The sequence below is a fragment of the Sorangium sp. So ce281 genome, from assembly GCF_051527395.1.
Taxonomy (GTDB): domain Bacteria; phylum Myxococcota_A; class Polyangia; order Polyangiales; family Polyangiaceae; genus Sorangium; species Sorangium cellulosum_B.
This window is the reverse complement of the sequence record NZ_CP150322.1, coordinates 12,028,275-12,085,945: the sequence shown is the minus strand read 5'-3', so window position 1 is coordinate 12,085,945 and position 57,671 is coordinate 12,028,275. Positions and strand designations below refer to the sequence as shown.

The window sequence follows — 57,671 nt, the reverse complement described above, 5'->3', positions numbered from 1 at the left end:
CCGAGCTCCACCGGCGCCGAGGACAGCTTCTACCAGACGGTCGGCCTCCCGTATCAGCGCAAGAACGCCCCGTTCGACTCGGTCGACGAGCTGCGGCTGGTCCGGGGCATGAACGACGACTTCTGGGCGACGTTCGTCGACCCGGATCCGAGCAACCCGGACAAGCGGGTCCTGACCGTCTGGGGCAACCGGAGGCAGAGGGTGAACGTCTCGTCGGCGAACGCGCTGACGCTGCTCAGGCTGACGTGCACCGCCGATTTCGTGGATATCGCGACGACGACGCTCTGCACCGACGTGAACCAGCAGACGGCGTTCCTCACCGTGGCGTCGCTCGTGCAGAGCATGACCGGGGGGCTGCTCTTCCCCACCCCGAGAGATTATGTCGATGCGATGACCCAGAGGGCGGGCAGCTCGCTCGGGGGGATGCTCGGGCAGCAGTTCAGGGCGATGGGGGTCGAACCGGTGCGGTTCAGGCCGAACGTCACGAGGTCCCTCGGCAACAGGACCAACTTCCTGAGCATCTACGCCGATGGCGTCGTCCCGGGGAACAAGCGGGAGACGCGCGTGCGCGTCCATGCCGTGGTCGATCTCACGGGGGCGACGCCGCTCGGCCAGGGCGGCAGCGGCGGAAGTGGCGGCAGCGGCGGAAGTGGCGGCAGCGGTGGCCAGGGCGGCAATGGCGGCGGCAGCGGTGGCGTCCCTCCGACGCCGGAAACGTACGAAACACAGGTACGATCGAACCCTGCCGGGACGATCATCTACTATCGCATCGAATAGAACACCCCTCCGGGAAGAAGCGCGCAAATGCACAGGCTGCTCGGGATAGATGCTGGAAAATCCGTGGTGCGGGCGGCGCTCATCCGCACCACGTACAGGAGGGTCTTCGTCGAGGCCCTCGGCGAGGCGGCCGTCACGGACGCCGTCTCCGAGGCCGAGGCCATCCGCGCCGCCGTGGGGCTCCACCGCCCCGACGCCGCGGCGATCGCGCTCTCCGGGGAGAAATCGTTCTACCGCCGCCTCGACCTGCCGGCGGCCGCGCAGAAGGAGGTCGAGAACATCCTCGGCTTCGAGCTCGAGGCCACGGTGCCGTTCGAGATGGAAGACGCGGTCTTCGACCACCGCCTGCTGAAGCGGCCGCCCGGCGTGGAGACGCTGCCGGTCTTCGCCGCCGTCGCGCGCGCGGACGACGTGCGCGAGCGCATCGCCGTCGTGAAGGAGGCGCTCGGCTTCGAGCCGGAGCGGGTCGCGCTGGGCGCGGTGGCGCTCGCCAACCTCGAGGCGGTGATGCCGGAGCTCGCCGCGCCGTCGCCCGCCAGCGCGCCGATCGCCCTGCTCGACCTCGACTACCTCACGTCCGAGATCGTGATCGTCTCCGGCGGCGAGCCGGTCTTCGCCCGGACGCTGTCGCGCGGGACGGCCGGCCTCCCCGGCACCGCGCCGGCGCTCGCGCGCGAGCTCCGCCAGACGCTCGCGGCGTGGCGCAACCTCGGCGGCGAGCCGCTCGCGGGGCTCTACCTGGTCGGCGGCGGCGCCGCCGCGCAGGGCGCGGAGATGTTCCTGTCGACGCAGCTCGGCCTCACGATCCTGCCGCTGCCGCCCCCTCGCATCGAGGGGCTCACGCCCGAGCAGGCCGCGGCGCTGCCCCGCTTCGCCAAGGCGCTCGGGCTCGCGCTCGGGCTGACGCCGAAGACCAAGGGGTTCAACCTCCGGAAGGGCGCGCTCGAGGCCGAGCGCAGCTACCCGTTCCTGCGCGAGAAGATCCCGATCCTCGCCGGACTCGGCACCGTCATCGCGCTGAGCTTCGGGTTCTCCATCGTCGCGGAGCTGCGCACCCTCGACGCGGAGCGGGAGCTGCTCGCCGCCTCGCTCGCGACCGCCTCCCACGACGTGCTCGGCGAGGAGACGAGCGACCCGCAGAAGGCCCGGGAGCTGCTCGAGCAGGGCCCCGGCGCGGCCGACGAGGACCCGATGCCCCGCGTCGACGCCTTCGACGTCATGGTGCAGCTCTCGAAGGCCGTGCCGAAGGAGATCACGCACGACGTGCTCGAGCTCGACGTGAACCGCGGCCACGTGACCCTCCAGGGCGTCGTCCCGTCGGTGTCGGACGCGCAGATCATCGCCGATCACATGAAGGAGCACCGCTGCTTCCGCGACGTGAAGGTCGGCCGGACGAGCCAGTTCACGGAGGGCAGGCACAAGTACGTCCTCGAGCTGGATCTCAAGTGCGAGGACAAGACGAAGAAGAAGAAGACCGGCGCCGCCGACGCGGCGGAGAGCGCCTCGGCCGGCGCGCCGGAGAAGCCGGAGGGATCGCGATGACGCTCCGCGAGCGACTCGACAAGCTGGAGCCGCGCGAGCGCCGGCTCCTCACCATCCTCCTCGGCTTCCTCGCGGCGATCGTCCTCTTGCTCGTGCCGATCGGGCTCGCGAGCGTCGCGTCCAGCAAGCGCGCCGAGAACCAGGAGATCCGCGACCTGCTCCAGTCGATCTACGAGGCCTCGGGGAAGGTCAGCGAGCGCAAGGCGCTGAAGGACGCGCTGCTCGCGCGCTACGCGCGGCCGGCGCCCGCGCTCGCCGGCTTCATCGAGGACGCGGCGAAGCAGCAGCAGCTCACCGCCGCCGAGTCCCAGGATCGCCCCGACGTCCCGCACGGCAAGAAGTACACCGAGCGGATCACGGTGGTGAAGATGCACAGGATCGGGATGCTCGGGCTCGCCAAGATGCTCGAGCACATCGAGAGCTCGGGCCACCCGGTCGCGGTGACGAAGCTGAACCTCAAGCCGCGCGCCGGGGAGCCGGACTCCTACGAGGTCGAGCTCGGCGTCTCCGCGTTCGACCGGAAGGGCGAGCCCCAGCCGGCGACCCCCGCGCCGTCTGCGCCCGCGGCCGAGGAAGAGGAGCAGGAGCCATGAAGGCGCGGCTCATCAAGATCGCGAGATGGGCGGTATACCCGCTCTTTTACCTCTTCTGCCTGGGGCTCTTCGGCTACCTCACGTTCCCCTACGACCGGCTCAAGGACCGGCTGATCGCCGAGTTCGACCGCACGCAGCAGAAGCGGGGCCCGAGCCAGGCGCAGCGCCTCGAGATCGACGAGCTCGACTCGTACTGGTTCACGGGGGTCGAGATGAAGGGCGTGCGGCTCATCCTGCCGCCGGGCGAGCTCGGCACGAGCAGCAGGCCGAGCGGCGCCGCGGCCTTCGCGTCGGGCGACGCCGCCAAGGACAGCGCGCCGAAGCCGAGCGTCATCGAGATCGACGAGGCGCACGCGCGGATGAAGATCCTGCCCCTCCTGGTCGGGCGGATGCGGATCTCGTTCTGGGCCAGCGTGTTCGGCGGCGAGATCGAGGGCGTGGTCCCGTGGGGCCGATCGAGCGGCGACGTCCACGTCGAGGTCTCGGACGTGGAGCTCGCCAAGGTGGGCCCGCTCGGGGACATCCTTGGCCTGCCGATCGCCGGCACGCTGAGCGCGAACCTCGATCTCAGCGCGCCCGAGGGCAAGTTCAACAAGGCGAACGGCGCGCTCGAGGTCTCGGCCAAGGAGGTCTCGGTCGGCGACGGCAAGACGAAGATCCAGGGGCTCATCGCGCTCCCGGAGGCCAAGCTGGGGGAGCTGCTCCTGTCGGCGGAGGCGAAGGACGGCGTCCTCAAGGTCACGAAGATGAGCGCGAACGGCCAGGATCTCGAGCTCGACGGCGACGGCAAGGTCACCATGCGCGAGCCGTGGAACAACTCGACGGCGGATCTCTACGTGCGCTTCAAGTTCACCGACGCGTACCGCTCGAAGAGCGATCTCACGAAATCGCTGCTCGGCGCGCCGGGGTCGAGCGTGCCCGGGCTGATCGAGATGCAGCAGCCCAAGATGAAGCGGTCGAAGCGAGCGGACGGCTTCTACGGCTGGCACGTCCACGGCCCGCTGAAGAGGCCCCGGTTCGACCCGCACGCGGCCGAGTCGCCCGCCGCGCGGGGCCGCGGCACGCCGGGCGCGAGCCCGGCCACGACCACGAGGAAGCCCGGCGGCGTGAACATGCCCCTCGGCGCCTCCGAGGCCGCCCCGAGGGACGGCGAGGAGCACGAGCCCCCTGCGATGCCCCCGCCTCCGCCCCCGCCCTCCACCGAGGACGAGTCCCCCACACGGCCGCCGTCGCCTCCGCCCGTAGACGGCGAGGGCAAGCCTCCCGTTGAATAGAGCGGGGCGCAGCTTCGTGTGACGAAGACGCGCCACGATCCAGGCCCCGGACTCACGCTCCAAGGACTCGGTGATGGGGGATCCCAGCTGGCAGCAGAACCGGCGCATTTTACTGATCGACGACGACGAGGCCATCCACGAGGATTTCCGCAGGATCCTCCGATCCGAGGCGGGGGGCTCGACCTCCGCGGGCCCCCAGCCGACGCTGTTCCGCGAGCCGTCCGCCCGGCGGCCGGCGAGGTTCGAGCTCACGTCGGCGACCCGCGGGGAGGAGGGGCTGGCGAAGGTCCGCGAGGCGCTGCAGAGCGGCGCGCCGTACGCGCTCGTGTTCGTGGACGCGCGCATGCCGGGGTGGGACGGCGTCGAGACGCTCTCGCGCGTCTGGAAGGAGGACGGCGCCATCCAGGCGGTCCTCTGCGCGGCGGACTCGGAGGACTCGTGGGAGGAGATCGCCGCCCGGTTCGGGCAGACCGACAACCTCCTCATCCTCGCCAAGCCGTTCGACCCGAGCGAGGTCCGCCAGATGGCCTTCGCGCTCACCGAGAAGTGGAACCAGCGCCGCGCCCTCGCCGAGGCCAATTACAAGGTGTCGGCGCAGTACACCGTGACCAGGATCATGGTCGAGTCGACGACGCTCTCCGAGGGCGTCCCGGCGCTGCTCGGCGCGCTCGGGGAGATGCTCGGCTTCCGGTTCGCCGCCCTGTGGCTCGGCGACGACGAGAGCGACAGGCTGCGCTGCGAGCACACCTGGAGCGCCGCGCCCGACGACTCGAAGGCGCTCGAGGCGGCGACCCGGGGCGCGCGGTTCGCCCGCGACGCCGGGCTGCCCGGCCGCGCGCTCGCCCAGGGGGAGCCCACCTGGTTCAGCGACCTCGACGCCGAGGCGGACGACCCGCGCGCGCAGGCGGCGCGCGGCGCCGGCCTCCGCTTCGCGGTCGAGCTCCCCATCGCGGTCCGCGCCGACGCGCAGGTCGCGGCCGTGCTCGAGCTCATGGACGCCGAGCCGCGCGCGCCCGATCCGGGGCTGCTCGACGTCCTGCTCGCCGTCGCCGCCAAGGCCGGCCACTTCATCGGCAGCAAGCGCGTGGAGGCGGCCCTGCGCCGGAGCGAGGCGAACAACCGCGCGCTGCTCTACGCCATCCCCGACACGATCCTCCGGCTCAGCAGCGACGGCATCTGCCTGGACGTCAAGGCCTCCCGGGATCCGAGGCCGCCGCTCCGCGCCGAGGATCTCCTGCACAGGCACGTCACCAGCGTGTTCCCCGCCCACGTGGCCGAGCAGATCACCGGCCTCGTGGCGCGAGCGCTCGCCGACGAGGCGACGCACGTCTTCGAGTACCAGGAGCCGCTGGCGGGCGGCGCGCGCGACTACGAGGTCCGGATCGCCGGCAGCGATCGGGCCGAGGCGGTGGTCATCGTGCGGGACATCACGGAGCGAAAGCGCGCCGACGCGGAGACCGAGGCGCGGCGCGCCCGGGAAGAGGCCCTCCGAGCGCAGAACGAGATCCTCGCGGCGCTGTCGACCCCGCTCATCCCGATCAGCGACGACATCGTCGTGATGCCGCTCGTCGGCGCCCTCGACAGCCAGCGGACGCGCCGCGTGCAGGAGACGCTGGTCCGCGGCGTCGCCTCCCGCCGCGCGCGCGTCGCGATCCTCGACATCACCGGCGTGCCGCGGATCGACGGCCCGTGCGCCGACGAGCTCTTGCGCGCCGCGGCGGCGGTGCGCCTGCTCGGCTCGGAGGTGATCATCACGGGCCTGCGCCCCGACGTGGCCAGGACGCTCGTCGAGATCGGCGTCGACATGAGCGGCATCGTCACGCACAACACCCTGCAGAACGGCATCGCCTCCGCGATGACCTCCGCGAACGCGCGCGGACGGCGCCGGCGGCGCCGCGCGAGAGCGCGCGGGTAGCGGCCGGCGACGCGATCTCGTCGGCGTGTCAGCGCTTGCCGGTCTGCGCGGCGTGCCTGTCGAGGGCGGCGAGGACGCGGTCGTAGTCGGGCGGCAGCTCGACCGGCGGGTTGGCGAGCCGGCTCGTCACGTCCGCGAGCGCGCGCTCGTGGTATTTCACCTTGAACTCCGTGAACTTGAGGCCGTTCGCGGTCGAGACCACGACGACCCGCTGGCGCTTGCCCACGTGGCCCTTCTTCACGAGCTTCTCCAGCGCGGCGAGGGCGACCGCCGTGTGCGGGCAGGTGTACATCCCGGTGCGATCGGCGCGGGCCGCCGCGTCGCAGAGCTCGTCCTCGGTCACCTCCTCCGCGACGCCGTCCATCGCCTTGAGGGCCAGCATCGCCCTCGGCGCGCTCACCGGGTTGCCGATCTGGATCGCGCTCGCCAGGGTCTCCCCCGCCTTCATCGGCACGACCTCGCTCTTCCCTTCGGACCACGCCTTGAAGAGCGGGTTGGCCCGCGCCGCCTGCGCCACGCAGAGGCGCGGGAACCGCGTCGTCAGGCCGAGGTCCTTCAGCATCTTGAAGCCCGCGTAGAGGGCGTAGGCGTTGCCGAGGTTGCCGCTCGGGAGGATGACCCAGTCGGGCAGCGTCCAGTCGAACTGCTGCACGATCTCGATGGCCACGGTCTTCTGGCCCTCGAGCCGCAGGGCGTTCATCGAGTTCGCCAGGTAGACGATGCCGTCGGCCGAGAGGCGCTGCACGATGGCCATGCAGCCGTCGAAGTCGGTGTCCAGCGAGAGGACCAGCGCCCCCGACGCGATCGGCTGGACGAGCTGCGCCGTCGACACCTTGCCCCGCGGCAGCAGCACGACCACGGGCAAACCGGCCGCCGCCCCGTACGCCGCGAGCGACGCCGAGGTGTCCCCCGTCGACGCGCACGCGATCGCGCGCACCTCGAGGCCCTCGCGGATCGCCTTGTTCACCACCGAGACGAGCACCGTCATGCCGAGGTCCTTGAACGACCCCGTGTGGCTGTTGCCGCAGAGCTTCACCCAGACGTCATCGAGCCCGAGCGTGCGGCCGTAGCGGTCTGCCCAGAACAGGTTCGAGCCCCCCTCGTCCATCGACACGATGGCCTCGTCCGGGACCTCGGGCGCGACCCACTCCCGCTTGCCCCAGACCCCGGAGCCGTAGGGCCACACCGTGCGCTTGTAGCGCTCGTCGAAGAGCTTCATCCACGTCGCGGGGCTCCGATCGCGGAGCGCGTCGATGTTGTGGGCGACGTCGAGCAGGCCGCCGCAGGTGGGGCAGCGGTAGAGGGGCTGCGTCAGCGGGTAGCTGCCGGGGCAACCGGTCAGGCATCGGAATGCAGCAGAGTAGGCCATGGCAATCGGATCTCCTGGGTGGCGGGAAGCGCCCGCGGGAGGTGGTGTCGGTTCAGTCGAAGCGTGGGGCTTCCATGCCGAGCCGCCTATAGAAGTAGATCGCCGCGTTCCTGGCAAACGATCCCTGCGGGAGATAGACGTCGCCGGGCTCCCGCAGCGGCTCGTCGGCCGAGAGCGGCCCGTCCCGGTCGCCGGCCAGCCGCTCGAGATCCTCGAGGAACGCTTCCATCGAGGGATAGCGGTTGTTCGGGCTCTTCCGGAGCGCCTTCAGGATCACGGACTCGAGCAGCGGATCGAGGCTCCGTCGCTTCTCCGAGGGGCGGGGCGGCGGGATCACGAGCTGCCGGGCGAGGAGCTCCGACTGCTCCGAGCGCGGGAACGGGAGCTCCCCGGTGAAGGCCCGGAACATGACGACGCCGAGCCCGTAGACGTCGGTGCGGGCGTCGGGCAGGTCGCTCACGACCTGCTCGGGCGCCATGTACTCGAGGGTGCCCACGGCGGTGCCGGTCGCCGTGATGAGGTCGGCGGCCTGGATCTTCGCCAGGCCGAAATCGAGCACCTTGACCGCGTACGGATCGCCCTGCGGGCCCACGAGGTAGATGTTGTCCGGCTTCACGTCGCGGTGGATGATCCCGGCCCGGTGCGCGGCGGCGAGCCCGGACGCGGCCTGGGAGAGCACCGGGATGGCGAGGTCCGCGTCCATGCGGCGCTCGCGCCGGAGCCAGTCGCCGAGCGACTCGCCGAAGAGGTACTCCATCACGAGGTAGGGCGCGCCGTCTTCCGAGCGCGTGCCGGCGTCGAGCACCCGGACGATGTTCGGGTGCCCGATCGTCGCGGCGCTCTGCGCCTCGCGCACGAACCGCTCGCGCGTCCGCTCCGCCCGCGCGGCGAACTCCTCGAGGACCTTGATCGCGACCGGCTGGCCCGTCTCGATCTCGACCGCGAGGTAGACGCGCGCCATCGCCCCTTTGCCGAGGTAGCCGCGCACCTCGTAGCGCTCGCCGAGGAGGGTCCCGCGCAGCCGGGTCGGCTTGTACCGGAACAGGTCGACGCGCCGGCCCTCGGTGAGCTCCGCGCCGTCGTAGGGGCAGAACCGATGGCCCGCGTCGTACTCCCGGTGGCAGCGCGCGCAGAACATGGCCCCGCATCGAATAGCGCCCCGCGCTCCGGCCACGCAAGCCCGCTCGGCTGGCCCCCTGCGCTACACCGCCTGGCGCGGCGAGCGCCCCGTCAGCTTGGTGTACGCGTGATAGCCGAGCCAGCGGAGCGGCTCGGGCGGGACGCCCCGGAGGGGGGCCATGTAGAACGGCAGATCCCGCCACCGCGCGCCGTCGCCCGCATAGATGTCGCAGAGCACGCGGCCCGCGAGGTTGGCGAGCGTCACGCCGTGGCCGCTGTAACCGAGGGCGTAGTACACGTTCCGGTGCTCGCCGCGCACCCCCATGCTGCAGACCCGGCTCATCGTGATGCCGAGGGTGCCCGTCCAGCGGTGCGCGAGCCGCAGCCGCTCGGCCGCAGGGAAGTAGCCGGTGAGCCGGCGCCGGATGGCCTCGAACGACGGCCCGGCCGACCCGGGTGTGCCCGGGTAGGAGGTCTTGTTCCCATAGAGGTAGGCATACGCCGCGTTGCTGCCCCCGCCGAACACGAGCTCACCGGCCGGCGTCATGCTGGCGTACGCGATCCGGTCGCGGTCGTCGCTGAAGCCGGCGACCTGCCCCCAGCCGAGCGCGGCGCGCGCCGCGGCGTCGAGCGGCTCGGTCGCGATCACGTGCGAGTGCAGCGGGAAGATGCCGGTCTTGAAGTAGCCGAGGCGCGGCGTGTAGCCGTTGGTGGCGAGCACGATGGCCGCGGCCCGGACGACGCCGCCCGGCGTGGTCAGCTCGATCGTGCGCCCCTCCCGGATCCCGAGCACCGGCGTGTCCTCGTGGAGGGCGACCCCCCACGCGAGCAGCAGCGGGCGCAGGCCGCGCAGCAGGTCGATCCCGTTGAGCTGCCCCTCGGTCGCGTCCAGCACGGCCCCGGCCGCGCCCTGGACCGCGAGCCGCTTCGAGAGCGCCGCGCTGTCCAGGTACTGTAGCGAAATGCCCCAGCTGGCCAGCTGCTCCACCCGCGCGTGCGCCGCCTCGGCCCGGCGCGCGTCGGTGAGCACTTCCATGCATCCGTCGCGGCGGTGGCGCACAGGGAGGTCGTGCTCCCGGATCATCCCGACGATGCCGTCGATCCCCGCGCGCGTCGTCTCGTACACGCGGCGCGTGAGCTCCGGATCACGAGAGCCAACCCCGTTGATCCAGTTCAGCATCATCCCCCCGTTGCGCCCGCTCGCGCCGTTCGCGAGGTGGCGCGCCTCGAGGATCATGACGCGGAGGCTCGGAAATCGTCGGATTAGATGGTATGCGGTGGAGATCCCGGTGAAACCTCCTCCGATGATGGCCACGTCGACCGTCGCGTCCGCGCTCAGCGGAGGGACGGGCTCATAGGCCGGGCCCGCCTCGCTCCACACGGAGCGCGCGGAATCGATGTGTGTGTGCGTCTGCGTGTACGTGTCAACGAGCGCCGCGCGAGCCACGATGATCACCTATCAGAGGGATGCGCCTCTGGCACCATGAACCCCGGGAGCCCTGCTTGAAGCGACGTGTCCGGCTCTGCATGAAGGATCTCTTCCACCAGGACGTGGTGGAGATGATCGAGCGCGAAACCCGCAAATACCAGATCTGGTCCGTCGAGGATCCTTCCGACCCGGACTTCGACGCGGGGTATCAGATCCTCTGGGACTGCTTCGGTCCTCATGGAGAGATGGAGCGCAGGGAGGCGATCGAGGCGTTCCTCCGCGACGACCCGTTCACGCCCGAGCCGTCGGGCACGTACATGCGCTACTTCCTGCTCGTGGCGCGAGACGCGGACGGAAAGGTGCGCGGCGTCCGCGACGGCACCGTGCTCATCAATCCGGCGTACGCTCCGGACCTCTGCGTCATCTACCTCGCTCATATCTTCATGATCCCCGAGGCGCGCGGGACGGTGCTGTCGTACTGGCTGCGCATCTCGCCGGTCGAGCTCGCCATGCAGTACCTCACCGACCTCCACGCGATGGGGAAGATCACGCTCCCCGCGCCCTCGGCCCCGGGCAAGTACTTCGGGATGAACGTCGATCTCACGGCCGAGGTCGAGTACTTCACGCCGGAAGAGCGCCTGTCGTGGCAGCGCATCCTGTTCTACGGCCGCGGCGGGTTCGACGCGATCAACCCGCGCCACTTCCCCTACCGCCAGCCCGACTTCCGCGATCCCGAGGTGATCCGCGCGACCGGCAACCAGCCGTCTCCCTTCATGGTCCTCGTGCGGCGCATGGGCCGCGAGCGGCAGGCGCAGCTGCCGATCGACGAGGCGAGGGCGCTCATGCGGCTCCTGTACGACGACTTCGCGGATCACTGCGCGCCGCACCTGCTCGAGAACAGCCTCCAGCTCGTCCTCGACCGGCTGGAGGAGCGGGCGAAGCGGAAGAGCTTCGTCGAGCTCCTGCCGCTCCCGACCGGGCCCAGGGATCTGCACCGGCTGAAGCCGCTCTTCCGGTACAACGTGTTCACGAAGTACTATCCGGACAGCCCCGACATCCGCGGTTACCTGAAGAACAGCGGCATCCGCGAGAAGCTGCTCGCGAACCCGCGCCACCTCGACGAGGAGCTCGCCCGCATCGCCCGGGAGCTGGAGACCCGTCCGCCGTTCGTCTACGGGAGCCGGGACAAGGCCGCGACCTGGGAGGGCACGCCGCTCGCTCCGGGCTCGGAGCCGCTCGCTGACGGGCCCGACGCGGGCGAGGTCACCCGCGAGGTGCCGGCGCCGCCGTCGACCCTGCCGCCGCGGTGATCCCCCGCGGCGCCGCGCCGATCACGCCGCCCCGGGCGGAGCGGCGCCGTCGCGCCCGGGGCCGGCCGTCGCGGCCCGCGCGCGCAGGGCGCCCGCGCGGATGTGGCGCACCGCGGCGGAGGCGGCCTCGTGGGCGTCGAGCGCGCCGCGCAGCACGAGCGCCCGCCCCCTGGCCGCGGCGGCCTCTCCCAGCGTCCCGTCGAGCACGCCCTCGGCGAGCCGGACGAGCGGGCCGATCTCGGCCAGGTTCCGCGCGAGCGCCCGGGCCTCCGCCGCGAGCCCGGACGCCGCCCCGCAGGGCGAGGCGCTCGCGATGGCCGCGGCCTCCGCGCAGAGCTCCTCCGCGACGGGGCCCATGTCGCGCCAGCACGACACGGCCGCGCGCAGGCTGGCCGGCGTGACGTGCGTCGCGCGCGACGCGTGCGACGCGTCGATCCCGCGCGCCGCGTCGACCCGCGGCCCCGCCGTCGCCGCCTGCGCCGCGGCGATGACGGGCGAGAGGGCGAGGAGCGCGCGCTCCAGGGCGCGGGTGGCCTGCTCGACGCGGACGAGGCGCTCCTGCACGTCGGCGCTGGCCAGCGGGGCGTCGCTCAGCGAGAGCGCCGAGAGCCGGCCGGAGACGTCGATGGCGAGCTGCTCGAGGGCGCCGACGATGCGCTGGTCGAAGCGGCGCGGGACGACGTCGAGCACGCAGAGCGCCCCGAGCACGTGCCCGTGCGCGCGCACCGGCACGCCCGCGTACGCGCGGATGCCGTAGCTCTCGACGAGCTCCTTCGGGACGCGCTCGTCGCGCAGCGCGTCGTCGACGATGAGCGGCACCTCGTCGAGCACGACGAGCTGGCAGAAGGAGTTGCTCCTCGACGTCGCGCAGCTCACGGCGAGCTCGAGGGGGAGCCCGTGCTGCGCGCGCAGGAGCTGGACATGGCGCACGAGCAGGCTGACCACGGCGATGGGCGACCGGGCCAGCTTGGCGGCCCGCACCACGCAGGCGTCGAGGATGGCGTCCGCGTCGGCGCGCAGCAGGGCGCCGCGCAGCTCGGCCAGGCGGGCGGCGTCGTTCAGGTCGGCCATCGCGCGATGCTACCTTGCCTGGCGGGGCGCGGGTCGGCCGAGGTCACCCCGGGCGCGCCGCCGCTTCCCTCGCCCGCACCGCCGCGATGAAGGTGCGGAGGTGCACCTCGACCACCCGGCTCACGTCGGGCGTGTACCCACCCGCGAGCACCCACGCGATCGGGACGCCCCGCTCGAGCGCGGCCCGGAACACGATCTCGTCGCGCGCGCAGAGATCGTCGTGCGTCAGGTCGAGCGGCGAGTACGGGTCCTCGCGGTACGGGTCCGCGCCGGCCTGGTACAGGATCAGGTCGGGCGCGGCGCGGTCGAGCGCCGGGCCGAGGTGCCGCTCCAGGATCTCGAGGTAGGCGGCGCCACCGCTCCCGTTCGGGACCGGGACGGACCAGCAGTTCTCGGTGTCCGGGGCGCGCTCGCCCTCGACGTCCCGGTGCGCTCTGTTCTGCTTGTACCAGCTGCCGTAGATGGAGAGCTGGAACGCCCAGGGGCGCGACGCGAGCAGCGACGCGGTGCCGTTGCCGTAGTGGAGGTCCATGTCGACCACCAGGGCGCGGCGGATGCGCCCCTCAACGCGCGCGCGCTCCATCGCGACGACGAGGCCGTTGAAGGTGCAGAAGCCCTCGCCGTGGCCCTCGTGCGCGTGGTGGAAGCCGCTCGCGAGGTTGCCCGCGACGCCGTCCTCGAGCGCCGCGAAGGCCGCGGCGACGCACCCGCCGTTCGTGAAGCGCACCGCCCCGGCGAGCGCCGGCGACCACGGGAGCTTCTGCGACTCGGCCAGCGCCCGGGGCTCGCCTGTCGCGATCGCCTGGACGTACCCGGGCGCGTGGACACGCAGGAGGTCCTCGTCGCCGGCCGCCTCCGGCTCCTCGATGCGCGCGGGCAGGCCGCTCCGCTCGATCGCCTCGCGCACGAGGGCGAACTTGCGCATCGGCATCACGTGCTCGCCGATGTCCGCGAAGTAGCGCGGCGTGTGGAACACCCGGATCGGGGGCGAGCCGGCGGCGTCCGAGGTCACTTGCAGACCGACTCGAGGTGGTCGAGCGCCTCGCCGACGTGGCGCGGGGCGAAGATCAGCGCCGGCCGGAAGCGGAGCGTGCGGTCGCCCGAGCCGCCCACCTCGAGGCCGCGGTTGCGGAGCGCGGTGAGCGCCGCGTCGCGCCGGGCGGCGTGGGGGAAGTCGACAGCGGCGAAGGTGCCGCTGCCCCGGGCGCCCGAGAGCACCGCGGGGTAGCGCCGGCAGAGGTCCTCGAGGCCGGCGACCAGGCGCTCGCCGGTCGCCCGCGTGTTCTCGAGGAGCCGGTCGCGCTCGATGACCTCGAGGATCACCTCGAGCTGCGCGCCGCGGAGCGGGTCGCCGAGCCAGGTGCTGAAGACGCGCAGCGGCTCGATCGGCGCCAGCTCCTCGCGGCAATAGAAGCCGCCGAGCTGCATCTTCTTGGAGAACGTGACCATGTCCGGCGGCTCGGGCAGGTCCCACGCCTCGTGCGCCCAGAGCGCGCCCGTCCCGCCGCCGCAGGTCTGCACCTCGTCGATGATGAGCGCGACGCCGCGCTCCGCGGTGAGGCGGCGGAGCGCCTGGAAGAAGGCCGGGCTCGCGTGCCGGTCGCCGCCCTCGCCCTGGATCGGCTCGACGATGACCGCGGCGACCTCGTCCGGGTGGGCGTCGAGCACCGCCTCGACCACCTCGAGAGAGCGCGCCTCGGCGGCGCGGTTCTGCTCGGCGTGCGCGGCGAGGGGGAAATGGCTCGCGGGGAACGGCGCGACGGGCCAGTCGAACGCGGGGATGTCGAGCTTGTGGATCGGCTTGCTCCGCGTCGCGGAGAGGGCGCCCATGCTGCGGCCGTGGAAGCCGCCATCGAAGGAGAGCACCTTGAACGCGTTCACGCCGGGCTGCCGGTTGAGCATGACGGCGGCGAGGTCGCCGTCGCTCGGCTGCGCGCCGCCGCGCCGGCGCCGGGCGAGCCGGATGAACGCGGCCTTGAGCGCGTTCTCGACCGCCTCCGCGCCGGTCGTGAACGTGAAGACGCGCGTGTGCCCCTTCGGCGCGACGCGCATCAGCGTCTTCTCGACGAGGTCGACCCACTCCGGCGCGGGCGCGACGCCGAGCGCGGAGCGGTAGCCGGCGCACCAGTCGAAGCGGCCGCTGCGCCACGCGGCGAGCAGGTCCGGGTGGTTGTAGCCGATGGGCACGGCGGCGATGTGCCCGTACACGTCGAGCAGCACGTTGCCGTCCACGTCGACCATGTAGTTGCCCAGGCTCTTGCGCGCGTCCTGGTAGAAGTGGATCGGCCGCGCGTCCTGGTAGCGATGGTGGCGGGCGCGGAGCGCCTCGGACGCAGGCCCCGGGATGGCGGTGCGCATCGAGGCGCGCTCGGGCTCGCCGGGGATGGGCGGGGGGATGTGGGTCGGGGCGTTCATGGTCGGACTCCAATGCAACGGGGGCGGCGGAGCGTCACGCGGATCCGTCGGCCGCGACGGCCGCCCGGACGCGCACCACGATCGATTTCGACGCGGGCGTGTGGCTCTTCTCCGCGATGCTGCCGAGCGGCACGAGCACGTTCGCCTCGGGGAAGTAGGCCGCGACGTTGCCACGGGGGATCGTGTACAGCACGACGCGGAACGCGCGCGCGACGCGCTCCCCGTCGGAGAAGCGGCTCGTCACGTCGACGAGGTCCCCCTGGGCGAGGCCGCGCTCGCCCGCGTCCTCGGCGTTCATGAACACGACGCGGCGCCCGCCCCGGACGCCGCGGTAGCGGTCGTCGAGCCCGTAGATGGTCGTGTTGTACTGGTCGTGGCTGCGGATCGTCATCATCAGGAGCTCGCCCGGCTCGAGATCGTGCCGCGGGAGCGGGTGGATCATGAAGTTCGCCTTGCCGGTCGCCGTGCGGAACTCGCGCCGCGCCGCGGCGTTCGGCAGCGCGAAGCCGCGCGGGTCCCGGATGCGCGCGTTGAAGCCGTCGAAGCCGTCGATCGTGCGCGCGATGAGGTCGCGGATCCTGTCGTAGTCGACGGTGAGCTCCTCCCACGGCACGCGCGAGCGCGCGCCCAGCGCCGCGCGCGCGAGGCCCGCGACGATGGCCACCTCGCTCCGCAGCATGTCCGAGGCCGGCGGGAGCTTGCCGCGCGAGCTCGAGACGACGCCCATCGAGTTCTCGACAGTCACGAGCTGCGGCCCGCCCGCCTGCACGTCGCGCTCGGTGCGGCCGAGGCAAGGCAGGATGAGCGCGCGCCTTCCCGTCACGAGGTGCGCCCGGTTCAGCTTGGTCGACACGTGCGCGGTGAGGTCGCACCGGGCGAGGGCGCGGGCGGTCAGCGCCGTGTCCGGCGTGGCCGAGAGGAAGTTGCCGCCCAGCGCGAAGAAGACGCGGGCGCGCCCCTCGGCCATCGCCGCGATCGCGGCGACGGTGTCGAGCCCGTGGCGGCGCGGCGGCGAGAAGCCGAAGTTCTGCTCGATCCGATCGAGGAGCTCCGCGGGCGGGCGCTCCCAGATGCCCATCGTCCGGTCGCCCTGCACGTTGCTGTGCCCGCGCACCGGGCACGCGCCCGCGCCGGGCCGCCCGATGTTGCCGCGGAGGAGCAGGAAGCTCATCACCTGCTGCACGTTGGCCACGCCGTTCTGGTGCTGCGTGAGGCCCATGGCCCAGCAGGCGATCGTGCGCTCGGAGCGCATCGCGATCTCGGCCGCCGCCCGGATCCGGTCGCGCGGGACCCCGCTCTGCGCGACGATGTCGTCCCAGGGCGCGCCGCGCACGGCGTCGGCGAACGCCTCGAAGCCGTGGGTGTGGCCCGCGATGAACGCGCGATCGAGCACCGCGCCCGGCCTCCGCTCCTCCTCTTCGAGCATCTCCTTGATGATCCCGGTGAAGAGCGCGACGTCGCCGTTGATGCGCACCTGGAGGAAGAGCGTCGAGAGCGGCACGCCCGAGCCGACGAGATCGAGCGGGTGCTGCGGGTGCTGGAAGCGCTCGTTGCCGGCCTCGGGGAGCGGGTTCACCGTCACGATCTCGCACCCGCGGAGCCGCGCCTCGCGCAGCGCCGAGAGCATGCGCGGGTGGTTCGTCCCCGGGTTCTGCCCGACGACGAAGATCGCGTCGGCCAGCTCGAAATCGTGGAGGGATACGGTCCCTTTGCCCACGCCGATGGCCTCGCGCAGGCCGACGCCGCTCGACTCGTGGCACATGTTCGAGCAGTCGGGCAGGTTGTTCGTCCCGAGCTCGCGCACGAAGAGCTGGTAGAGGAACGCCGCCTCGTTGCTCGTGCGCCCCGACGTGTAGAAGACCGCCTCGTCCGGCGAGCCGAGCGCGCGCAGCGACGAGGCGACGACGTCGAGCGCCTCGTCCCACGACACAGGGCGGTAGTGCGACGCGCCCTCGTCGAGCAGCATCGGGTGGACGAGCCGCCCCTGCTTGCCGAGCCAGTGGTCGGACTGCCGCGAGAGCGCCTCGACGCTGTGCTCCCGGAAGAACTCCGGCGTGACGCGGCGGAGCGTCGCCTCCTCGGCGACCGCCTTGGCGCCGTTCTCGCAAAACTCCGCGACCGAGCGCTTCTCCTCGGGCTCGGGCCACGCGCAGCCGGGGCAGTCGAAGCCCTCGCCCTGGTTCACGCGGAGGAGCGTGCGCACGGCGCGCGCGACCCCCATCTCGCCGACCGCGTGCCGGAGCGTCGCGCCGACCGCCGGGAGCCCGCCGGCCGCCGCGCTGCGCTCGCCGATCCTGGGCGCCTCGGGCTCGAGCGGCGGCTCCGCCTGCACGTCGCGCCCTACGTCGCGGGCCGTCACGACGCGGCCTCCGCCGGGACCGCGACCGGGACCTCGATGCGCTCCCGGCCCGCGTACACGTTGAACCGCCCGTCGCGCGCGAAGCCGACGAGCGTCATCCCGTGCGCCGCCGCGAGCTCGGCGGCCAGGCTCGAGGGCGCGCCCACCGCAACCATCACCGGGATCGAGGCCCGGAGCGCCTTCTGCACGAGCTCGAACCCGGCGCGCCCGCTGACCATGAGCACCGCGCCCGGGTCGGGCAGCCGCCCGGCGAGCAAGGCGGCGCCGATCAGCTTGTCGACGGCGTTGTGGCGCCCGACGTCCTCGCGGAGGTCGGCGAGCGCGCCGCCCGCGTCGAAGAGGGCCGCCGCATGCAGCCCCCCGGTCCGCCCGAACACCGGCTGCGCGCCGCGGAGCCGCGCGGCGAGCCCGTGCACGACGTGCGGCGCGATCCGCGGGACGCCCCGCGCGAGCGGCGCGGGCGGCGCGCACGACGCGACGTCGATCGACGCCTTGCCGCAGACGCCGCAGCTCGCGTTCGCGACCGCGAGGGCCCGCTCGGTGCGCCCGAGATCGACGGTCACGTCGTCGCCGAGCGTGACGCGCACGAGGTCGCCCGAGGGGCCGAGGGCCTCCTCGACGGCGATCGCGTCGGCCGCGCGGGAGATGACGCCCTCGGCGAACAGGAGGCCGACCGCGAGCTCGCGGTCGTTGCCGGGCGTGCGCATCGTGATGCCGAGGCGGCGCTCGGCGCGGCGCGCGTCCCCGAGGGCGCGCGCGACGACGACGACCTCGAGCGGCTCCTCGACGGCGAGCAGATCTTCGGCGTCCGAGGCGATCTCGCCCGTGATGGTGCGTATCGAGACGTTGGCTGTGCTGGACGGCATGGCGGGCTTGTTCCGTGCTCCATCCTACCGCGCCGGCGGCGCGGCGCCCGATCGAGCAGGCCCCTGCGCAGCTGCGCTCGATCGGCGCCGGCACCTCGGGCGGCGTCCCGGTTGGAAGGCGACCGGTGGGCACTCCCTCGGATCCTGGCTGATACGTAGGTGACGCCCCGCGTGCGGACGACGGGGCTCATGGTCGACGCCCTCCTCGAGGCGAGGCAGGGGTCGGCGTCAGGACGGCGGCGATCCCTGCTTGCGAAGCTCGACGAGCATGGCGTCGAGCTGGCTGTCATTCAGTCCAGAAAGAAGCTTTTGAGCTTCCCTTCGGCGCGGGTCGGGGCTCGTCGGCTGCGGCGTTGGCCATCCTCGCCCGTTGTCACGCAGCCAGAGCGCCTTCGCGCCAGCGAGGTTGAACTTGGGCAGATAGACGAGCCGCCGCTTGGAGTACACGTCACGCGGCAGCTTGCTGGTCGTGCCGCCGACATCGAACTCTTTCGAGTTTGCGGAGAGCACCGCTGCCTCTGGTCCACGATCGAGATCGCGATCGGCCAGGATGGCGCTGATGATGTGGAGATCGACGATGTCGGTTCCCCGCATGCCCACGCTGGGGAGGAGCGCATCGAGCGCGGCTTGCTCCTCTTGCGGATGGTGGATCATGAAGGGCTTACACCTGAGGGTCAGAGCGTCCAACTCCCGCTGCGGATCGGGAAGGTGATAGGATGACTCCGCCTTCAAGACGTCTCTCGCGACCGCGAGGAGCGCAGAGTCGTTCAGGTTCCGGGCGGCGGCGGATAGACCTTCGGACACGGCTTTCACCGCCCTGGCATGGTCCTCCGTCTCCCTGTGGACCACGTGTCGCGCCTCGAGAAACGCAGCGATCGGGATGCGCAGCTGGCACTCGCCTCGGTCTGCCGCATCAAGGAGCGACCGCGCTTCGCTCCGCCACGGATGGTGCGGTAAAATGTACGAGACCAGCCAGTTTGTCTCCAGGTAGACGAAGAACGCGCTCATGACGCTTCCTCACGCTGCGTCAGGCAAGTCTTCGTACTCCTCAAGGTCGGCCTCGGAGAGCCCGATCATGGCAGGGAGCATCATCGGAAGCGCCTCTTCCGGCACAGAGCTCCACCATGAGCGCCCCACCGCCTCGAGCCATCGCCTGACCTGGACGTAGAGCCCTTCGCCATGCTCGACGTCATGGGCAATGCGACTGAACAGCTTGCCAGTCGACAGCACCTTCACATCATAGGACTCGCCGGAAAACTCGACGGATGTGAACCGATCAGAAATAAAATGAGCGGTCCTGGGCGTGACGAGCAAGCCTGCGTGAATGTGACGATCATAGAGCCGGTGTTTGAACCGCTCGATGTCTGCAGGACCTGCTCCGTCGAGCAGGTCGGGTCGCGCCTCGATCAACGCCTCGTGCTTGCCCGAGCGCGGGTCGGATGCGATGAAAGTGCGCGCCATTCCACGCAGCTAGCATGATGGCGCTGTCCCATCAAGGAGCGGGGCGGATGGGAGAGAGCGCTCGCTACAGCTGAAGCACCGTCCGCGCTAGCGCTCTCCTCCGCCGCCCCACGCCGCGCAGAGCCTCTCGAGCTCCCGCTCGGGTACGTCGAGCGGCGCCTTGCCGCGCCACGCCTGCGGGAACAGCGGCATCACCGCGCTCCGGAGCACCGGCGCGAACCCCGCGACCTCCGCCGGCCCCCGCGGGATCCGGATCAGGGGCACCTGCTCCCCCGGGAACGCCGCCAGGCGCGCGAGCGCGTTCTCGCGGATCGGCGCGAGCTCGCCCTGGCTCACCTCGCGCGCGTGGACGGCCTGGTAATGGCGCAGGAACGACTCGGCCCGGGCGCGCTGGATCTCGTCGCGATCCTCCTCGCCGACCTGGCGCACCACCGCGAGCAGCGGCAGCGGCACCGGCGTGACGCCGAGCGCCGCGGTGTCGCGAAAATCCGGCTGCGCGTAGGGGAGCACCTTCGGCGGGATGACCGCGAACCCCGCGCGGCCATAAGCGATCAGCCGCACCACCGTGTCGCGGTCGTCCGGATCGACGGCCTCCATCTCGGCGGCGAGCAGGATCTCGGCCTGCTCTGCCGCGATCCCCGCACGCTCGATCGCGCTGCGCGCGAGCGCGACGGGCGCCGCGCGCAGCAGGGCGGCGAGCCCGCTGCGGCGGAACGCCGGCAGGACGAGCGCGTGCGACAGGAGCGCCACGCAGCGCCGCGCCGCGCGGTCCAGCGTGACGTAGCAGTCGCGCACGCCGGCGAGGCGCCCGTCGTCCGCGCTGCGCGCCAGCAGCATGTGGTACGTCGCCGTGATCGGCGCCCCCGCGTCCGTGTGCGCCCCGGTGAGCCACGCCGCGAGCACCTCCCGGCGCTCGAGCTCCCCCTTCGGCCCGAAGACCGCGTCGAGCGCCCCGTAGCCCTCGTCGAACGCCGCGCCGTCCTGCGCCTCGTCCACGGAGAACTGCGCGAGCGCCCGCGCGACCTTCTCCGGCCCCTCCCCCGGGCAGACGTCGCGCGGATCGACGATCATCCGGCCATCTCGCGCAGCACCGCGTCGAAGACAGAGGTCGCCTCGTCGGCGTCCGAGATCGTCGTGATGAGGTGCGGCCGCAGCCGCACCGAGCGCGTCCCCGTGTAGCTCGCGAACACCCCGCGGCGGAGCGCGCGCGAGAGGAAGTCGTCGCGCGCCGCGGTCGTCGGCAGGTCGAACGCGAGCAGGAAGCCGCGGCCGCGCGGCTCGCTCGCGAGCGCGGGGTGGCGCTCGCAGAGCTCCTCGAGCCGCGAGAGGAAGTGGCGGCCCGTCGCGCGCACGTTGCCGAGCAGGTCCTCGGACTCGATCGCGCGGAGCGTCGCCAGCGCGATCGCGGACCGCGCGCGGTCGCCGTTGCGCGTCTGGTACATGCGCCCGAACTGCGCGACGTCGTACGCGCTCGTCGCGAAGAACCCGCCCATCTGCATCTTCTTCCCGAAGCACATGAGATCGGGCGGGCGCGGGAGCTCGAGCTGCTCGTGCGCCCACAGCGTGCCGGTGATCCCCATGCCCGTCTGCACCTCGTCCAGGATGAGCGCCGCGCCCGCCTTCCCGGCGAGCTCCTGCACGCGGCGGAAGAAGGCCGCGCTCGCGTGCCGGTCGCCCCCCTCGGACTGCACGGGCTCGACGATCACGGCGGCCACCCGGCCGTCGTGCGCGTCGAGGATCCGCTCGAGCGCGGCGAGCGCCTCCGCCTCGGCGCGGTCGTTCTCGTCGGCGAAGCGCGCCAGCGGGAAGCGGCTCGCGGGGAAGGGCGCCGTCGGCCAGGGGAACGCGGGCAGGTCGGCCTTGTGGATCACCTTCGAGTGCGTGGCGGACATCGGCCCGAGGCCCCGGCCGTGGAACGCGCCGGCGAACGACACGACCACCGCGTCGGTGCCCGCGTTGTCGAGGATGCTCTTCTGCACCTCCTCCGGCAGCTCGAGCGGGTTCCTCGGCAGCCCGGCGGCCTCCCGCCGGCGCTCGGCGTGCCGTATGAACGCCGCCTTGATCGCGGACTCGACGCCCTCGCCCCCCGCGTCCACGCAGAAGACGCGCGCCATGCCGCGCGGCGCGAACCGCTGCTCGAGCGCCTCCACGAACTCGAACCAGGCCGGCGTCGTCACGAACGGCGTCGACGTCGGGTTCGCGACGGCGCGGATGAACGCCTCGCGGTGCGCCGCCTCGACCAGCGCGGGGTGGTTGTAGCCGAGCGCCCCGAGCGCGAAGTTCGCGAACAGGTCCAGGAACACGTTGCCGTCCACGTCGACCAGCGAGCACCCGCGGCTCGCCACGTCGTCCATCACGACCGCGCGGTACCTCGACTGCATGTCGAAGCCGCCGCGCGCCATCCAGGCGCGCGCCTTCGGCCCGGGCAGCTCGGTGACGACTCTTCGCGGAGGGACGGACGGGAGCGTGGGGCGATCGGAGAAATCCATAGGCAGCGCGAGTATCCCGCACGCAGGGGCGCGTGTCATCGCCGCTTGCCGCGCCCGGGTGCGCGGGTCTACGACGAAGGCATGGGTGATACGCGCGAGACGGTGAAGAGTCTCTGGATCGACAACGCCGAGCGGGGGGCGCTCTCGGGCGAGACGTTCGAGACCGCGAACCCCGCGACGGGCGGGGCGCTCGCGCGGCTCGCCCGCGGCCGCCGCGAGGACGTGGACGCCGCCGTGACGTCCGCGCGCGCGGCGTTTCCGCGCTGGGCGGCGCTGGATCCGAACGAGCGCGCGCGCATCCTGTGGAAGGCGGGGGAGCTGATCCTCGCGCGGTGCGAGGAGCTGGCGCGGCTCGAGGCGCTCGACACGGGCAAGCCGATCACGGCCGCGCGGACGATCGACGTGCCGCGCACGGCGGACACGTTCTTCTACTTCTCCGGGTGGGCGACGAAGCTCGGCGGCGAGACGATCCCGGTCCGGGGTCCGTTCCTGAACTACACCGTGCGCGAGCCGCTCGGCGTCATCGGCGCGATCATCCCCTGGAACTTCCCGCTCCTGCTCGCGGCGCGGAAGGTGGCGCCCGCGCTCGCGGTGGGCAACGTGGTGGTCGTCAAGCCGCCGGAGGAGGCGAGCCTCACGACGCTGGAGCTGGCGCGCATCCTCGCGGAGGCGGGGGTGCCGCCGGGGGTCGTCAACGTCGTCACGGGGTACGGCGAGGAGGCGGGGGCTGCGCTCGTCGAGCACCCGGGCGTCGCGAAGATCTCGTTCACGGGCGGCACGGAGACGGGCAGGACGATCATGCGCGCGGCGGCGGGCACGCTGAAGAAGCTGTCGCTGGAGCTGGGCGGCAAGAGCCCCAACATCGTCTTCGCGGACGCGGACGTGGAGAGCGCCGCGAAGGCGGCGGTGACGGCCATCTTCTACAACCAGGGCGAGCTCTGCACGGCGGGGAGCCGGCTCCTCGTGGAGCGCTCGGTGCACGACCGCGTGCTGGAGGTGGTCACGAGCGGCGCGCGCCGGCTGGTCCCTGGCGATCCGCTCGATCCGTCGACGCAGGTGGGCCCCCTCGTCTCGGAGGCGCACTTCACGAAGGTGCTCGGCCACATCGACCGCGGCGCGGCCGAGGGGGCGCGCCGCGAGACCGGCGGGCGCCGCGAGGGCCCGGGGTTCTTCGTCGAGCCGACGGTGTTCTCGGCGGTCTCCCCGTCGATGAGCCTCGCCCGCGAGGAGATCTTCGGCCCCGTGCTGGCGGTCCTCCCCTTCGACGACGTGGAGGAGGCCGCGCGCGTCGCGAACGCGACCGAGTTCGGCCTCGCGGCGGGCATCTGGACGCGCGACGTCGGCAAGGCGCACGCGCTGGCCGCGCGCCTCTCGGCGGGCACGGTCTGGATCAACACGTACAACCGCTTCGACGCGGCGAGCCCGTACGGCGGAACCAAGCAGTCCGGCTTCGGGCGGGAGAACGGCCGCGCGGTGCTCGACGAGCTGACGCAGCTCAAATCGGTCTGGGTCTCTCTCGGCTGAGCGGGACGCATCGGCGCTGACGGCGCGCCCCGCTCTCATCTCCTTCTCGCGTCCTCGCCAGCAGCCGACTCCTTCGGCGGGAGCGCGGCCTCCTTTGTGCCGGCGCCCGGCGGATGCGGATCTGCCTCATCAGCCCGCTCGCGGTCAGGAGGATGGTTGTGGCGGACTCGACGGTTGCGCGGCGGCGCTGTCGCGCGACAGCCCCGGCAAGGCCGGGTGATGGGCTAATTTGCCCCGGAGTGATTCACATGAAGGCGGTAAGGCGGGAAGGTCATTGTTCTTTTCTTCCCGCCTTACCGCCTTCATGTTCAAATTAGGCCACCACCCAAGGCCGCGCGGCATGGCGCGATGACCTCGGCGATCACCTCGCGGCGCAGCGCCCCGAGCGCGCGCGCCGGGAGCAGACCGAGCGCCTCGTGCACGGCGGGCCCGGGCGCCGGGTCGGCGGCGTAGCGGGCGGCGGCGCGGGAGAACGCCCGCTCCGCCGCGGAGCGCGCCGGCTCGCCGAACGTCGCGAGCATCCACGAGAGCGCCTTCCAGGAGAGCGCCGCGTGCCGCTCCTCGTCGGCGGCGACGCGCGCGAGCGTGGCCGCGAGCGCCGGATCCCCCGCGCGCTGCGCGATCTCACGGCCCTCCGCCGCGCCCAGCGCCTCGCCCACGCAGCCCTCCTCGACGAGCGCCTCCACCACCTCGGCGACCCCCGCGCCGAGCGGCGCCGTGGCCGCCTCGAGCAGCGGCCCGGGGCCGATGGCCCGGCCTGCGAGGCGGGAGGCGACGCCGTAGGCGAGGCGCGCGTGCTCCACCTCGTCGAGCGCGGCGCGGTGCGCCTCGCCGACGAGGGCGGCCGGCGCCCCGAGCGCGAGGAGCTGGAGGGAGAAGCGGGCGAAGCTCGCGATGGACGCGTGCTCGAGCGCGGCGACGGCGGCGTAGTGCGCCGCGGCGAGCTCGCGCAGCTCGGGCGAGAGGGACGCGACATCGAGCTCGGCGGGAGCGCGCCAGTCGTCGCGCGCGGCGCCCTGCGCGGCGCGCGGCCGGCCGTCGACGACGAGCGGGCGGCCGATGGCGCAGGAGATCCCGGCGCACTCCCAGCGCACGCTCTCTCCCTCCGGGTCGGAGACGACGCAGGCGGCGCCGCGGTTCTCGTCAGAAGATCGGCAGTCCGCGTCGCTCTGACAGGTATCTTCCTTGGTGCGGCAGGCGAGCGTGACCTGCTCCCAGCACCCGTTGAAGTACGCCGACAGGCCGCATGTGCTTCCGGGGCAATCGGCGTCGACCGAGCAGAGGGCCTTTGCGCAGACCGAGTGCTGCTCCCGGAGGGCGCCTGTCCCCTTGCACACGCAGGCCTCGGACGGGCCGCACTCCGCGTCGCTCTCGCAGGCGTACTCGCAGCCGCAATACGCGCCTATCTGCCCGAACGAGCTCACGCACTTTCCGCGGGGTCCCTCGGTGCAATCGGCGTCCGTCTTGCACTGGAACGTTCGCTCCGTGCCGCTGCACGCGCGCTGGCTGACGGTCGCGTCGCACCGGACCCGCGTGGCGCGGTGCACGGTGCCGTCCCGCTCCGTCACCCAGCCCACGCCGCGCGGCGGCCGGGGCGCGGACTGGCCCGGCTCTTCCGGGACGCCGGCGTCGCGGGGCGTGGCCTGCGGCTCGCCGAGCGTGACGACCGCGATCTCGGGGCTCTTCGCGTTGGAGCAGCCGGCGGCGCCAGCGGCGAGGAGGAGGGTCATGCGGAGCGAGCGGTGGCGTTCCATTCGCGGAAGGGTAGCAGAGGGGCGCGCGAGGCCGGATCGATGGGCTCGGGGACGCTGCGCGCCGGCGCCGACGCAGCGCGGGCGGAGCGTGTGGAGGAAGGAGCTCGCGGTCGATCCGGGACAAGGCGGAGCGCGTGGAGCAGGAGCTCGCTGTCGATCCGGGACAGGGCGGAGCGCGGCGCTGGCGAACTCGCCGAGGTGGCGAGGCGTGAAGGGCAGATGACGACGTACCGGCGCGGCGATCGAGCGCGGAAGGAGCACATCGAGTGGGTCCGTCGATGCCGCCCAAAGAGCCAGCGGTGCCCGTGCCCTCGGTCGGGCGCGCTGGTTGGAGCCGCTGCTATCGCTCACAGCCGAGCGAGCCGACCGTCTTCGAGCAGCACCCACGGGGCCGAGGCTGAGTACGCCTCTGTCCCGGCAATGGGCAGGCTTGGCGCATCCGTCAGCTGGTCGAGCCCCTCGTCTCGGAGCCGCGTCCCACGCTCGGTGAGGCGGTAGACGCTCGAAAGCATCGGGTAGCCAGCGCCAGGCGGCTTTGGGCCAGGCCCGCGCTCCACAGCCGCACTCGAGTCGTGGTCTGCCCAGTGCTCCAGGCGGCGCGGCAGGAACAGGTCGCCCGTACAGAAGAGCAAATGCCACATGTCCACGAGCGTCTCCGACTTCTGGGCGGCCACGCCCGCCGGCGTCTGCCACTCAGGCAACAGGCGAGAAAGCGTGATCTCGTCGAAACGACTCAGGCGCAAGGCTGCTTCCGTGGTCCTTCTTGGAAAGAAGGAAGAGAGGAACGCCCACAGGGGAGCGAGCTCTGGAAAGCTGGTGTCACCAGCAGAGCAGCTCTCCACGAACGGCAAGGGGTCCTCGTCGACGTAGCTGTTCCAGAGGCGAACGGCGCGAGCATAGCGTTCAGGCGGCCAGGGGCTCGCCTTTTCGATTCGCGCGAGAAGGGCTTCGTCAGGGTGGTCGGACACCGAATGACTGCAATCAAACGGCCGCTTCGACCCCTCGTGACTTCTTGCCCTTGAACGGACGACGGGCTCAAGCTCCAAGATGAGGATATCGTCGCAGGCGAGCCCCAGGTCGCGCAACCAGCTACAGGTCCGCCAGAGGTTCACCCGCTCGTGGAGGCTCGATGATACCCACGTTACGACAGGCAACTCCCACCGGGTCTCCGACGAATAGAGGCTATCCCACACCTCGTCCGAGCTCCACCAAATCTGACGCTGCCGGACATGCTCAAGAGGACTCGGGCGGCTCGGTCCGGTAAGAAGGCGGTCGGAAGCGAGCACGACACGGGTCGCGCCGATGCGAATCAATTGCTCTGCGGTCGGCGCGTCGAAGGCAACGTGCGTCGCCGTGCGAATGTCAACGAGGGCTGTCATGCTCAGCGAAACCCACAGCTATAGCACTCTCGGTACTTGTAATCATGCTCCTGCCAGCAATTGTCCTGGCAGATCGCGCAGAGCGTGTACCCTGTGGTGACGTAGCGGTTGCATGGATAGCCCTTCGCGACGCAGGCGTCGTACATATCGGTACATTTGTTGATTGGTGAGCACCCTGCCATCAGCTCGAACGATTCGCTGCCTACGTCTTCGGCTCCGCCTTCGTCACCTGGTCCGAGATAATCTCCCGCCCCTGCGGATTCTGTCGGGTATCCAGCACCCGCGCTTCCCGGCTCCACTGTGTCGCAAGTATAGGACAAGTCGCACGCAGACGTGAGCACCATTCCAAGGACGCCGCACAGCACGAGCGCGCTCGCCTTCTTCAGGCCACCTCCCATGTTTCCTCTCTTTCCGGACACGCGCACCGTCCTCTCACCGAAAGGCGACGTCAACGGTGTTCTGCGCGCCAACACATCCGTGCGAGCCTGCCACCGGCGGACCAAGCGCGACCGGTCGCGGCGGTGGATCGGAGCGCGCGTAAACGAGCTTGGCACTGTCTCGTCCACCGGTGGCTCGCTACGTTCAAAACGGATCGCTCGACGGCTCGCCGTCCGCTATGAGCGTCGGCCTGGCCTGCCCGTCTCCGTGTGACGTCCGTGTGCCCCGACGTCAGGGCAGGGCACGGGGCTCCACGGCCGAGCGTCGGCCGGACCGTTCCCGCGCAGATGACGAAGCGAACGGCGCCCATGTCCCGGCGCTGGCGGTCGCCGAAGAGCGGACCTCCACTGAGCCGACGTGCGACCCCCGCGTGTCGGCGCGCGTCCCGGTGAACGACCTGAAGGCTCGGAGGTGTTGCTCCGGGCCTTCGCTCTTCGGGCCGCCGGCTTGGGAGATCGTCGGCGACGACGGCGGTGGACGGCCACTTCTCGGCGGTCGAAGCGCTGGCCTACGCCCCCGCGACCGGTGAGGTCCCGCCGGCTCGCGCCGCCTCGGGTCCGGGGAGCCAGGTGGGTCGGCCCGTGCAAATTCACGCGGTTTCCGAGGAGCATCGACAGGATCACGGCGACGACCGCGTGAAGGTCGCCCACGAGCTTGGGGTGCTAACGGCATCACGGCGGGGGATCATGTGCCTTGGCGTTCGTCGCGCCCGTGTTCTGCGTGTGCTCAACGCCTTCCGGCATCACGGCGGGGATCGGTGATGGCAGAGGCCAGATCGTCGCGGTCGACCAGTGCTCAACGCCTTCCGGCATCACGGCGGGGATCGGCATGCGGGAACCGGGATGCAGGCCGGAGACATCGCGTGCTCAACGCCTTCCGGCATCACGGCGGGGATCGGTGCAGGACCTTCGCGACCCGGCGGCGCGGCAGTTGTGCTCAACGCCTTCCGGCATCACGGCGGGGATCGGCCGAGGCGAAGTGGACGAGGTTGTTGAGCCCGGTCTGGTGCTCAACGCCTTCCGGCATCACGGCGGGGATCGGAGACGGCGCAGGCGCTCCGCCTCACCGGGCAGGACTGGTGCTCAACGCCTTCCGGCATCACGGCGGGGATCGGCGAGCGGTGTTCTGATCGATACGCTGCAAACCTGCTAGTGCTCAACGCCTTCCGGCATCACGGCGGGGATCGGCATGTAGGACTCGACGAGTATGCAACAGCGGTGATGTGCTCAACGCCTTCCGGCATCACGGCGGGGATCGGGCCTGGGACGCCTACGAGGCGGCGCAGGCGACGTAGTGCTCAACGCCGTCCGGCATCACGGCGGGGATCGGTGCCAGACGGCGGCGAGGAGGGGCACCGTCCAGATGTGCTCAACGCCTTCCGGCATCACGGCGGGGATCGGCGGCGTGGACGTCGCGAGGGAGGGGGACGACGAGAGGTGCTCAACGCCTTCCGGCATCACGGCGGGGATCGGCGGGCACTCCAGGCTCTTCTCGACAAGGTCGACGGTGCTCAACGCCTTCCGGCATCACGGCGGGGATCGGGCGTCGTCGCTCGGCGGCGACGGCGCGGGCTTGGTGTGCTCAACGCCTTCCGGCATCACGGCGGGGATCGGGACATTCGCCACGTTTGATCGCGACGATCCGAAGTAGTGCTCAACGCCTTCCGGCATCACGGCGGGGATCGGCGGAAGAGTCGTGAAGGTCCTAGCCGTCGACCTCTCCGTGCTCAACGCCTTCCGGCATCACGGCGGGGATCGGCGGAAGTGCGCGATCTGGGGCGAGGCGAGCCTGGAGTGCTCAACGCCTTCCGGCATCACGGCGGGGATCGGCCTGGGAGGGCTTCCTGTGGGGGCTCCTCTGCAAGTGCTCAACGCCTTCCGGCATCACGGCGGGGATCGGGCGTGTAATGGCGCTCGTCGGCCCGACGCTAAAGGAGTGCTCAACGCCTTCCGGCATCACGGCGGGGATCGGCTCTTCAGGCCGCACTGGCTACCTCATCCGCGGCGTGCTCAACGCCTTCCGGCATCACGGCGGGGATCGGCGCCCGGCTGGTCCTCAGGCCACGGGATGGTGGCGTGCTCAACGCCTTCCGGCATCACGGCGGGGATCGGTAGGGGTCCTGGCCGGCCCGGTACGACTTGCGCCAGTGCTCAACGCCTTCCGGCATCACGGCGGGGATCGGCTGGCACGGATCTGGACCACGGCCCAGCCCACCCAGTGCTCAACGCCTTCCGGCATCACGGCGGGGATCGGCCCCCGCCGGGGGCGAGAGACGTGCTCTACGTGGTCGAGTGCTCAACGCCTTCCGGCATCACGGCGGGGATCGGGCCAGCACGAGCGGCTACCCGGCTGCGGCGCGCGGTGCTCAACGCCTTCCGGCATCACGGCGGGGATCGGCCGTCGGAGCCGCGCCCGCGCTCGGGGGGTGAAGGTGCTCAACGCCTTCCGGCATCACGGCGGGGATCGGGAGGACGACGCGACGCCGCTTCTGCCCGGCGCGACGTGCTCAACGCCTTCCGGCATCACGGCGGGGATCGGAGGGACAGCGCCGAGCTCATGAGCTCGTGCGTCGTGTGCTCAACGCCTTCCGGCATCACGGCGGGGATCGGACCGCGCCGCCCGGAAGCTTCTGGCGGATCTGCTTGTGCTCAACGCCTTCCGGCATCACGGCGGGGATCGGCGAGCTGCGCTTCACGCAGGGCGGGACGGCGGTTCTGTGCTCAACGCCTTCCGGCATCACGGCGGGGATCGGGACTTCACGACGACGACCTTGATGCCGCACTGCTGTGCTCAACGCCTTCCGGCATCACGGCGGGGATCGGACCGCCATCGCAAGTAATTGATATAATTCACCAATTTCACCACTCCAGCAAGCTCCTCCCTTCCGAGTTGCCGTGCACGCCCCGCTCGCGTGCGCGCTCCTCGTCCAGCAGCGCCTTTCTGCGCGTCGGGTGCCATTCACGCACCTGCCCAGGCCTCACCACGACGTAAATTATCGTAATCACTGGGTTCGAATGTCAAGGACCGGGAGGCGCGCGCCATCGCGCGCCGATGCTTGATCCTCCGCCTCACACGATCCGGAACGGCGGTGGCTCAAGATCGAGCGGCGCCAGATCGTTGCCCTGCACGGTGACCCTCGTGGCGCAGTCCGGACAGAGCCGGATGAACATCAGCCGGCCCTCCGGGGCGATGAGCCCGGTCAGCTCGAAGCGCAGGCGCGCCAGCTCGCGCCCCGTCCCGCGTACGCGGAAGACCGAATACTGAACGGGCTTGCCCCAGGCGCTCAGCACCTTGTGCACCTTGCGCAGCGCCTTGGGCTCGGAGACGTCGTACACGACGAGATGCCAGTGACGGGGCTCGGGCATGGGGACCTCTACCGGATTCGAAAACGGGCAGACAGACCAGGCTCGCCCGACCACTCTTTCTCCAGCAGCCGCGCTTCGAGCTCCATCATCCGCGCATAGGAGAGAGAGAAGCCGAGCACGTCGTGGCGGTATTCCTCGCGCTTGCGGCGCTCGTACACCTCGATGAACGCACGTCGGCCAGCGTCCGACAGCCAGACCTGACGGCCCGTGATCACGAAGTCGCGCTCCGCGTCGAACGTCCGGCGGTTGACGGCGCCGAGGACCGCCATGTCGACGACCGGGACCCGGAACAGCTCCGTCAGATCCAGGGCCAGCGGGAACGCCGCGGAACGTGGCTGGTGCAGCACGCCGAAGCCGGGCTCCAACCCCACCCTGAGGATCGCGCTCAGCACGTCCCGGTAGAGCAACGTGTAGCCGAAGGAGAGCAGCGCGTTGAAGCGATCCTCCGGCGGCCGGCGAGAGCGACCACGCGGCCGCAGCGCGTCGCCAGCGTCCGGGTGAACGAGCGCCGCGAGCGCGCCGAAGTAGCCACGCGCGGCGTTGCCCTCCTGCCCGATCAGCGACGTGCGATCGGCGGCCTTCGCCGCGCGGCGAAGGCCGCCGCGCAGGATCTCGATCGGCTCGTCGAGGCCCGCGCGCAACGCTTCGTCCTTCCGCGACGCCCTGAGCACATGGCGCAGCTGCATCTCGATCTTCGCCATCACCAGCCGCCGGGCGAGCCCGATGGCGAAAGCGTCGTCCGTCAGCCCGCGGAACTGACGGATCCGCCGCTGCACCCCCGAGCTCCCGCCGCTGAACACGCCGACGTGCGCCCCACCAGCGCCGACGAAGTGGACGGCGATCTCCTCGGCGGCGCAGAGCCGGAGCGCCTGCGTCGTGATCTGAGCGTGACCGTGCACGACGATGTCGCTCACCTCTCGCGCCCCGATCCGCGTGCGCTCGCCTTCGCGCTCGGTCACCTCGAACGCGTCGGAGGAGCGACCGACCCTGGCGCCGTGGCTGACGACGTGCAGGGACCGCCGCTCCGTGTCCGGCGGATAGAGCCGCACCGGTGAAGGGAGCGCCTCCGCCGCCGCACGGCGAACCACGGCGGCCCCCCTCGGCGCGAGCACGCCCGGCGCTCGCCGCTCGGCCGCCGGCGACGAGTGCGCCTCCGCCTCCGCAAAGCGAGACTCCTCGGGAAGGCAGACGGGAGCCAGAGAGCAGCGCACGCACTTGCGCTCGTCCTCGGTCACCCGGGGACGGTCGGGTGAACGAGCGAGCTCCCGCGCGCGGTCGACGGCTCGCACCACAGCGGCGCGCTCCGCCTCGGCGATCGGCAGGCGCACCGTCACCCCGTCTCGGTGATATCGGATGCGCGCCTCGGCGACGGGTCTGCCAGCGTGCTCCTCCAGGAGCATCGCGTACGCCGCGGCCTGCACGGCGTCGCTCTCCCACGCCGCAGGCTCGCCGCCGGCCCCGCGTCGGGCCCGGCCGCGCTTGTGCTCCACCGGGTACAGCTCGCCGCTGCGCCGGCGGAGCGCGTCGAGGCGCCCTCGGATGCCCAGCGCGGCCGACTCGAGCGTCATCTCGACGACGTCTCCGGGCTCGTCGAGCTCGGCGTGGAGCTGCCGGCCCGCCCACACCGCCTCGTCCGCGACACGGATCGCCTCGACCTCCTCGAGGTAGAAGAGGCGCTCGCAGTAGGCGAGCGCGTGGAGCGACATGACGCGCAGGGTGGGCTCGACGGTCTCGGAGGACATCGCAGGCTCCTTCGCAGGCGCTCGCACGGGTCACCTGCCAGCGCCGCTCTCAGGCCATTCTCGATAGACGCTCCTCTACCTTCTAGTGGAAATATTGGCCCTCTATCGGCAATGCCGTGCAGAAGCGCCGGGAAGCGGGCGCCCCCCCGGCTCATCCGCGGCGGCCGGGGCGCGGATCCTCGATCGCCACGAAGTGCTCCGGCGGAGGCGAGGGCGCGCTCTCCTTCGGCTCTGCATCGAAGTGGAATCGACGCCAGCGCGTATCGAGGGAGCCCACGTGATCGACCCACGTGGGCAGCTCCACCTCCCCGGCCTCGTCCGGCACCAGCGACCGCCACCGCCCCTCGGGCCGCCGCACCAGCGTCACCGCGTCGACCGCGTCGTCGCTGAGGCCCAGGCACACGATGCCGCTCCGCGTGACGGTCTCCGGCGACAGCAGGGCGCGCGTCCACCGCGAGCAAGCCGTCAGGCCGTGGCACGCCGGGGAGCGGGTGCACCGCGAGCCACCCCGCGCCGTGCAGATCGCCGGCGATCCGGCAGATCGCGCCGAACAGGGCATAGCCGTGGTCGAGCGGGACGAGATTCGCAGCGAGGTGAAACGCGATATCGACGCGTGGCGCGATCTCCTGGGACACCGGCATCCCCTTGAAGAACAGGTGGGGTATTCATGCCACAAACGGCGGCTCAGCCTTGTCGACGAAGCAGAGCAGCCGCGCTCGCCTGCGTTCCTCTATTAACAGATAACAGATGACAGAGCGCTTGTGATCATCTCTCGATTGCTGGAAGAATCAACAGCCTGCCTGTCCGCAGCTGGAAGGCATGGTGCTCGTGAGAATCCGCGCCGTGATGCCGGAATGCGCTCCTTGTCCGAGCCGCTGCTCAGCCAACCGAGCCAGCTGCCACAGCACGACCGTCGTCTCCGCATCCTGCCCCCGCCCACGAGGCTGAACCCGGGCCACGCGCCTCCCGCATCCCGGCGCCACCTCCGGCGAAGCCCCGCGCACTTCCCTCGACGTCCTCCACCACCTCCGCCGAAGCCCCGCGCACTTCCCTCGACGTCCTCCACCACCTCCGCCGAAGCCCCGCGCACTTCCCTCGACGTCCTCCACCACCTCCGCCGAAGCCCCGCGCACTTCCCTCGACGTCCTCCACCACCTCCGCCGAAGCCCCGCGCACTTCCCTCGACGTCCTCCACCACCTCCGCCGAAGCCCCGCGCTCGCGCCTCATCGCCTTCGTCTTCTCACCCCTCCCCGCACCACTGCGCCTCTTGCGCGCAACCGCGCGACGTTGCTCCAGAATCGCGCCCATTTCGTGCTCACGCGCGACATTCCTCCCTGCGCGATTTACTCCTTGCGTTCATGCCCAAACCCAAAAACCCGAACAAATCAGGGACACCCGCCGTTGAATCCACCCAGCTCCACACCGCGGAGGCGGCCTTCCAGCGCCTGCAGCCCGACCTGGACGCCATCCCGCTCGCAGGGCTGGAGGTGCCGCGGCTCGATCTCCAGGCAGCCGCCGTGCAGGCCATCGGCGTGGCCGAGGCGCTCTCCGCGCCGCAGCTCCGCCAGCGCATCGCGGCCATCGCCGCGACGGGCGCGCTCGATGCCGCGCTGATCGGTGGGCTCGAGGGCGTCGCCTGGGCGACATGGTTCGCCCGGTACAAGGTCCTCCTGACCTCGGCTACCCACTCCGGGGCAGCGCTCCCGGCCCCCCTCGTCGAGCGGGCGTACGAGACCCGCGCGCGCATGCTGAAGACGCTCGAGTATCACCTCGACGGCGACGCGGAGGCGGTCGCGCAGCTCGCGCATCTTCGCGCGGGCAGCGGCCACCTCGACCTCGCCAACGACCTGTCCGGCGCCGCCGAGATGTACCGGAAGCACCGCGCGGCCATCCAGGACGACAAGCGGAACTTCCGCGGCGAGGACGAGCAGGAGGCCGCCGCCCTCGCGGCGCAGCTCCTCCGCCTCCTCGGCGCCACGGCGACGCCCGAGCAGACGCTCTGGAAGGGCTACCAGGCGCGCGCCGCCAAGCTGCTCTTCCGCCACTACGACGAGGCCGTCCGCGTTGGCCGCTTCCTCTTCTACTACGACGATCCCGAGGGCCGATTCCCCAACCTGTACACGGCGACGCGCTCCACACCGACGTCCCCTCGGACCGAGAAGAAGCCAGACGCCAGTCCCGTGAAGCCCGAAGCCGCCCCCGTCGATCCGCCGGTCGGCATCGCCTGATCTGATCTGGACGCTCACGCTCCCCTTCAGCGCTCCTCCGGTCGCCGCTCACCACACCTGCGCACGCCCTGCGGCCACAGCGCTGCTGCGACGCAGGGCGCCGGCACGGCGGTCACCTCCTCGCCCTGCGCCCGATCCCGCGCGCGTCGCGCCCGATCGGCTCGCCCAGATCGAACGCCGGCTCGCCGGTCCTCGCCGGCGGCGCTTGCGGCTCGCCCGCCTCGAGCGGGCCGTGCGCGTTCTCGGCGTCGGCGATGGATGGATAGCGCTCCACGTCGCCGTCGACCTTGAAGCCCCCCTCGCACGCCGGGCGCACCACGCGGCCGAGCACGATCCCCTCCTCCCAGATCCCGCCGTGCTCGACGGCGATCGCTGCACCGGTGGACACATCACCGAGCCGCGAGAGCCCGCCGTCCGGCCGCTTCGGCGTGGGCCGCCAGCGCAGGATCGTGTCCTCGTGAAGCACGACCACCGCGCGCTCGCCGGGCAGCTCCGAGATCCCGAGGGCAAAGCGCACGCGGTGCCCCGGTGCCCCAGAGCCTACGCCGCGCCCACCGCGGGCAGCGCTCTCCGCCTCGTCGATCGCGGCGAGCAGCTCCGGTTGCTGATCCTCGAGCGGAGCCATGCGCCGTGTCCTCCTCCGCGGATCTCGGACGAGGTCGCCGCGCCGTCAAGCCCGCTCCGTCGCCCGCCCCCTCGCGCGCGCCTGCTCGAATGGCGCGTGTTCTCCAGCCTCCAGCGCGCGCAGCGCTCACCCCTCGCGCAGCGCGCGACCCCCGCGGCGCACAGCGAGGAACGCACGGCGAGGATCGGGATTGCACGCCGCTCCAGGCGAGCACCGCTCCAGTCGAACGCCGCCCCGGACGGCGATGGCCAGCGCCGTGTCCGACGCTTGACGTCCGCCGGACCTCCGCCCATCCCTCGCCCGATGGTGTCGTTCGATCCGTTCCCCGTCCTGATGACGCCGCGCCTCCGCCTCCGCGCGATCGAGCCCGCCGACGCCGCGACCATCCTCCGCATCCACTCCGACCCGGAGGTGACGCGCTACTTCGGCCGCGCGCCCGACAGCTCGCTGGCCGACGCGGAGCAGCGCATCGCTACCATCCTCGCCGGGATCCGCGAGGCCACATCCATCCGCTGGGGCATCACCCTCCACGAGAGCGGAGAGCTCATCGGGACCACGGGCTTCTGGCGCTGGCACAACCCCCATCGCTGCGCGGAGATCGGCTACGAGCTGCTGCCCGCGCTCTGGAACCGGGGCATCATGACCGAGGCGCTGCGCGCCATGCTCCCCTTCGGATTCGACGTGATGGGCCTCCACCGCATCGAAGCGCACATCGATCCCGAGAACCGCGCCAGCATGCGCGTCCTGGAGCGGCTCGGCTTCGTGCGGGACGGGCTGCTCCGCGAGAACTGCTATTACAATGGGCGGTACACCGACACCGCGATCTACGGGCTCCTGCGCCGCGACGCCGACGGCGCCGCGAGGTGACCCGAGATCGCCCGAGCGGCCTGCGCGCGCTCCCCTCCCGCGCTACCTCGGCGCGGGCGCGCCCTTGCTGCTCGGCGGCGCCGCGGTCCCGGCCTCGCCCTTGCGCGCCAGGTTCAGCTGGATCCGCGCGGGGGACTCCGACGTGATCTCGACCGCCTGCGAGACGCCGTCGCTCGTTCGCACGTCCACCAGGAGCGACACCCCCGGCATCGGCCGCGCGATGACCTGGCTGCCCACGCCGAGCACCACGCCGTTCAGCCGCACCACCGCGGCGCTCGGCTCGATCTGCACCACGATCGGATCCACGAGCGACCGCTGATCCCTCGGCCGGCTCAGCGCGACGAACATGAGCGACGCCACCGCGACGCCCGTGGAGACCGAGGCCACGAGCCACGGCAGCGCCACCGGGCGCAGCGCGTCGCCGCCGGCGCGCATCAGCCCGCCGAGCCCCCGCCGCGGCTCCGATCGCACGCTCCGCCGCCCCTCGGAGGGCGGCCCCGCCGACAGCGTCGCGCCCGGCTTCGGCCGCCACCCCGCGCGCTGCTGCGGGGCGACGGCGGCGGCGATGCGCTGCCGCTCCTCCTCCATGCTCTCCCCGCAGCGCGAAAGGAGGAGCTCCGCCACGTGCGCGGGCGTCACCACGCCCGACCTGCGCATGAGGAAGTCCTCCAGCGCGCTCGCCATCTCGCCCGCCGTCTGGAAGCGCTGCCGCGGATCGCGCGCGAGCGCCTTCACGATGATCTCCTCCAGATCACGCGGGCAATGCGGCGCGATCAGCGTGGGCCGCGGCGGCTCCGGCACCCCGGTCTGCGGCAGCACGAGGTCGTGCAGCACCTGGAACGGGAGCGCGCCCGTCACCGCCTCGAAGAGCACCACGCCGAGCGAGAAGATGTCCGAGCGGCGATCGACCGGCTGGCCCTGCGCCTGCTCCGGCGACATGTACTCGCCCTTGCCCTTGATCTCGCCCGTCTGCGTCGTGTCGCCCAGGCGCTCGAACGCCTTCACGATCCCGAAATCGGCCACCTTCACCGTGCCGTCGCGATCGATGAGGATGTTCTGCGGGCAGACGTCGCGGTGCACGATGCCGAGCGGCTCCCCGCGGTCGTCGTGGAGCTCGTGCGCCGCGTGCAGCCCGTGCGCCGCGTCGGCCACGATGCGCGAGGCGATCGCCGGGGAGAGCGGCATCGGACGGAGGCCCGGACGGAGCAGCTGCTGCATCGTCTGCCCGTCGATCCACTCCATCACGAGGAAGAGCACGCCGTCCGTGTCGCCGAGGTCGAGGATCTCGACCACGTTGCGGTGGTGGATCTTCGAGGCGAGGTTCGCCTCGTCGAGGAACATGCGCTGGAACTGCGGATCGCGCGCGAGCGCCGGGATGAGCGTCTTCAGCGCGACGACCTTGTGAAAGCCGCGGGAGCCCTCCATGCGGGCGGCCCAGACCTGCGCCATCCCACCCTCGCCGATGAGGCGCAGAAGCTCATATCGCCCGAGACGCTGCCCCGGACCGGGGTCCTCGGAGATCCGCATGGCTCACCAGATGCTGGCGCTCGGGGAGCCGCGACCGCGGTCCCCAGGAGCAGCCCGGCCGCGGGTCGCGGCCCCTCTCTCCAGACGATCACCATAGCCAAGCGCGACCGCGCCGGAAAGGCTCGTGTGGCGCGCCCGCGCCCGCGACGCCTCGATCCAGGCGTCCGCAACGCCCGGATCCCCCGCGCCCGGCATCCGCGATGCGACACCCCGCGTCGTCCGCGTCGTCCGCGTCGTCCGCGTCGTCCGCGTCGCCCGCGTCGTCCGCGTCCTATTCCCCTCGCCCGCGATCCGCGTCGCTCCCCCGCCTCTCCCCTGCTATGGCCCGAGCACGATGACGAACGCGACAAGCGCTCCGCCCGCCCGCGCGGACCGGGCCCCCGCCTCCAAAGCCCTGTTCGACCGCGCCGCCGCCGTCCTGCCGGGCGGCGTGAACAGCCCCGTGCGCGCCTTCCGCGCCGTCGGCGGCGACCCCCTGTTCATCGCGCGCGCCCGGGGAGCGCGGCTGTTCGACGCCGACGGGGCCGAGTACATCGACTACGTCGGCTCCTGGGGGCCGGCCATCCTCGGCCACGCGGACCCCGCCGTCATCGAGGCCGTCCGCGAGGCAGCGCTCGGCGGCCTCTCGTTCGGCGCGCCGACCGAGCTCGAGGTCCGCTTCGCCGAGAAGATCCGCGAGCTCTACCCGAGCATCGACATGCTGCGCTGCGTCTCGAGCGGCACCGAGGCCACGATGAGCGCCATCCGCGTCGCGCGCGGCTTCACGCGCCGCGACGCCATCATCAAGTTCGAGGGCTGCTACCACGGCCACGCCGATCACCTGCTCGTCAAGGCGGGCAGCGGGCTCGCCACCTTCGGCGCCCCCGACTCCGCCGGCGTCCCCGAGAGCATCGCCCGCACCACGCTGTCCTTGCCCTACAACGACCCGGCCGCCCTCGAGGCCGCCTTCGCCGCCCGCGGCGGCGACATCGCCGCGGTCATCCTCGAGCCCGTGGTCGGCAACATGGGCTGCGTCCCGCCCGAGCCCGGGTTCCTCGCCCTCGTGATCGACCTCTGCCGCAAGCACGGCGCGCTCTCGATCTTCGACGAGGTGATGACCGGCTGCCGCCTCGCCCGCGGCGGCGCGCAGGAGCGCTTCGGCCTCCGGCCGGATCTGACGACGCTCGGCAAGATCGTCGGCGGCGGCATGCCCCTCGCGGCCTACGGCGGCCGCGCCGACGTGATGCGCGTCGTCTCGCCGCTCGGCCCCGTGTACCAGGCGGGCACGCTCAGCGGCAACCCGCTCGCGGTCACGGCGGGGCTCGCGACGCTCGATCGCCTCACGCCCGCTCTCTACGAGCGGCTCGAGAAGCTCGGCGCTTCCCTCGAGGCGGGCCTCCGGGCCGCCGCCGAGGGCGCCGGCGCGGCCGCGTGCGTCCAGCGGGTCGGCTCGATGATCACGCTGTTCTTCACGAAGGGCCCGGTCCGCTCCTGGGCCGACGCCGCCACGTCCGACACGAAGCGCTTCAGCGCCTTCCACGCGGCGATGCTCGCGCGAGGCGTCTACTGGCCTCCGTCGCAGTACGAGGCGGCGTTCCTGAGCGGCGCGCACTCGGAAGAGGACATCGAGCGGACGATCGCCGCCTGCCGCGAGGCGCTCGCGGCCTGAGGCCGCGCCGGCCTCTCCCGGGAGGACCCCCGCGACGGCGAGGCCAGGACGGCGGCGGGCCGACCGCCGCGGCGGTCGGCCCTCCCCGAGCGTGTCAGTCCGCCGCGCGGACCCAGCCGTTTCGGTAGTAGTTGCCGCGGGCGGTCGGCCAGAGCAGGCAGTTCGTCGCCGATCCCGGCACCGTGTACACGTACGTGTTCGGCTCCGGGTCCGCCCCGTCCCACCCGATCTCGCGGAGCGACACGACGATCTCGATCGTCCCGTCGCCGTTCACGTCGGCGAGCGTCGGCACCGGCATCGCGCCGAGCCGCGGCAGCGCGATCCGGTGGAGGATCGTGCCGCCGGCGTCGAGGACGAAGAGGTGGCTCCTGTCCTCCTCGGTCGAGTAGGTGTTGAACACGACCTCCGGGATGCCGTCGCCCGACAGATCCCCGACCACGACGCCGCCCGTGAGCACCTGCGTGTCGTCCGTGTAGGTGACGTCCCAGAACTCGGTCTTGTCGGCGTAGACCGCGTGGATCCGCCCGTCCAGGCCCGCGAAGATCATCTCGGGCCCGGCGTGCGTCGCGTCGAGATCGGCCACGGTCACCTGCTGCGTCATGGCCACGATGTTGCCGTCGAAATCCTCGCCGCCGGACAGGTAGTCCGGCGCGTAGAACGGGCTCTCCCACCCCTCGATGCGGCTCGCGTCGTTGCGGACCGCCCACAGGCCGACGCCCTGGGACTGGTCATTCATGGCGACGTCCTCGGCCGCCGCGAGCATGATGATCTCCGGCGTGCCGTCGCCGTCGAGGTCCGCGATCGCAGGGGCCGAGTTCTTGAAATAGGCCTGCAGGTCGCTGCTGTCGCCGAAGCCCTGCTTCGCGAGCTCGAGATCGTGCATGTACCGCACGCCCGGCGTCTTCGGGCGGCCCTCGAACATGGGATTCGCGTCGAAGGCCTCTCCCGTGCCGTGATAGAACCCGGCATAGGAGTTATCCATCGGCGAGACGATGTCCTGCGATCCATCGCCGTCGAGATCGCCGATGGCCAGGTTCTGGTCGTAGCCGCCCACGATCCAGCACTCGGCGTCGTCGCTGCGGCGCGCGTCGCAGCCGATCGTCTGGCTCTCGATCGGCGGGAAGCCGGCGACCGCCGACCCGCTCGCGTGGAAGGCCATCAGGATGTCGGAGTAGTCGGGGGACCTGTCGGTGCTCGCGGCGACGACGTCGAGCTGACCGTCGCCGTCGATGTCGCCCGCGGCGAGGGAGCGGATCTCGTCGTTCCAGGTGACGGGCCAGCCGCTCACCAGCCGGCCGCTCGCGTCGAGCATGTAGATCGTGGTGCGCGCCGCGAAGACCACCTCGAGCTGCCCGTCGCCGCGGAAGTCCGCGACGATCGGGCTCGCCCAGATGCGGCCGTTCTGGCGCGACTCGTCGTACCGCCACTTCTGCTCGCCGTCGGGGCCCCAGACGACGACGTTGCCGTTGTGCGTCACCAGGATCTCCTGCTCGCCGTCGCCGTCGAGATCGGCGACCACCGGCGACCCGAGCCACGCGCTCTCGTCGTCGTCGGACAGCTGGAGGAGGAGCTGGGGCTCCGCGACGTCGGAGGAGCCGCTCGACGCCGGAGCGCACGACGCGGCGGCCGGCAGCGGCTTGGAGCCCCCACCGACGGGGGGGCGGTAGCCACCGGAACCAGAGGAGCCACTGCCGCTGCCGCTGCCGCTGCCGGTGGTGGGAGAGGTGCCGTCGAGGTTGCCGAGCTGCCCTTCGCAGGCCGCGAGGGCGAGGATGCTGGTGAAGAGAGCGATTCTACCGGGAATTACAAAACCTCGGTTGGAGACAAGGGAGTTCATCATGCCAGGGAGCTTACCAGCGCTCCGGGCCCTACAAGGAGGTGGAAGCGGAAAATTGACGCAGTCACGCACACGCCGAACGGTACGTTACGCTCCTCCTTCTGGCGCGCAGGTGGCACACGTCATTGCAGGAGGGAGGCAAGTACACGTTCGTGACGTAGCGCGCACGCGCGCTCCACCCCCGTTCCCGTTCCCGTTCCCGTTCCCCACCTCCGCTCGCGCCCCCGCGCGACGTCGGAGACGCATGGCGGGGGTATGGGTGCGGGTAGGTGCTGTGCTAGGCTCCGCCGCCATGAACGTATCGCGACGGCTTTGGATTGCTGGCGCCGCATGTGCCCTCCTGATGGGGACGACGGCGCTTGGCTGCAGCTCGAATCCCGCGCCCAAGACGGCCAAGGTGCAAGCCGGTGACATGCCCGAAGGCGGCGACTGGACGGGGGTCTATTACAGCGAGCTCTACGGCTACCTGCACCTCGTGCAGGACAACGACGCCATCGAGGGGCGCTGGATCCGCCCCGTCAAGGATCGCTGGGGCGTGCTGCACGGGACGGTGACAGGCGACCTCATCAAGTTCACGTGGACCGAGCACACCATCGGCGCGATCGGGCAGAGCGCGACCAAGGAAGGCCGGGGGTACTTCAAGTACCAGCGGCCGGAGGGCAACAACGTCGACGACCGGCTGGCGGGCGAGATCGGCCGCAACAAGGACGAGGTCGGCGAGCCCTGGGAAGCGGTCAAGCAGCGCAACATGCTCCCGGATCTGAAGTCGATCGGCGGCTCCGGCGCCTCCGACATGGGCGGCGGCGACTGGGACAGCGCCAACCAGGAGGAAGGCGCGCCCGAGCCGCCCGCCGCTCCCTCCGACGAAGCACCTGCCGAGCCCCCCGGCCTCTGACATAACAGCCCCCGATGACCCAACCGCAGCCTCGAGGCATTCAGTTCCGCGAACCCCCCATCTTCGAGCGTGGCACGCCGGGCAGGACCGGCGCGTCGCTGCCCCCGCTCGACGTGCCCGAGGTCGAGCCCGCCGCTCACTACGGCGCGCTCGCCCGCAAGGAGCCAGCCGGCCTGCCGGAGGTGAGCGAGCCGGAGGCCTTCCGGCACTTCATCCGGCTCTCGCAGTGGAACTTCTGCATCGACGGGCAGATGTACCCGCTCGGGTCGTGCACGATGAAGTACAACCCGAAGATCAACGAGTGGGCCGCGCGCATCCCCGGGTTCGCGAAGCTGCACCCGATGACGCCCGACGAGCTCAGCCAGGGCTCGCTCGAGGTGATGTGGCGCCTGCAGGAGGCGCTCTGCGAGGTCAGCGGGATGGACGGCTGCTCGCTGCAGCCCTCCGCGGGCGCGCAGGGCGAGCTCGCCGGGCTGATGATGATGCGGGCGTTCCACGAGTCGAAGGGGCGCTCGCCGAGGAAGGTGTTCATCCCGGAGAGCGCCCACGGCACGAACCCGGCGAGCTGCGCGCTCAACGGGCTCGTGGCCGTCCGGATCGAGAAGACCGCCGACGGCATCACCCACCCCGAGCAGGTCCTCGCCGCGATCGAGCGCGAGGGGTCGGACGGCGACGTCTGCGGGCTGATGATCACGAACCCGAACACCCTCGGGGCCTACGAGACGCACCTGCCGGCGATCATCAAGCTCATCCACGACAAGGGCGGGCTCGTGTACGGCGACGGCGCGAACACGAACGCGATCATGGGGCACGCGCGCCCGGGCGACGTCGGCATGGACGTCATCCACATCAACCTGCACAAGACGTTCACGACCCCGCACGGCGGCGGCGGCCCCGGCTCCGGGCCGGTCTGCTTCAAGAAGCACCTGGAGCCGTTCCAGCCCTCGCCCGTCCTCGTGCGGCGCGGCGACGCGTTCGCGTGGGACCGCGACCGGCCCCAGAGCGTCGGGCGGCTCCGGGCCTTCACGGGCAACTTCGGGATGTTCATCCGGGCGTACACGTACATCCGCGAGATGGGCGGCGACGGGCTGACGGCGGCGAGCAGCCTCGCCGTGCTCAACGCGCGCTACCTGTGGGCCAAGCTGAAGGACCACTACCTCGCGCCGGTGCCGCAGCCGTGCATGCACGAGGTGGTGCTCTCCGACAGCCAGCTGGAGAAGGAGACCGGGGTCAAGACGCTCGACGTCGCCAAGCGGCTGCTCGACTACGGCTTCCACGCGCCCACGGTCTACTTCCCGCTGGTCGTGCCCGGCGCCCTGATGATCGAGCCGACGGAGACGGAGACCCGCGAGACCCTCGACGAGTTCGTGGCCGCGATGGTCAGCATCCTCAAGGAGGCGCAGGAGACGCCGGAGGTCGTGAAGCAAGCGCCCCACGGCACGGTGGTCGGCCGCCTCGACGAGGCCCGCGCCGCGCGCCAGCCGCGCCTGCGATGGTCGAAGGCCTGAGCTCCCGGAGGAGGCGGCCCGCGGTCGGCCTCCTCCGGCGGGCGGCGCCGGCCGGCTGCGCTCCAAATTCGCGAATCTCCGCCGGACGCGACTACAATGAGCGCCGAGGGGCCGCGGTGAGGCACCTCACGGGACGAGCGACGCGTGGCCGATACCGTTGAGAATGAAGGCGACATCGAGACGATCAGCCAGACCACCCCGGTCTCGGTCGGAGACGCCGTGCGCCTCGTGTTCCGCGCCTACGACGAGGCGACCCCGCCCTTCAACATCAAGATCCGCTCCCCCTCCGGGAAGATCATCATCGAGCGCGTGCTGCGCGATCTGCCCACCGGCAAGCCGCAGAGCGCCTCCCCCGTCGAGTTCAGCGCGTCGTCCCCCGGCGAGTACAAGATCGAGATCAAGCAGCTCTACGGCAAGGCGAAGGGCACGGCCGTCCTGCGCGTGAAGCCCTAGCGCGCCCGCCGGCCCCCCTCCCCTTCCCCCTACCGTCGCCGGAGCTCACCCGCACAGGAGACGGGTCCAGCTCGGTGTTTTCGGCGCGGAAGCGTACTCTTGTACGCTGAGCACCGAAAACGCCGAGATGGGCCCGTATCCGAAGCGGGTGAGCCCGCTAGAAGCCGGGGAGGAGCATCGCGGTCATGCGGTCCGGGCTGACGATGCCCTGCTCGTGCATCCAGCCGTTCGCCGCCTCGACGGCGGCGCGGCCCTCGTCGCCCTTCAGCAGCTCGCCGTGGCGGCGCCGCGCGGCCGCGGCGTAGAGGGCCATGCCGGCGGCCTCGAAGCCGCGCACCGCGTCGGCGAGCTGCTGGACGGCCGCCTCCCCCTCGCCGCGCGCCGCGGCGATCGCGGCGCGCACCGCGGCCGCGAGCGGGTCGGCCCAGGGCATGTGCTCCGCGTCGATCTTGCGGGCGGCGCGCGTCGCCTCCTCGTACAGCGGCTCCGCGTCGGCCGGCGTGGACGCGGCGGCGGCGGCCAGCGCGGCGCAGGCCCGGAGGTGGGTGATGATGATGCGCACGGCCTGGATGCGCAGGACGAGCGAGCTCTCGAGGCCCGCCCGCTGCTCCGCGAAGAGGCGGTACGTCGCCTCGCCCTCGCCCCGGTACAGGCCGATGTGCGCGCGGGCGACGAGATCGAAGTAGCTCTGCAGCTGGAAGCCCGCCTTCGACCAGCTCCGGATGGCGTCCTGCGCCTGGCGCAGCGCGGAGTCGGGGTCGTCGCCGACGAGCCAGTAGGCGTTGCTCTGCGAGGAGCGGAGGCTCGTGGCGAGGTAGCGGTCGCCGCGCTCGTCGGCCGCCTGCAGGTACATCGGGACCCGGCGCATGAACTCGCGCGTCTCGCCGCCGTACCAGAGCGCCCAGACCGAGAAGGTGTGCGCCCAGCTCCGCTCCCACGTGACGCCGGTGCAGCGCTCGCGAAAGATGGTGTCCGCCCGGTCGAGATCGGCCGCGCCCTGCTGCCAGCGGCCGAACAGCGTCGCGGTGACGCCGCCGACGAAGCCGACGAGGCCGAGCGCGTGAGGCCTGCCGATGCGCGCCGCGATCGCGCTCGCCGTCGAGAGCAGGTCGGCGACGCGGGACGCGGACGGGCCGCCGTCGATCGCGAGGTAGCTCGCCTCGAAGGCGAGGGCGCGCGTCACGCGGTACGGCTCGCCCGCCTTGAGCGACAGGAGGAGGTTGCGCGCCTGGAAGTCGGCGCCGCGCGTGGGGTCGACGATGGCGAGCCCCATCGCCGCCGACCAGCAGACGTCGATGCGCATGAGGTCCTCGGGCGAGACCTCGTCGGCGGGGCGCTCGACGAAGTTGAGCCCGCGCAGGCGCACCTGCGCGCGCCGCAGCATCAGCGACGCGACCGCGAGCTCCGGCGTCTTCGGCACCTGCATGCCGACCGCGCCGAGCACCGAGCGCAGGCCCGCCATCCCGGCGTCGACGTAGCCGGCGCGAAGCAGGTTCTCCGCGGCCCGGCGGCCGAGATCGATCGCCTCGGACTCCGGGGCGCCGTCGCTCGCGGCCATGTAGGCCTCCGCTGCCTTGGCGCCGCGGCCCGCGCTGCTCAGGGCGTCGCCGAGCTTGGCGAGCACGACCCGCCGCTCCGCCGCGCCAGGCAGGTGGAGGTCGATCGCCATGCGGTAGAGGCGCGCCGCGTGGTCGAACGCGAACGCGGCCTCGGCGTGCTCGCCGGCGCGCACGGCGTAGCCGGCGGCGCGCTCGGAGTCCCCGGCGGCGCGCCAGTGCTCGGCCAGCGCCTCGAGCTCCGCGCGCCCCGAGGCCTCCAGCGCCAGCGCGAGCCGGCCGTGCCAGCTGCGCGCCGCCTGCTCGTCGAGCCGGCTCGCCACCGTCTCCCGGATGCGGTTGTGGAACGGCTCGAGGAACTCGTCCTGACCCGAGCCGCCGGTCCGCACGAGGTTCGCCGCGCGCAGGGCCGAGAGCACCCGCGTGAGCTCCCCGAAATCCGCCGCCATCGCGTGCGCGGCCACCGACGTCAGCACCGGCGCGCCGGCGCACACGACGAGCTCGAGCAGCAGGCGCGCCCGCGCGTCGAGCCGGCTGATCCGCGCCCAGAGGACGTCGTCGAGGCGCACCGGGCCGCCGTCGGCGTCCGGGGACATCATCCGGTGGCGCAGGAGCGCGTCGATGAACAGCGGGTGGCCGCCGGCCTCCTGCGCGATCGCCTCGATGCTGAGCGGGCGGCCGAGCTGGGTGCCGCGGAGGAGGAGCGCGCAGAGCTCCTGCGCCTCCGCGAGCGACAGGCGGTGGAGGATGATGTGCCCGAGCGAGTCGATCGGCACCCCGAGCTGCCGCGAGACGGGCGGCGCGGTCTCCGAGGCGGTCCGCACCGTGGCCACGAGCATCATCGCGCGCGGGCGCGAGGGGTCGATCAGCGCCCCCGAGGACACGGGCCCATCGAGGCCGGCGAACGAGCCGGGCCTGTTCGCGGCGTGGAGATCGGCCTCGGTCCACGGGCGCATCACCTCCGAGAGCAGCGCGACGCTGTCGGCGTCCGCCCACTGGAGATCGTCGATCGCGAGCACGAGCGGCCGCTCGGCCGCGAGCCGGCCCAGCAGCTCCCGGAGCGCGGCGAAGACGAGGGCGCGGATCTCGGGCGGGTCGATCGCCTTGCGCCGGGCGCGCGCCTCCGTGATCGCCGGGACGGTCCGGAACACCGGGAAGACCGTGCCGAGCAGGCCCGCGTTGGGCGGCAGCAGCGCCTTGACCTGCTCGGGGGGGCGGCGCACGAGGTGCCGGCTCAGCCCGTCGATGAGCTCGTCCACCGCCTTGTAGGGGACGGCCTCGCGCTCGTAGCAGCGCCCCGCGAGGACGAGCGCCTCCTTGTCGATGCGCTCCAGGAACCGGCGCAGGAGCGCGCTCTTGCCGACGCCCGACTCGCCCTCGATGAACCGCGTGACCGCGCGCCCGAGCTTCGCCTCCGCGAACGCGCCCTCGAGCGCGGCGAGCTCGCTGCGCCGGCCGACGAAGCCGATGCGCTGCGAGAGGACGGGCGGCTCCTCGATGAGCTCCTGCACCTGCAGCCGGCGCAGCACGTCGCGCGCCGTCGGCCGGGCGGCCGGGTCGATGCGGAGCATGTCCACGCAGAGCTCGTCGATGTCGGGGGGCAGGTCCTCGACGAGCCGGCTCGGCGGCGGAGGCTCCGCTCGCCGCATCATGTCGAGCGCCGCCCTGGGCGCCGTCTGGAACGGGTAGACGCCGGTCAGCGCGAGGTAAAGCATGACCCCGACACTGTAGATGTCCGCCTCGGGCCCGGCCGCCTTGGCCTCGGCCTGCTCGGGCGCCATGTAATGGAGCGTCCCGACGACGGCCTGCTCGCGCCCTACGCCGCTCGCGTCGGCGACGAAGCCGAAGTCGAGGAGGACCACCCGCTCTTCCGCGGTGACGAGGACGTTGGAAGGCTTGATATCGCGGTGAACCTTGTAGGCCGCATGCACCGCCGCGAGCCCCTGGGCGAGCTGCGCCAGGGCCGAGCGGAGGCGGGCCTCGTGGAAGGGGCGCTTGATCCGGGGCTGTGGCTCCGAGGCAGGGCCCTGCACAGCAGACCACATGGGGCTCGACGGCAGGGTCGAGCGGCGCCCGACGCTCGTGGGCTCGCCCCTCGGCCCGGCGTCGCCCTCCTCGTGGAGCCGCACGTGGACCACGAAGTCGACGCCGCGGATGAGCTCCATCGTGAAGAAGAGCTGCCCTTCTTCCTCGTGAAGCTCGCCGAGGCTGACCAGGTTCGGGTGCTGGATGTCCTGGAGCGCGCGGAACTCGTTCTTGAACCGGAGGCGCGCGTCGGCGCTCAGATTCCGGAGGATCTTGAGCGCGACCCGCCCCTTGCGCTCGCGATCGAAGGCCTCGTAGACAACCCCCATCCCGCCGCGGCCCACGACGCGAACGACCTGGAAGCGACGCGTGCCTCCAAACTCGGGTCTCGCGTTCCTCAGGCCCATGCGTGGGACCAAGAAATCACCGGCGCCGAGCGGTGGCAAGCTGCGCGTGGGGACCGCGTGGGGACCGCGCCGGGAACGCGCGGCGAACGCGCCGCGAAGCGCGCCCGAACGCGCAGGGGAAGCGCGCTCCGAGCACACTGGGCGCGCTCCAGCGGCGCGCGAGCCCTGCGCGGCGCTGGAGCGCGCCGCGAGCAGGATCGGCAGAAAGGTGGCACGCCCAGGGGAAGGGCGGTAGCGTACGCCGCCTGCGAGCGAAAGAGCCCGGCCGGGCGCGCGCCGCTCAGCCGGTCAGCCCGGCGCGCACCCAGTTGACAACGGGAGGGCATCATGGTCTGCGTAGTACGCTCCGAGGCTTCGGAAGCGGTTCGGAAAGCGCCACGCGCAAAGGGTTTGCTGGGGTGATCCAGAGGTTGAGAGACTTCTTCTCGTCGCCGGGGCAGCGCAGCATGGCGCCCCTGACCGAGAGCGCGGCCGAGCGCAACCCGGGATGCAGCCTCGTCGTAGAGAACGTCAGCAAGAGCTTCGGTAAGACACAGATACTGAACGACGTGTCGTTCACGGCGGAGGCCGGCGAGTTCGTCACGCTGCTCGGGCCTTCCGGCTGCGGCAAGACGACGCTGCTCCGCATCATCGCGGGGCTCGATCGCGCCGATCGCGGGCAGATCCTGCTCGCGGGCAGGGCGGTTGACCACCTGCCGGCGAACCGCAGGCCGGTGAACACCGTGTTCCAGAACTATGCGCTGTTCCCGCATCTGACCGTGTTCGAGAACGTGGCCTTCGGCCTGAGGTCGCGCAGCTTCCCTGATGCCGAGGTGCGCGAGCGCGTGCGTTCGAGCCTCTCGATGCTGAAGCTCGATGAGCTCGCGGAGCGGTATCCGCACCAGATCTCGGGCGGTCAGAAGCAGCGAGTCGCGCTCGCGCGCGCGGTCGTCAACGAGCCTGAGGTGCTGCTGCTCGACGAGCCGATGTCGGCGCTCGACGCGAAGCTGCGCGCCGAGGTGCAGCTCGACCTGCGCCGGCTCCAGCGCGCGCTCGGGAAGACGTTCGTGCTCGTCACGCACGATCAGGACGAGGCGATGACCGTCTCGGACCGCATCGTGCTGATGAACAAGGGCCGCATCGAGCAGCAGGGGGCGACGGCCGCGGTGTACGAGCGGCCGCAGAGCCGCTTCGCCGCCGAGTTCTTCGGCGCGGCCAACCTCATCTCCGCGCAGCGCGTCGGCGCCACGCTCGTCTTCACGACGGTGGGCGCGCTGAGGGTGCAGACCAAGCCTCAGTGGGAGTACGGCACGCTCGCGATCCACCCCGAGTGGATCGAGCTCTGCGAGAACGAGCCGGCGGAGAACGGCGTGCGCGGCGTGGTGAAGGAGAGCTTCTACCGCGGCGATCACGTGGAGCTCATCATCGAGCCCGGGCCGCTGCGCGTGCAGCTCAGCCCCCGCTCGCGGCTCAAGCCCGGCTCCTCGGTCTGGCTCGCCCTGCCCGCCGAGCGGCTCGAGGTGCTCAGTGACTGAGCCCACGGTCTGGTATGGCCAGCTCACGACGCGGCGCAGGCTCCTCGCGCGGGGGTCCCTGTTCATCGCGGGCGGCGTCTCGTGGCTGTCCGTGTTCCTCCTCTTGCCGAGCCTGGCGCTCCTCGTCGTGTCGTTCCTCAAGCGCGACGCGGACGGCGCCCTGCTCTGGGAGCTGTCGTTCGAGTCGTTCGAGCGCATCTTCGGCTCCGCGTCCGGCGAGAACGCGCGCATCCTCATCAGGAGCATCGTCCTCGCGCTGGTCGTGACGAGCGCCTCCGTGATGCTCGCCTATCCGATGGCCTTCTTCATCGCGCGCGGCTCGCGGCGCCGGCGGTTCTTCTGGCTCGCGCTCATCATCGTCCCGCTCTGCACGAACCTCGTGGTCCGCACGTTCAGCTGGAAGCTCCTCCTGTCGGCGCAGCTCCTGCCCGCCAAGCTCGCCGCCTGGCTCGGGTGGATCGACCCGGGCCGCGACGTCTATCCCAGCTGGACGGCGGTCACGATCGGCCTCGTCGCGGCCTCCCTCCCGTTCGCGGTGGTCCCCCTCTACACGAGCATCGATCGTCTCGACTGGTCGCTCGTCGAGGCCGCGCAGGACCTCTATGCGTCGCGGCTGCGCATCTTCCTCGCGGCGATCCTGCCGCAGACCCTCCCCGGCCTCAGCGTCGCAGTCCTCCTCACGTACGTCCCGGCGATGAGCGTCTTCGTGGTGAGCGACATGCTCGGCGGCGCGAAGCACTGGCTGATAGGGAACCTCATCCAGCACCAGTTCGGCCCGGGGAGGAACATCCCTTACGGCGCGGCGCTCAGCCTGGTGCTCATCGTCCTGACGCTGGGCGGCGTGTCCCTCTACCGCCGGAATGGGCGCTCCGTGGAGCTCCTGTGAAGCTCGGCCGGGGCCTCTGGCGCGCGCTGACGACGATCGCCGCCTTCCTCGGCTTCGCGCTCCTCTACCTGCCGCTCTTCGCGGTCGCCGTCTACTCGTTCAACGCCGCGGAGCGGGGCCTGCTCTGGACCGGCTTCTCGGTTCGCTGGTACCTCGATCTCTTCGCCGATCCCGAGACCAACCGGCGCGTCCTGGAGATCCGCGAGGTCGCCGTGAACACCCTGGTGCTCGGCGGCGCCTCCACGCTCATCGCGACGGTGCTCGGTACGCTGCTCGCCCTGGGGATGCACTTTCCGTGGCCGAGCTCCGTGAGTCGCGTGCTCGAGTCGATCGTGGACATCCCGGCGGTCGCTCCCGACATCACGTTCGCGGCGGTGCTGGTCATGGCGTTCAACGTGCTCCGCCGCGTGGTGGACCAGTGGTTCGAGCCCAGCATGACGACGATGATCATCGGTCATGTGACGTTCGAGATCGCGTTCGTGACGCTCATCGTCCGCAGTCGGCTCATCGCCATCGGGCCGACGCTGAGCGAGGCCGCGATGGACCTCTATGCGTCGCCGTGGATCCACTTCCGGAGGGTCACGCTCCCCCTCCTGTGGCCGGCGATCGTGGGGGGCGCCATGCTCGCGTTCACGCTGTCGCTCAACGACTTCGTGATCAGCTTCTTCACGTCCGGCCCACGCTCGGTCACGCTCCCGCTCTACGTCTACCAATCTCAGATGCGAGGCGTGCGGACCGACCTGTTCGCGATTTCAACGCTCCTCCTGAGCGGCGTGGCGGTGTCCATCGTGATCCTGGAGCGGCTCACCCGCTGGCGGCACAATTGAGCCGCCGGCCCGGGCTCGCGGCGGAGGCGGCGGAGGCGGCGGAGCTCGGTGGAGGCGGCGCGCCGGGCGCCGGGCGGCCAAGGGGCTCGCGCGCGCCGCGCGGAGCCGGGAGGACTCCTGCGCGTCAGCGCAGCGATGCACCGCCCTTGTTCACCTTGGCGCTGGGCCTGACCAGCGCTCCACCTCGCTCTGGCTCGCGCGGCCCGGCCCCGGGGCGCCGAGCTCGAGCGCTCGCCTGACGGCGCCTCCTGCGGGGCGCCGGGCCCGGACCGCGCGCCTCGCCGGGTTCCGCTCACTCTGTGATGCGCTCCGCGCACGGCGCCTACACAGCGGCGTCCACGCCGGCGTGAGGTCCACGGCCGCCTGTGCGAACAGGTTGGATCAGCTGACGGCTTACGGTAAGCTGACCCGGCAATGCGGCTGTTTCGTCCCAAGCTCGCCGGGTCTTTGCGTGACGGCTGGACCCGGCGGACGGCGCTTTGCGCTCCACTTCGACCGTTGGGAATCGAGATCGAAAGATGAGCTTTCGTCGCTCCGCACTCCTACTCATACTCGTAGCACTCCTCACATTCTCCGGTCGGCCTGCCTGGGCGGATGATCTGGCCGATGAGGCCGATCTACACTTCAGGATCGCCACGGAGCGCTATTCGGCGCGTGACTACCGGGGCGCCCTGGAGCACTTCCTGGTGTCGAACCGGCTTGTCCCGAACCGAAACGTGATCTTCAACATCGCCCGAACTTACGAGGCTCTCCAGGAGTATCCAGACGCATTTCGCTATTACGTTCAAGCGCTCGATCTCGAGCCCAACGCCGCGCGCAGGCCGGCCATCGAGGAGGCGCTCGCGCGCATCCGGCCCAACGTCGCCGTCATCAACGTGACGACGGACCCGCCCGGAGCGACGGTGTACATCAACCGCCGCGATCTCGGCGGCCGCGGCAACACGCCCCGCCTCCTCGGCTTCCAGCCCGGCAAGCACAAGATCATCGTCGATCTCGAGGGGTACGAGCCGGCGGAGGTCGAGAACGTCGAGGCGAAGATCGGCGAGCAGACGAACGTCGCGGTCAAGCTGAAGCGCATCGTCGGGACGGTGCGCGTGGTCGGTGAGATGGCGGGCACGACGGTGCGGGTCAACGACGCGGGCGGCCCCCCGGCGTGCACCGCGCCGTGCGATCTCACGCTGCCTCCTGGCCGGCACCGCCTCTACCTTTCGCAGGAGGGGTATCAGCCGTCGGAGCAGGACGTGAACGTGGCGGCCGCGAGCACGGTGACCGCGCGTTACCGGCTCAACCCGCTCACCGGCAGCCTCGTCGTCAACGCGGATGAGCGCGACGCGCTCGTCGAGGTCGACGGGAAGCCGATGGGCTTCACGCCCGCGGTCCTCAACGTGCAGAGCGGCCAGCGCCGCGTGCGCGTCTCGCTGCGCGGCTTCCGCCCGGTCGAGCAGTCGGCCAACGTGGTGGCCGGACAGCAGACCCGGATCGACATCTCCCTCCGGCAGCTCGAGGAGGTCGAGGCCGCGTCGCGTACGGCGGAGGCCGTCGAGGACGCGCCCGGCTCGGTCACCATCATCTCGGGCCAGGAGCTCCGCGCGATGGGGTATCCGACCGTCGCCGAGGCCTTGAGGGGCATGCGCGGCGTCTACACGACGTACGACGGCTCCTACTCCTGGGTCGGCATCCGCGGGATCAGCATCCCCGGCGACTACAGCAACCGCGTGCTCGTGCTGCTTAACGGGCACTCGATCAACGACACGTGGGACGGCCTCGCCTTCGCCGATCAATCGGCGCGCACCGACCTGGAGGACGTCGAGCGGATCGAGGTCGTCCGTGGCCCGGGCTCGCTGCTCTACGGTACGGGCGCGTTCGTCGGCGTCATCAACATCGTGACCAAGGGCCGCCCGACGTCGTTCGGCGCGGGCGTCGGCGTGGGCGCGGCGCAGCACGGCTTCATCCGGGGCCGCGGCCAGGTGCAGGTGCCCTTCGGGCGCGACTCCGGCATGTGGCTGTCGGTCGCCGGCGGCCACGGTCAAGGGCGAGACTACTTCCTGCCGATCCCGGAGGGACTCGAGAACAAGTGGAAGGACAAGGATGCCAACGCCCGCGGCGCGGACCACTTCAATGTCGGGACGGTCCAGGGGCGGCTCTGGTACAAGTCCCTCTCGGCGCAGGTGTCCTACAACGACCGCAAGAAGGCGCTCCCGACCGGCGCAAACTTCACCATGGTCGGCGACGACAGGACGTTTTACCGCGACAGGCGCGGGTTCGCCGAGCTCACGTTCTCGCCGCGGTTCTCGGATAGCTTCTCGATGACGACCCGCGTGGCCGTCGACATGCAGCTCTACAATGACACGCTGTGGCTGTCCGAGGCCCAGGTGGCCGATGAGCAAACGATTTCTGACGTCGAGCAGTACCAGGACACGTGGCTGCTCGCGGACCAGCGCTTCGAAATCTCACCGTTCCGCGAGCTGAAGGTCACCGTCGGCGCCGAGGGCCAGGTACACCTGCTCGGCAGGATGCGCATCGAGGAGAAGGTTTGCGGTCTTCTTCCTCCGTGCACCGACACGCTCGTGCTGCCCGTCGGCGACCTCGACCCCAACGACGAGAATCTGTTCGACTCGCACCCTTACCAGATCCTCGCCGGCTACGGCGTTGTCGACTTCGTCCCGTCCGACCGCGTCCGCGTCTCCGCGGGTGCTCGTATCGATTACTACAACTATGGAGAGGACGGTCTCAGCTTCAACTCCGGGATCAGCCCGCGCATCGCGCTCGTCGTCAAGCCCTACGAAGGGGGCAACCTGAAGGTCACCGGCGGCCGCGCGTTCCGCGCTCCGCCCATCTACGAGCTCTTCCTGCAGGTGCCCTCGAGCAACTTTGCCCCGGGGTACGAACCGGAAAAGAACGCGTCGGTCGATCCCGAGAGCGTGCTCTCGGGAGAGGTCGAGTTCACGCACCGGCTCTCGTCCACGCTCTCGTTGCTCGGCGCGGGGTACGTGAACTACATGACCGACATGATCGCGCAGACCGGCGACTTCACGCCGGCGCTGCCGGGGAGGTACGACAACACCAAGGAGCCGATCCTCGTGCTGGGCGGGGAGGCCGAGCTGCGCCGCGAGTGGCGCCAGGGCTGGATGGCCTCTCTCTCCTACTCCTATTCACGGGCGCGGTACCTCGATAAAGGAGACGTCGACGATGAGCTCAAGAAGGTGCCCAACTCGCCGGAGCACATGGCCGCCGTCAAGGGAACCGTGCCGCTGTTCGGAAAGGCCCTGATGCTGTCGACGCGCCTCACCGTCGAGTCGTCGCGCATCGACAAGAACCTGACGGAGACCGACCCCGCGGTGATCTGGGACGTCGTCCTCTCCGGCCAGACGGACGTGGCCGGCCTCCGCTACAACATGGGCGTCTACAACGTCGCCGACTGGGAGTACGAGGCCCCCATCTCGCCCCAGTTCACGGCGACCAGGATGCCGCAGGCAGGCCGCACCTTCCTCCTCTCTGCCAACCTGAACTTCTGATCATCGCGCGGCCGTCCTGGCCGCGCGCTCTCCACCTCACGCCCATCACCCCTCGGCGCTCCGCCCCCGCGCCGCCCTGCTCGACCGCGGCGCAGGGCGGCCCGCGAGCGCGTGGCCTCGCGCCCCGCGGGCCATCGGGCGGCGTCGCCCTGGCGGCCTCATCCATTCCAGGCGTGGCGCGAGCCACACCTGCGCCACCGTTCCACGCTGGCAGGAGCTCCACCGCCGCACGCGGTTCGCGCCACGCTCGAATTCAGCGTCTCGCGTGAACTCAGCGCCTGGACCGGCCTCGCGTGTCATGCAGCGCTCTCGTGTGTTTCGTTGCACGACGCAAATCGTGCGCCGGGGCGCAAATCACGCACGATCCTCCGCATTCCACGCTCGAGGCGCGATGGTGTGGAGCGGTGCGCTCGCCTCATGACCGTCGTCGACAAAGCCGCGATCTGACGATGCGCGGCCACGTAACACGTAACCGAGACCAAGTGACCACATCATCGGACGCCCGCACCTCTCGTCGCGAGCGGCGCGGTCATGATTTTGCTTGAAAGCAAAACATCGCTTGTCCATCATGGTCACTCGTGAATATCTGCTCCTCGACCTCGGATCACGCGGCACACGGCGCGCGCGGCCCGGAGCGACGGCGGAACAACGGGCGCGCCGCTCGGCGGATCGCGCCGCGACCAGGAGCGACCAGGAGAGCGATGGGCGCCGATTTTCGCGCCGAACCCTAGGTCACGAGAGGAGCGCGCGTCGGGTATGTCGCCCGCGGCGCGCCGCCTTGAAGGCGTTTTTGCCAACCTGACCATCGTCAGCCAGCCCGAGCAAGAGGTCCATGTTGCCCGACCGCCCGATCGATGTCCCCGAGCAGTCGTTCGCTTCCGTCTACGACCGGCGTCGCCTCGCGGCCGCAGGGGAGATGTTGCCACAGATGTGGGACACTCTACCTGAGTGGCCGAGCGTCGGCGGCGGGCGCCGTGTCATCGTGCTCGGCGGCGGGATTTCAGGGCTGTGCACCGCATGGTCGCTGCGGAAGGCCGGGTTCGACCCGATCATCCTCGAGCGGAATGACCGTGTAGGCGGCCGCTTCTACACGCTCCGGAACCACTTCGGCGACCAGTACGCGGAGCTCGGCGTCACCCGGATCGCCGACACCCACGTCCTCACGCTGGCCTATGCGCGCCACTTCGGGCTGGAGATCCTCGAGTATCCGCTCGACGCGACGCAGCTGTACTACGTCATGGGCCATCGCTTCCTGAGCACCTCGCGGGGCAAAGCGCACTATCCTGCCGACTTTCCGCTCTCTCCGGAAGAGCGGGACATCGACGCGGAGTCCCTCAACCTGCAGCTCGCGGCGAAGGCGTTCTCGGTGATCGGCGACCCGCGGGACACGCAGTGGCCACCGGCCACCGTCCGCAAGGACTTCTCGGGCGAGACGTTCTTCCGCAGCCTGGATCGGACCGGGGCCTCGCACGCCGCGAGGGAGATCTGCCGCGCGTACGAGGGGACGGAGATCGAAATGTTCAGCGGCCTCGCCTGGTCGGCGAACCAGCGGCTCGACGCCAAGTGGTTCCACACCTACGCGATCGCCGGCGGGAACGACCGGCTGACCACCGCGTTCGCCGACGATCTCGGCGATCGCATCCTCAAGGGGGCCCATGTGCAGCGGGTGATCTCCCGCGAGGACGGCGTGACCGTCGAGTTCCTCAGGAACGGAGACCCCGAGACGATCGAGGGCGACTTCGTGGTGTGCGCGCTCCCCCACCGCATCCTGCTCGAGGTCGCGTTCGACCCGCCGCTCTCCGGCCCGAAGCACCGCGCCGCGTCGGAGATCCCGATGTTCACCGTCACGCGCCTCAACTTCCAGTTCTCGCACCGGTTCTGGGCGGACGAGGGCATCGTCGGGCTGCTCGCGGCCTGCACGACCACGCCCATCGAGCGTCTGTGGGACCTGACCTCGCTCCAGTCCGGCACCTCGGGCATCCTCACGGCCTACGTGCAGGACCGCAACGCCGCGGCGCTCGACGAGCTGCCCACCGCGGCCGATCGCATCGAGTTCGGGCTCAAGACGATGGAGTCGTTCTTCCCGAACGCCCGGCAGTACTTCCAGAAGGGGCTGTCGTTCTCGTGGCACCACCAGCCGTACACGCGAGGCGGCTGGCCCGCGTACCGGCCCGATCAGACCGACCTGATCGCGGATCTCCAGCGCGGCGAGGGGCGCATCGTCTTCGCGGGCGATCACACGTGTCTCTACACGGGCTGGGCGCAGGGTGCCCTCGAGTCGGCGCACTTCGCCACGGCCGAGGTGATCGCGGCGGCTCGCGGGTCGATCGAGCCGACCACCTGAGCGAGCTCGCCAGGCGCCCCCCGGCGCGACGTTCGCGACGCCCCTCGGACGCACGCCGCAGAGGGGGTGTATAACGTCGCTTGTATGGCTCGCCTCCTCCACGTCATCGGAGTCCAGTCCCGGCCCGTGCCCGGCGACCCTGCTGCGACGCTCGAGAAGCTCGAGCGCGAGGTGCAGGCGCTGGGGGCCTCGTTCCCCGAGGCGCAGCTCTACCTGTTTCCCGAGCTGTGGCTCACGGGGGATCACCCGTTCCGCCACACTTCTCCGCCGCACGAGCTCGCCCAGCCGATCCCGGGGCCGCTCACGAAGCGGCTCGGCGCGATCGCGCGCAGGGCCGGGAGGTGGCTCTGCGCCGGGTCGATCTACGAGCGCGCGGGCGACAAGCTGCACAATACCGCGCTCGTCTTCTCGCCGAGCGGCAAGCTCGTCGCGCGGTACCGCAAGCTCTATCCCTGGATGCCCTTCGAGACCTGTGCGCCGGGCGATGAGCCCGCGCCCGTGTTCGACATCCCGCGCGTCGGCCGGCTGGGGCTCATGATCTGCTACGACGGCTGGTATCCCGAGGTCGCGCGCGGCCTGGCGCTGCGCGGCGCCGAGGTGATCCTGCACCCGACGCTCACCACGACGCCGGATCGCGAGGAGGAGCTCGTGCTCGCCCGCGCCCGCGCGATCGAGAACCAGTGTTATGTGGTGAACGTGAACGCCGCGGTGGAGATCGGCGGCGGGCGCTCCATCGCGGTCGATCCCGAGGGCCGCGTCCTCTTCCAGGGCGGCTCCGGGGAGGAGTACCTCGGGGAGGTGCTCGATCTCGACCGCG

The 57,671-nt window shown here is 71.3% G+C and carries 40 protein-coding genes, 1 pseudogene and 1 CRISPR repeat array (2 of these 42 cut by a window edge); of the genes and pseudogenes, 19 read left to right on the top strand and 22 right to left on the bottom strand.

Going from position 1 to position 57,671, the window contains the following annotated elements; genetic code table 11:
- From WMF27_RS46335 to WMF27_RS46315, 5 genes are all read left to right on the top strand, one after another.
- Positions 1-777, top strand: the 3' portion of a protein-coding gene (locus WMF27_RS46335; protein ID WP_437762473.1) for a general secretion pathway protein GspK. 747 nt of this gene lie to the left of the window's left edge; only the last 777 of its 1,524 coding nucleotides appear in the window; its start codon lies beyond the left edge, outside the window; its stop codon occupies positions 775-777.
- Between the two features lie 27 nt (positions 778-804).
- A complete protein-coding gene (gene pilM / locus WMF27_RS46330) occupies positions 805-2,319 on the top strand; it encodes a type IV pilus biogenesis protein PilM (protein WP_437762474.1) in 1,515 nt (504 codons plus the stop codon).
- On the top strand, positions 2,316-2,912 hold the full coding sequence (locus WMF27_RS46325; protein WP_437762475.1) for a hypothetical protein: 597 nt from the start codon (positions 2,316-2,318) through the stop codon (positions 2,910-2,912). Before pilM ends, WMF27_RS46325 begins: the two co-directional genes overlap by 4 nt.
- Positions 2,909-4,186, top strand: coding sequence for a type II secretion system protein GspN (gene gspN, locus WMF27_RS46320; RefSeq protein ID WP_437762476.1), 1,278 nt, complete (start codon positions 2,909-2,911; stop codon positions 4,184-4,186). Before WMF27_RS46325 ends, gspN begins: the two co-directional genes overlap by 4 nt.
- Positions 4,187-4,259: 73 nt before the next feature.
- Positions 4,260-6,101, top strand: coding sequence for a GAF domain-containing protein (locus tag WMF27_RS46315; protein WP_437762477.1), 1,842 nt, complete (start codon positions 4,260-4,262; stop codon positions 6,099-6,101).
- A 28-nt stretch (positions 6,102-6,129) separates the two neighbouring features.
- On the opposite strand, the gene thrC is transcribed toward WMF27_RS46315, so the two are convergent.
- The 3 genes from thrC to WMF27_RS46300 all read right to left on the bottom strand — a co-directional run bounded on the left by thrC (position 6,130) and on the right by WMF27_RS46300 (position 10,036).
- A complete protein-coding gene (gene thrC, locus WMF27_RS46310) occupies positions 6,130-7,470 on the bottom strand; it encodes a threonine synthase (protein WP_437762478.1) in 1,341 nt (446 codons plus the stop codon).
- A 52-nt stretch (positions 7,471-7,522) separates the two neighbouring features.
- Positions 7,523-8,608, bottom strand: coding sequence for a serine/threonine-protein kinase (locus WMF27_RS46305; RefSeq protein ID WP_437762479.1), 1,086 nt, complete (start codon positions 8,606-8,608; stop codon positions 7,523-7,525).
- Between the two features lie 63 nt (positions 8,609-8,671).
- Positions 8,672-10,036, bottom strand: coding sequence for an NAD(P)/FAD-dependent oxidoreductase (locus WMF27_RS46300; RefSeq protein ID WP_437762480.1), 1,365 nt, complete (start codon positions 10,034-10,036; stop codon positions 8,672-8,674).
- Positions 10,037-10,092: 56 nt separating this feature from the next.
- On the opposite strand from WMF27_RS46300, the gene WMF27_RS46295 reads away from it, so the two are divergent.
- Positions 10,093-11,328 carry a hypothetical protein gene (locus WMF27_RS46295; RefSeq protein ID WP_437762481.1) on the top strand — a complete coding sequence of 412 codons (1,236 nt, stop codon included), beginning with the start codon at positions 10,093-10,095 and terminating at the stop codon, positions 11,326-11,328.
- Positions 11,329-11,349: 21 nt separating this feature from the next.
- Here WMF27_RS46295 and WMF27_RS46290 read toward each other — a convergent pair whose 3' ends face one another.
- The 9 genes from WMF27_RS46290 to WMF27_RS46250 form a co-directional block, all read right to left on the bottom strand.
- Positions 11,350-12,399, bottom strand: a complete 1,050-nt coding sequence (locus WMF27_RS46290; protein ID WP_437762482.1) for a GAF domain-containing protein — start codon at positions 12,397-12,399, stop codon at positions 11,350-11,352.
- A gap of 43 nt (positions 12,400-12,442) precedes the next feature.
- Positions 12,443-13,411 carry a histone deacetylase family protein gene (locus tag WMF27_RS46285; RefSeq protein WP_437762483.1) on the bottom strand — a complete coding sequence of 323 codons (969 nt, stop codon included), beginning with the start codon at positions 13,409-13,411 and terminating at the stop codon, positions 12,443-12,445.
- Entirely contained in the window at positions 13,408-14,814 is a 1,407-nt protein-coding gene (locus WMF27_RS46280) for an aminotransferase class III-fold pyridoxal phosphate-dependent enzyme (RefSeq protein ID WP_437762484.1), read from the bottom strand. Before WMF27_RS46280 ends, WMF27_RS46285 begins: the two co-directional genes overlap by 4 nt.
- Before the next feature lie 34 nt (positions 14,815-14,848).
- Positions 14,849-17,173 carry an FdhF/YdeP family oxidoreductase gene (locus WMF27_RS46275; protein ID WP_437762485.1) on the bottom strand — a complete coding sequence of 775 codons (2,325 nt, stop codon included), beginning with the start codon at positions 17,171-17,173 and terminating at the stop codon, positions 14,849-14,851.
- Positions 17,170-18,039: a formate dehydrogenase accessory sulfurtransferase FdhD gene (locus WMF27_RS46270; RefSeq protein WP_437762486.1), complete on the bottom strand. Its 870-nt coding sequence runs from the start codon at positions 18,037-18,039 to the stop codon at positions 17,170-17,172. Before WMF27_RS46270 ends, WMF27_RS46275 begins: the two co-directional genes overlap by 4 nt.
- A gap of 228 nt (positions 18,040-18,267) precedes the next feature.
- Positions 18,268-19,047, bottom strand: a complete 780-nt coding sequence (locus WMF27_RS46265; RefSeq protein WP_437762487.1) for a hypothetical protein — start codon at positions 19,045-19,047, stop codon at positions 18,268-18,270.
- Between the two features lie 9 nt (positions 19,048-19,056).
- Positions 19,057-19,500, bottom strand: a complete 444-nt coding sequence (locus WMF27_RS46260; RefSeq protein ID WP_437762488.1) for a hypothetical protein — start codon at positions 19,498-19,500, stop codon at positions 19,057-19,059.
- 87 nt (positions 19,501-19,587) lie between these two features.
- Entirely contained in the window at positions 19,588-20,571 is a 984-nt protein-coding gene (locus tag WMF27_RS46255) for a hypothetical protein (RefSeq protein ID WP_437762489.1), read from the bottom strand.
- Positions 20,568-21,989 (bottom strand): aminotransferase class III-fold pyridoxal phosphate-dependent enzyme, encoded by a 1,422-nt coding sequence (locus tag WMF27_RS46250; protein WP_437762490.1) that lies wholly within the window; start codon positions 21,987-21,989, stop codon positions 20,568-20,570. Before WMF27_RS46250 ends, WMF27_RS46255 begins: the two co-directional genes overlap by 4 nt.
- Before the next feature lie 81 nt (positions 21,990-22,070).
- Between WMF27_RS46250 and WMF27_RS46245 the strand changes: the two genes are divergently transcribed.
- A complete protein-coding gene (locus WMF27_RS46245) occupies positions 22,071-23,513 on the top strand; it encodes an aldehyde dehydrogenase family protein (RefSeq protein ID WP_437762491.1) in 1,443 nt (480 codons plus the stop codon).
- A 308-nt stretch (positions 23,514-23,821) separates the two neighbouring features.
- Here the strand turns inward: WMF27_RS46245 and WMF27_RS46240 are convergent, their stop codons facing one another.
- The 6 genes and pseudogenes from WMF27_RS46240 to WMF27_RS46215 form a co-directional block, all read right to left on the bottom strand.
- Entirely contained in the window at positions 23,822-25,267 is a 1,446-nt protein-coding gene (locus tag WMF27_RS46240; RefSeq protein ID WP_437762492.1) for a ferritin-like domain-containing protein, read from the bottom strand.
- A gap of 347 nt (positions 25,268-25,614) precedes the next feature.
- A complete protein-coding gene (locus WMF27_RS46235) occupies positions 25,615-26,646 on the bottom strand; it encodes a hypothetical protein (RefSeq protein WP_437762493.1) in 1,032 nt (343 codons plus the stop codon).
- A gap of 1,160 nt (positions 26,647-27,806) precedes the next feature.
- Positions 27,807-29,906: a CRISPR direct-repeat array (repeat unit 36 nt; unit sequence GTGCTCAACGCCTTCCGGCATCACGGCGGGGATCGG).
- A 246-nt stretch (positions 29,907-30,152) separates the two neighbouring features.
- Entirely contained in the window at positions 30,153-30,449 is a 297-nt protein-coding gene (gene cas2, locus WMF27_RS46230; RefSeq protein ID WP_437762494.1) for a CRISPR-associated endonuclease Cas2, read from the bottom strand.
- Between the two features lie 8 nt (positions 30,450-30,457).
- Positions 30,458-32,191, bottom strand: coding sequence for a type I-MYXAN CRISPR-associated endonuclease Cas1 (gene cas1 / locus WMF27_RS46225; protein ID WP_437762495.1), 1,734 nt, complete (start codon positions 32,189-32,191; stop codon positions 30,458-30,460).
- A gap of 151 nt (positions 32,192-32,342) precedes the next feature.
- Positions 32,343-32,594 (bottom strand): hypothetical protein, encoded by a 252-nt coding sequence (locus WMF27_RS46220; protein ID WP_437769993.1) that lies wholly within the window; start codon positions 32,592-32,594, stop codon positions 32,343-32,345.
- Positions 32,595-32,691: 97 nt separating this feature from the next.
- Positions 32,692-32,832 (bottom strand): annotated as a pseudogene (locus WMF27_RS46215) (type I-MYXAN CRISPR-associated protein Cas6/Cmx6); the annotation flags it as partial.
- Positions 32,833-33,550: 718 nt separating this feature from the next.
- On the opposite strand from WMF27_RS46215, the gene WMF27_RS46210 reads away from it, so the two are divergent.
- Positions 33,551-34,420 (top strand): hypothetical protein, encoded by an 870-nt coding sequence (locus tag WMF27_RS46210; protein WP_437762496.1) that lies wholly within the window; start codon positions 33,551-33,553, stop codon positions 34,418-34,420.
- Positions 34,421-34,532: 112 nt separating this feature from the next.
- On the opposite strand, the gene WMF27_RS46205 is transcribed toward WMF27_RS46210, so the two are convergent.
- Entirely contained in the window at positions 34,533-35,045 is a 513-nt protein-coding gene (locus WMF27_RS46205; RefSeq protein ID WP_437762497.1) for a hypothetical protein, read from the bottom strand.
- Between the two features lie 303 nt (positions 35,046-35,348).
- Between WMF27_RS46205 and WMF27_RS46200 the strand changes: the two genes are divergently transcribed.
- Positions 35,349-35,912: a GNAT family N-acetyltransferase gene (locus WMF27_RS46200; RefSeq protein ID WP_437762498.1), complete on the top strand. Its 564-nt coding sequence runs from the start codon at positions 35,349-35,351 to the stop codon at positions 35,910-35,912.
- A gap of 42 nt (positions 35,913-35,954) precedes the next feature.
- On the opposite strand, the gene WMF27_RS46195 is transcribed toward WMF27_RS46200, so the two are convergent.
- Positions 35,955-37,439 (bottom strand): serine/threonine-protein kinase, encoded by a 1,485-nt coding sequence (locus WMF27_RS46195; protein WP_437762499.1) that lies wholly within the window; start codon positions 37,437-37,439, stop codon positions 35,955-35,957.
- A 334-nt stretch (positions 37,440-37,773) separates the two neighbouring features.
- Here WMF27_RS46195 and hemL point away from each other — a divergent pair, with 334 nt between their 5' ends.
- The gene (hemL, locus tag WMF27_RS46190) at positions 37,774-39,087 is read left to right on the top strand and encodes a glutamate-1-semialdehyde 2,1-aminomutase (RefSeq protein ID WP_437296899.1); all 1,314 of its coding nucleotides are present in this window, start codon (positions 37,774-37,776) and stop codon (positions 39,085-39,087) included.
- Positions 39,088-39,181: 94 nt separating this feature from the next.
- Here the strand turns inward: hemL and WMF27_RS46185 are convergent, their stop codons facing one another.
- Entirely contained in the window at positions 39,182-40,927 is a 1,746-nt protein-coding gene (locus tag WMF27_RS46185; protein WP_437762500.1) for an FG-GAP repeat domain-containing protein, read from the bottom strand.
- A gap of 394 nt (positions 40,928-41,321) precedes the next feature.
- On the opposite strand from WMF27_RS46185, the gene WMF27_RS46180 reads away from it, so the two are divergent.
- The 3 genes from WMF27_RS46180 (at position 41,322) to WMF27_RS46170 (ending at position 43,780) form a co-directional block, all read left to right on the top strand.
- Positions 41,322-41,819 (top strand): hypothetical protein, encoded by a 498-nt coding sequence (locus WMF27_RS46180; protein ID WP_437943689.1) that lies wholly within the window; start codon positions 41,322-41,324, stop codon positions 41,817-41,819.
- A gap of 14 nt (positions 41,820-41,833) precedes the next feature.
- A complete protein-coding gene (gcvPB, locus tag WMF27_RS46175; protein ID WP_437762502.1) occupies positions 41,834-43,327 on the top strand; it encodes an aminomethyl-transferring glycine dehydrogenase subunit GcvPB in 1,494 nt (497 codons plus the stop codon).
- 144 nt (positions 43,328-43,471) lie between these two features.
- Positions 43,472-43,780 (top strand): hypothetical protein, encoded by a 309-nt coding sequence (locus WMF27_RS46170; protein ID WP_437548151.1) that lies wholly within the window; start codon positions 43,472-43,474, stop codon positions 43,778-43,780.
- A 157-nt stretch (positions 43,781-43,937) separates the two neighbouring features.
- Here the strand turns inward: WMF27_RS46170 and WMF27_RS46165 are convergent, their stop codons facing one another.
- Positions 43,938-47,768, bottom strand: coding sequence for a serine/threonine-protein kinase (locus WMF27_RS46165; RefSeq protein ID WP_437762503.1), 3,831 nt, complete (start codon positions 47,766-47,768; stop codon positions 43,938-43,940).
- A gap of 398 nt (positions 47,769-48,166) precedes the next feature.
- Between WMF27_RS46165 and WMF27_RS46160 the strand changes: the two genes are divergently transcribed.
- From WMF27_RS46160 to WMF27_RS46135, 6 genes are all read left to right on the top strand, one after another.
- Entirely contained in the window at positions 48,167-49,282 is a 1,116-nt protein-coding gene (locus WMF27_RS46160; protein ID WP_437762504.1) for an ABC transporter ATP-binding protein, read from the top strand.
- A complete protein-coding gene (locus WMF27_RS46155; RefSeq protein WP_437762505.1) occupies positions 49,275-50,168 on the top strand; it encodes an ABC transporter permease in 894 nt (297 codons plus the stop codon). The genes WMF27_RS46160 and WMF27_RS46155 overlap by 8 nt, the downstream gene beginning before the upstream one ends.
- Positions 50,165-50,995, top strand: a complete 831-nt coding sequence (locus WMF27_RS46150) for an ABC transporter permease (protein ID WP_437762506.1) — start codon at positions 50,165-50,167, stop codon at positions 50,993-50,995. The genes WMF27_RS46155 and WMF27_RS46150 overlap by 4 nt, the downstream gene beginning before the upstream one ends.
- A gap of 686 nt (positions 50,996-51,681) precedes the next feature.
- Positions 51,682-54,510 carry a TonB-dependent receptor domain-containing protein gene (locus WMF27_RS46145; RefSeq protein ID WP_437762507.1) on the top strand — a complete coding sequence of 943 codons (2,829 nt, stop codon included), beginning with the start codon at positions 51,682-51,684 and terminating at the stop codon, positions 54,508-54,510.
- Between the two features lie 928 nt (positions 54,511-55,438).
- Positions 55,439-56,854 carry a flavin monoamine oxidase family protein gene (locus WMF27_RS46140; RefSeq protein ID WP_437762508.1) on the top strand — a complete coding sequence of 472 codons (1,416 nt, stop codon included), beginning with the start codon at positions 55,439-55,441 and terminating at the stop codon, positions 56,852-56,854.
- 84 nt (positions 56,855-56,938) lie between these two features.
- A protein-coding gene (locus tag WMF27_RS46135) for a carbon-nitrogen hydrolase family protein (RefSeq protein WP_437762509.1) crosses the window boundary here: on the top strand, positions 56,939-57,671 show its 5' portion. 119 nt of this gene lie beyond the right edge of the window; the window shows 733 of its 852 coding nt (coding positions 1-733); the start codon lies at positions 56,939-56,941; its stop codon lies off the right edge, out of view.

Bases quoted from the DNA above. Each gene is read 5' to 3' on its own strand.
- WMF27_RS46265 (WP_437762487.1), bottom strand. From the start codon at position 19,047: ATGAGCGCGTTCTTCGTCTACCTGGAGACAAACTGGCTGGTCTCGTAC.
- pilM (WP_437762474.1), top strand. From the start codon at position 805: ATGCACAGGCTGCTCGGGATAGATGCTGGAAAATCCGTGGTGCGGGCG.
- WMF27_RS46260 (WP_437762488.1), bottom strand. From the start codon at position 19,500: ATGGCGCGCACTTTCATCGCATCCGACCCGCGCTCGGGCAAGCACGAG.
- WMF27_RS46250 (WP_437762490.1), bottom strand. From the start codon at position 21,989: ATGGATTTCTCCGATCGCCCCACGCTCCCGTCCGTCCCTCCGCGAAGA.
- WMF27_RS46235 (WP_437762493.1), bottom strand. From the start codon at position 26,646: ATGACAGCCCTCGTTGACATTCGCACGGCGACGCACGTTGCCTTCGAC.
- WMF27_RS46245 (WP_437762491.1), top strand. From the start codon at position 22,071: ATGGGTGATACGCGCGAGACGGTGAAGAGTCTCTGGATCGACAACGCC.
- WMF27_RS46205 (WP_437762497.1), bottom strand. From the start codon at position 35,045: ATGGCTCCGCTCGAGGATCAGCAACCGGAGCTGCTCGCCGCGATCGAC.
- WMF27_RS46280 (WP_437762484.1), bottom strand. From the start codon at position 14,814: ATGAACGCCCCGACCCACATCCCCCCGCCCATCCCCGGCGAGCCCGAG.
- WMF27_RS46210 (WP_437762496.1), top strand. From the start codon at position 33,551: ATGCCCAAACCCAAAAACCCGAACAAATCAGGGACACCCGCCGTTGAA.
- WMF27_RS46240 (WP_437762492.1), bottom strand. From the start codon at position 25,267: ATGGAACGCCACCGCTCGCTCCGCATGACCCTCCTCCTCGCCGCTGGC.
- cas1 (WP_437762495.1), bottom strand. From the start codon at position 32,191: ATGTCCTCCGAGACCGTCGAGCCCACCCTGCGCGTCATGTCGCTCCAC.
- WMF27_RS46255 (WP_437762489.1), bottom strand. From the start codon at position 20,571: ATGATCGTCGATCCGCGCGACGTCTGCCCGGGGGAGGGGCCGGAGAAG.
- WMF27_RS46185 (WP_437762500.1), bottom strand. From the start codon at position 40,927: ATGATGAACTCCCTTGTCTCCAACCGAGGTTTTGTAATTCCCGGTAGA.
- WMF27_RS46165 (WP_437762503.1), bottom strand. From the start codon at position 47,768: ATGGGCCTGAGGAACGCGAGACCCGAGTTTGGAGGCACGCGTCGCTTC.
- WMF27_RS46290 (WP_437762482.1), bottom strand. From the start codon at position 12,399: ATGGCCGACCTGAACGACGCCGCCCGCCTGGCCGAGCTGCGCGGCGCC.
- WMF27_RS46195 (WP_437762499.1), bottom strand. From the start codon at position 37,439: ATGCGGATCTCCGAGGACCCCGGTCCGGGGCAGCGTCTCGGGCGATAT.
- WMF27_RS46305 (WP_437762479.1), bottom strand. From the start codon at position 8,608: ATGTTCTGCGCGCGCTGCCACCGGGAGTACGACGCGGGCCATCGGTTC.
- WMF27_RS46325 (WP_437762475.1), top strand. From the start codon at position 2,316: ATGACGCTCCGCGAGCGACTCGACAAGCTGGAGCCGCGCGAGCGCCGG.
- WMF27_RS46270 (WP_437762486.1), bottom strand. From the start codon at position 18,039: ATGCCGTCCAGCACAGCCAACGTCTCGATACGCACCATCACGGGCGAG.
- WMF27_RS46200 (WP_437762498.1), top strand. From the start codon at position 35,349: ATGGTGTCGTTCGATCCGTTCCCCGTCCTGATGACGCCGCGCCTCCGC.
- WMF27_RS46140 (WP_437762508.1), top strand. From the start codon at position 55,439: ATGTGGGACACTCTACCTGAGTGGCCGAGCGTCGGCGGCGGGCGCCGT.
- WMF27_RS46315 (WP_437762477.1), top strand. From the start codon at position 4,260: ATGGGGGATCCCAGCTGGCAGCAGAACCGGCGCATTTTACTGATCGAC.
- gcvPB (WP_437762502.1), top strand. From the start codon at position 41,834: ATGACCCAACCGCAGCCTCGAGGCATTCAGTTCCGCGAACCCCCCATC.
- cas2 (WP_437762494.1), bottom strand. From the start codon at position 30,449: ATGCCCGAGCCCCGTCACTGGCATCTCGTCGTGTACGACGTCTCCGAG.
- gspN (WP_437762476.1), top strand. From the start codon at position 2,909: ATGAAGGCGCGGCTCATCAAGATCGCGAGATGGGCGGTATACCCGCTC.
- hemL (WP_437296899.1), top strand. From the start codon at position 37,774: ATGACGAACGCGACAAGCGCTCCGCCCGCCCGCGCGGACCGGGCCCCC.
- thrC (WP_437762478.1), bottom strand. From the start codon at position 7,470: ATGGCCTACTCTGCTGCATTCCGATGCCTGACCGGTTGCCCCGGCAGC.